Raw genomic sequence first — 56,264 nt, forward strand, 5'->3', positions numbered from 1 at the left:
CGGCGGAATGACGGGGATGATTTCGTCGTGTTCGAGCTTCGCCAGGAAGCCGCGGATCAACGGCTCTTCCATGGCCTCGTGGACGAAATGGATATCGAGCAATGCCGCCGGATAGGCGATTGCGGCGTGGCCGCCGTTTAGGATGCGGATCTTCATGTGCTCATAAGGAGCGACGTCGGGGACGAACTGGACACCGACCTTTTCAAGCGACGGGCGGCCTTGCGGGAAATGATCCTCCAGCACCCATTGCTTGAACTCTTCGCAAAAGACCGGCCAGGCATCGTCGATGCCGTATTCCGAGGCAACGAAACCGATTTCCCGGGCGCCAGTCGCGGGCGTGATGCGGTCGACCATGCCGTTCGGAAAGGCGACGTTTGCATCGATCCAGTCTGCGAAGGCGGGATCCGAGAGGCGCGCGAGGCCGGCAACGGCTGCATGCGTCACCTCGCCATTGCCAGGGATATTGTCGCAGGACATGACGGTGAAGGGCGGTATGCCCCTCGCTCTGCGCTCGGCGAGCCCCGCCAGGATAAGACCGAAGACTGTCTTCGGAGACTTCGGATTACGCGCGTCCTCTACGATTGCCGGGTGCGAAGGATTGAAGACGCCGGACGCGGGATCGATGAAATAGCCGCCTTCGGTGATCGTCAACGATACGATGCGAATGGACGGGCTTGCGAGCTGCGCCACGATTGCAGGCGTATCACCGGGCTTGAGATAGGCGATCATCGCCCCGGTGACATGAGCGCCCGTGCGGTTGTTGTCCTGCTCGACCACTGTCGTCAGCAAATCCTGCGCTTCGAGCTTGGCCCGCATGACCTCGTCCGACGGCAACACCCCAGCCCCGATGATCGCCCAGTCGCGGTCGAGCCCGAGATTGAAAAGATCATCGAGATAGACGGCCTGGTGGGCGCGATGAAAGTTACCGACGCCGAAATGGACGATGCCGGCGCGAAGGTCGTGCCGACCATATTTCGGAACACCAGCCTTGGCCTTGGCTGCGTCGAGTGTGGCAAGGGAGAGTTTGGTCGTCATCCTATCGTTCCTTTCGAGGACTCGTGGTGCAACGAGGCCTCAGCTCATCCAGTTGCCACCATCGACGTTGTAGGTCTGGGCGACGACGTAGTCGCTCTCCGACGAGGCCAGGAAAATCGCCATCCCGGTGAGATCCTCGGCAGTGCCCATCCGTCCGTACGGCACCTCCTCGCCAACCAGACGCTTCTTTTCGCCGAGCGGACGGTTCTCGTGCTTGGCAAAGAGCGCATCGACGCCATCCCAGTGTTCGCCGTCGACGACGCCCGGAGCGATCGCGTTCACGTTGATGCGATGTTTGATGAGATTGAGCCCGGCCGACTGCGTCAGGCTGATGACGGCCGCCTTGGTGGCGCAATAGACGGCGACCAGTGCCTCGCCGCGGCGACCCGCCTGGCTCGCCATGTTGATGATCTTGCCGCCGCGCCCCTGCGCGATCATCTGCCTGGCTACCGCCTGCAGGGTGAAGAGCGTGCCGGCGACATTGATCGAGAACAGTTTTTCGTAGCTTTCCCGAGTGATCTCGACGATCGGCGCCAGATCGAAGAGAGCGGCATTGTTGATCAGGATATCCAAGCCGCCCGCATGCTCGACAACGGCAGCGATCGCCGCATCGATCGATTCCTGCCGGGTCACATCCATCTGCACGGCATAGGCCGCCGGTCCGATTTCCGCAGCCGTCTGCTTCGCCCGGTCGATATTGATGTCGGCGATCGCGACGGTGGCCCCCTCGCGCACATAGGCCTCGGCGAAGGCACGCCCGATACCCCGCGCAGATCCGGTGATCAGCGCGCTTTTCCCTTCAAGACGTTTCATCGAATTGCCAATCCCTGTTCGTCAAACTTGTGCAGGCGCTGGACGTCCGGCGTCAGGTAAACCTGATCTCCGTGGGTTACCCCGAAGTCGCCGCTTACGCGCGCCGTCAATGTGCCGATGGTATCGGCTTTCACGTGCAGGAAGGTGTCGGAGCCGAGATGCTCGGCCACCCCGACGGTGCCCCGCCACGTTCCCTGATCCTTGGAAAGCGCCAGATGCTCGGGGCGGATGCCGATTGTGTGGGCCTGGTAGGCGGCTGCCGGCGCCCCGGAAATGAAATTCATCTTCGGCGACCCGATGAAGCCGGCAACAAAAAGATTGTCCGGCTTGTGGTAGAGCTCGAGCGGCGAGCCCACCTGCTCGATGCGTCCGCGATTGAGCACCACGATCTTGTCGGCCATGGTCATGGCCTCCACCTGGTCGTGGGTGACATAGATCATCGTGGTCTTCAGTTGCTGGTGAAGCTGGCTGATCTCGAGCCGCATGTTGACGCGCAGCGCTGCATCGAGGTTCGAAAGCGGCTCGTCGAACAGGAAGGCCTCCGGCTGCCGGACGATCGCCCGGCCGATCGCCACGCGCTGGCGCTGACCACCGGAGAGCTGGCGTGGCTTGCGGTCGAGATAATCGGTGAGGTTCAGCACCCGGGCGGCGTCCGCCACCTTCTTGTCAATCACCGCCTTGTCTTCCCCCGCCATCTTCAGGGGAAAGGCGATGTTGGAACGCACGCTCATATGCGGATAGAGCGCATAGGACTGGAACACCATCGAGAGGCCGCGTTTTGCCGGCGGCAGCTCTGTCGCTTTCTTACCGTCGATGACGATCTCGCCGTCGCTGACATCCTCCAGGCCCGCAATCAGTCTGAGCAGCGTGGACTTGCCGCAGCCGGACGGTCCGACGAAGACGACGAATTCACCGTGATGGATGTCGAGGTCGATCGAAGGGATGACGGCGTGGGAGCCGAAAACTTTCGATACGTTCTTGAGTGTGATGCTTCCCATGGTCGTATCCTTATTTGACCGCGCCGAAGGTCAGGCCGCGTACAAGCTGCTTCTGCGAGAACCAGCCGAGAATGAGGATGGGGGCGATCGCCATCGTGGAGGCGGCCGAAAGCTTCGCGTAAAAGAGACCTTCCGGGCTCGAATAGGAAGCGATGAAGGCGGTCAGCGGTGCTGCCTTCGCCGCGGTCAGATTCAAGGTCCAGAACGCCTCGTTCCAGGCGAGAATGATGTTGAGGAGAAGCGTCGATGCGATGCCGGGGATCGCCATCGGCGTCAGCACGTAGATGATCTCCTTGGAGAGCGAGGCGCCGTCCATGCGCGCCGCTTCCAGGATCTCGCCCGGAATTTCCTTGAAGTAGGTATAGAGCATCCAGATGATGATCGGCAGGTTGATCAGCGTTAGGACGATCACCAGGCCGATGCGGGTATCGAGGAGCCCCGAGTTGCGGTACATCAGATACATCGGCACCAGCACGCCGACGGGCGGCATCATCTTCGTGGACAGCATCCACATCAGCACGTCCTTGGTCCGTTTCGTCGGGGCGAAGGCCATGGCCCAGGCCGACGGAATGGCGATGATGAGGCCGATCAGCGTCGAGCCGAAAGAGATGACTACCGAGTTCATGAAGTGCTTGAAGTAATTCGACCGGCTCTGCACTTCGAAGTAGTTCTCGGTCGTCCAATCGAAGAAGAGGAATGCAGGCGGCGAGGCGATCGCTTGCGCCTCCGTCTTGAAGCTCGTCAGGAACGTCCAGAGGATCGGGAAGAAGATCAGGATGCCTATCGTCCAGGCGACGACGGTGACAACCACCTTGCGTTGGGTCGAAACATTACGTGCCATGGGTCTCAAGCCTCCAGCGTCTTGCCGATCATGCGCATCAGGAAGAATGCGACGATATTGGCGAGGATGACCGCGATGATGCCGCCGGCGGATGCGCCGCCCACGTCGAACTGCAGGAGAGCCTGCGCATAGACGAGGAAGGTGAGATTCGTGCTCTGCGTGCCGGGGCCACCGTTGGTGGTAACGAGAATTTCGGCAAAGACGGACAGCAGGAAGATTGTCTGGATCAGGATCACCACGGTGATTGCGCGCGAAAGATGCGGCAGCACCAGATAGAAGAAGCGGCTCCAGGCGCCGGCGCCATCCATCTGCGCGGCCTCCTTCTGCTCCTCGTCGAGCGACTGCAGCGCCGTCAGCAGGATAAGCGTCGCAAAGGGCAGCCATTGCCACGCGACGATCAGGATGATCGAGAAGAGTGGCGCATTCGCGAGGAAGTCGAAGGGCTGCAGGCCGACGAGTTTGGCGAGCCAGGCGAAGAGCCCGTTCACCGGGTTCATGAACATGTTCTTCCAGACGAGTGCCGCAACGGTCGGCATGATCAGGAACGGCGCGATCACCAGGATGCGAACGATCCCCTGCCCGAACATCGGCTGGTCGAGAAGAAGCGCGAGCGCGATGCCGCCAACCACGGTGATGAACAGCACGCCGAGGACGATCGCGAGCGTGTTGAAGATCGCCTGGAAGAACGCCGGATCGGTCACAAAGTAGATGTAGTTGGAGAGCCCTGCGAACTCCTCCATTCCGGGCATCAGCAGATTATAGCGCAGAAGCGAGAAATAGATGGTCATGGCCAGCGGAATGATCATCCAGGCCAGAAGCAGGAGCACCGAGGGCGCGATCATTAGCCGCGCAGAGGAGCGGGTATGCAAGGTCGCCATGGCGTCCTCCCGTAATTGTCAACGCTGTCCACGAAGGCGGGGCGCGGTTTACCGCGCATGCCGGACGCGCCGTGACCGATCTAAAAAGTCAGAGCGGGAAGCGGAAAACCCGTTCCGCTTTTCCCCATCCCGCCCTGAGAGTTGCCGGGACACCAGCCGTTTCCAGCCAGCGCCCCGGCCCTTGGGAGCCTTATTTGATGTAACCGGCCTTCGTCATTTCGCGGGTCGACAGTTGCTGCGCGCTGGCAAGCGCCTGATCCACGCTCATCTGGCCGGCAAGTGCTGCCGAGAACACCTGGCCGACGGCGGTGCCGAGGCCCTGGAATTCAGGGATCGCGACGAACTGTACGCCGACATAGGGCACCGGCTTGACCGCCGGGTTCTTCGGGTCGGCGGCGTTGATCGAATCGAGCGTCATTTTCGCGAATGGCGCCGCCTTCTGGTATTCCGGGTTCTCGTAGAGAGAGGTGCGGGTACCGGGCGGAACGTTTGCCCAGCCTTCCTTCTCGGCGACGAGCTTCAGATAGTCCTTGCCGGTCGCCCAGGCGATGAACTTCTCTGCCGCCTCCGTCTTCTGCGAGCCTGCGGGGATGGCGAGGTTCCACGCCCAGAGCCAGTTGCCGCGTTTGCCAAGGCCGGTATCGGGCGCGAGCGCGAACCCGACCTTGTCGGCAACCGTGGATTCCTTCGGGTTGGTCACGAAGGATGCGGCGACCGTTGCGTCGATCCACATAGCGCATTTGCCGGTCTGGAAGAGTGACAGGTTTTCGTTAAAACCATTCGAGGAGGCACCGGGCGGGCCGGCGTCATTCATCAGCTTGACATAGAAGTCCAGCGTATTCTTCCATTCGGGCTGATCGAACTGCGGCTGCCATTTCTCGTCGAACCAGCGGGCGCCGAAAGCATTCGCCGTTGCTGTCAGGAAGGCCATGTTCTCGCCCCAGCCGGCCTTGCCGCGCAGGCAGATGCCATACACTTCACTGTTCTTGTCGGTGATCTTGCGGGCGGCGTCCGCGATGAAATCCCAGGTCGGGGCATCGGGCATGGTGAGGCCGGCCTTCTCGAAGAGGTCCTTGCGATACATCACCATCGAGCTTTCGCCGTAGAACGGTGCGGCATAGAGCTTGCCGTCAATCGTCAGGCCGCTGCGGATCGCCGGCAGCAGGTCATCGACGTCGTAATCGGCGCCAAGGTTGTCGAGCGGCAGCAGCCAGCCCTGCTTGGCCCAGATCGGCACTTCGTAGGTGCCGATCGTCATGATGTCGTACTGGCCGCCCTTCGTCGCGATATCGGTCGTTACGCGCTGGCGCAGCACGTTTTCCTCGAGCGTTACCCACTCGAGCTGAATATCCGGATTTTTCGAGGTGAAATCCTCCGTCAGCTTCTGCATCCGGATCATGTCGCCATTGTTCACGGTCGCAATGGTCAGGGTTTCTGCTTGGGCCAGACCCGCCAGAGCGACTGCCGAGCACGTGCCCAGCAGGAAAGTTCTCAAATTCATCGACTTCCTCCCAGAAGAAAATGAGCATTTGCCTTGCTCATGGGCAATTACTCACCCCTTGGCGCAAAATGTCAATGCGCATTCGTTGCTGCGACGCACCCGGAACCGTTAATGGGCTGTTTTAGCTATGGATTTTTTCAAGCGCGGCGGACAGAATGCCCCTCCGCAAGCTCGGGCTGCCGCTCTCGAAACTCGGTGTCACCTGAGTTTATCTCGCCTGAATCACGCGCCGAGCAGAAAGTCGGCAGTGGTCTCGTCGGTGATAAGGCCGTTGATGATGCGGCCCTTGAGCGCTGCGCGGAGCGCCTCGTATTTGCGCCTGCCCTTGGCAATGCCTATGACCGAAGCCCGATCGCGCGGGGGAAGCGGAATGGAAGCGACACGCTCGTTGATGCTGCCCGTCAGCAGATCACCCCCGTGATCGAACATCCAGCCGCAAATTTCCCCTGCGGCACCGGCGGCCGTCAACTGCGCCATTTCCTCGCGCGCCAGGAAGCCATCCTCGCAAAGCGGTGCGTCCGGCCCGAGTTCGCCCACGCCGACAAAGGCGGCATTGGCTTCCGCGCCGAGCTTGAGCGCGAGCTTGACGAGACTCTGGTTGTGAAGGACCTCGCGCTCCTCGGGCGACGAAACGAGCACCGGCAGCGGCATCGGGAAATGGCGCGCCTTGATCGTGTCCGCCATGCTGAAGATGACGTTGTAATAGGCGGCCGAGCCATCGAGCCTGATGTTGCCGGTCAGCGAGACGATGCGATGCTGCGGGCACTCCATCGAGGGCAACTGGTCGATCGTCGCCTTCAGCGTGCGCCCCGTGCCGATCGCCAGAACCACCGGGTCCGTCGATTTCAGCCAGCGTTCGATCTCGACCGCGCCGGCTTCGGCGATGCCGACCGTCGTCGAACTCGAACCCGGATCGCTCGGCACGACATCGACGTGCTTCAGCGCATATTTTTCCTTGAGCCGGGCGGCCGTCTCGAGGCAGGCAGCAATCGGATGATCGAGCCGAACCTTGATCAGCCGCTCGGCCATGGCCAGGGAAACGAGGCGCTGGGCCGACTGCCGCGAGATGCCCATGATCGAGGCAATCTCGTCCTGCGTCCGGCCGGCGACATAGTATAGCCAGCCAGCCCGGGCAGCATCGTCCAGCCTGTTATTGGTCTCCGGCCTGCGCGCCATGCGATTATCTCCTTCCCCCTTGATTTGCTGCCACTATTTGCCCTGCCCTGTCAAACAAACGTGCAGAGCGAATAGGATGCGTGAATAGAAAGCCCCGGTTCTCAGGGTGTCCGGCAAGTTTCCGAAGTAAACTTTTACCGTTTGATAAAAAAATAAAGCGTGTTACCGTTCCCTCATCCTGAGAAAACATTGGGAGCCAAAAATGGGAACGACGCAATCTGGGATCTTTGGCGGCCGACTGCCGCTCAAGGAATACGAAGCCAATTTCTCCGACCTTCATCCACCGCTCGACAAACACGAGGCTCTGGTCGCTTCCGACCGCTGTTACTTCTGTCACGATGCGCCGTGCATGACGGCCTGTCCCACCTCGATCGATATCCCGTTGTTCATCCGACAGATTGCAACGAGCAATCCGATCGGTTCGGCGAAGACGATTTTCGACCAGAACATTCTCGGCGGCATGTGCGCCCGCGTCTGTCCCACCGAAACGCTTTGCGAACAAGCCTGCGTCCGCAACACGGCGGAGGAGCGGCCGGTGGAGATCGGCAGGCTGCAGCGTTACGCGACCGACATCGCGATGAAGGAGAACAAGCAGTTCTACACGCGGGCCGCTTCGTCCGGTCGAAAGGTAGCGGTGGTCGGTGCCGGACCCGCGGGGCTCGCCTGCGCCCACCGGCTCGCGGTCAACGGCCACGACGTGGTGGTCTACGATGCGCGCGAGAAATCCGGCGGACTCAATGAATACGGCATCGCCGCCTACAAGTCGGTGGACGACTTCGCCCAGAAGGAGGTCGATTACGTCCTTTCGATCGGCGGTATCGAGGTGCGCCAGGGCCAGGCAATCGGCCGCGATTTCTCGCTTGCCGACCTGACCGAGCAATATGACGCCGTCTTCCTCGGCCTCGGCCTTGCCGGCGTCAACGCGCTCCGGATCGGAGACGAGAGTGCCGAAGGCGTCCAGGACGCCGTCGATTTCATCGCCGCACTCCGCCAGTCGAAGACCAAGGCGGACATCCCGGTCGGCCGGCGAGTCGTGGTGCTCGGCGGCGGTATGACCGCAATCGACGCGGCCGTCCAGTCGAAGCTCCTCGGCGCCGAGGAAGTGACGATCTGCTACCGCCGCGGCAAGGAGCACATGAACGCCTCCGAGTTCGAGCAGGATCTGGCAACCTCCAAAGGCGTCACCATTCGCCACTGGCTGCAGCCGAAGCGCATCGCGCTGAAGGACGGCAAGGTCGCCGGCATCGAGCTCGACTACACGACGCTCGATAACGGCAAGCTGACGACGACCGGCGAAACGGGTATCATCGCCGCCGACCAGATCTTCAAGGCCATCGGCCAGACTTTCGAGGCATCAGGTCTCGGCGCGCTTCAGATGGAGGGCGGACGCATCGTCACCGATGCCGAAGGCCGCACCTCGCTCGATAAGGTCTGGGCGGGCGGCGACTGCGTTCTCGGCGGCGAGGATCTGACGGTTTCCGCCGTCGCCATGGGGCGTGACGCCGCCGAATCGATCAACCGGGCCTTCGCCGCGGCTCAGCCGCTGGCGAGCGCCGTCGCGTAACAAGCGGAACAGGATCGAGAGGAAGAGAACAATGGCTGATCTTCGCAACAATTTCGTCGGCATCAAATCTCCGAACCCGTTCTGGCTCGCCTCGGCGCCGCCGACGGACAAGGCCTACAACGTCGAGCGGGCCTTCAAGGCCGGCTGGGGTGGCGTCGTCTGGAAGACGCTTGGCGAGGAAGGACCGCCCGTTGTCAACGTCAACGGGCCGCGCTACGGCGCGATCTGGGGCGCCGACCGGCGCCTACTGGGCTTGAACAACATCGAGCTCATCACCGACCGCGACCTATACGTGAACCTGCGCGAGATGAAGCAGGTGAAGATGAACTGGCCCGACCGGGCGCTGATCGCATCGATCATGGTGCCCTGTGAAGAGAACGCGTGGAAAGCGATCCTGCCACTGGTCGAGGAGACCGGGGCCGACGGCATAGAACTCAACTTCGGCTGTCCGCACGGCATGTCCGAGCGCGGCATGGGCTCGGCAGTCGGCCAGGTGCCGGAATATATCGAGATGGTCGTGCGCTGGTGCAAACAGTACACCCGCATGCCGGTGATCACCAAGCTGACGCCGAACATCACCGACATCCGCAAGCCCGCCCGCGCGGCCAAGGCCGGCGGCACCGACGCCGTGTCGCTGATCAACACGATCAACTCGATCACTTCGGTCAACCTCGACACGTTCTCGCCGGAGCCCTCGATCGACGGCCGGGGCAGCCACGGCGGCTATTGCGGGCCGGCGGTGAAGCCGATCGCGCTCAACATGGTCGCCGAAATCGCGCGCGATCCGGAGACCCACGGATTGCCGATTTCGGGCATCGGCGGCATCACCACCTGGCGCGACGCGGCCGAATTCCTGGCGCTCGGCGCCGGCAATGTCCAGGTCTGCACGGCGGCGATGACCTACGGCTTCAAGATCGTCCAGGAAATGATCTCCGGCCTCTCCGACTGGATGGACGCCAAGGGCCACCGCACGCTCGACGACATCTGCGGTCGGGCCGTGCCCAACGTCACCGACTGGCAGTATCTCAATCTCAACTACGTCGCCAAGGCGAAGATCGACCAGGATGCCTGCATCAAATGCGGTCGCTGTCACATCGCCTGCGAGGATACCTCGCACCAGGCGATCACCCAGTTCGTCAACGGCGTGCGCCATTTCGAGGTGATCGAGGAGGAATGCGTCGGCTGCAATCTCTGCGTCAACGTCTGCCCCGTCTCGAACTGCATCACGATGGAGCCGCTCGCGGTCGGCACTGTCGACAAACGCACCGGCAAGCCCGTTGATCCGAACTACGCCAACTGGACGACCCATCCGAACAACCCGATGGCACGGCAAGCCGCCGAGTGACATAAGGGTCGGTAACCTCAGAAGGCCGCCGGGAGAGAATACCGGCGGTCTTCGTATTCCTGGCATGTCAGAACTCGATCACCAGCTTTCCGAACGGGCCGCGATCGAGATGCGCCAGCGCCTCTCGGAACTCCGCGAAGGTGTATCGCTTGTCGATAACCGGCTTCAGGCGCAAGCGGTCGACCGCGCCGACGAAATCCTCAAGCGCCCGGCGATGTCCGACGCTGATGCCCTGCAGCACCGGGGATTTCAAAAGCAGCGGCGCCGCCGGCCCCGAAATTTCGAAGCCCTCCAACACGCCGATCACGGAAATGCGCCCGTCCGCGGCAACGGCTCTCAGCGACTGGCCAAGGCCGGCACCGCCGGCAATTTCCAGAATGTGGTCGGCGCCATGGTCTGCGGTCAGCTCATAGACCCGCTCGACCCAGTCCTCCGATTTGCGATTGATGCTGTGGTCGGCGCCTAGTGCCAACGCGCGCGAGAGTTTCTCTTTGCTCCCCGACGTGACGATCACCTCCGCGCCGTTCGCCTTGGCGATCTGCAGGCCGAAGAGAGCTACACCGCCTGTTCCCTGGACGACGACGCGATCGCCGGGCCTGACACGACCCTTCTCCACCAGCGCGAACCATGCGGTGAGGCCGGCGCATGGCAGCGTGCTCGCCTGGGCGGTGTCAAGGCTCTTCGGCGCGGCGACGAACCATCCTTCGGGGAACGCGACATATTCCGACATGACGCCCGGATGCACGCCGCCGAGTGTCGCGTAGGAAGGCGCCCTGCCGCTTCCCGGCCGTAGACCGTCGAGCCAGCCGGGGTGGAAGGTCGAGATGACGCGGTCGCCTGGTCTGAAACGCGTCACGCCTTTGCCCACGTCTTCGACGACGCCGCTCATGTCCGAAGCCGGCACGAAGGGGAAGGCGAGATCCAGCCCCATGCCGGTTTCAAGCATCAGCTTGTCGCGATAATTGAGCGACACGGCCGTCGTCCTGACAAGCACGTCGTGGTCACCGATATCCGGCACGGGACGTTCGGCGATCTTGAGATTTTGCGGGCCGATTGCGTCGATGCTCCATTCCCTCATCCATTTCGTCATGATCATTCCTTTTACGTGGATAGTGATGGCGCGAGCATAGTGTTGAAATCAAATCGCCAGTTGCGATAAGATTTCCCGTATTGGTTCTCAAATGGATACAAACTCATGGAGAGGCTGAACGGTATTTCCGTCTTCGTGGAGGTCGCCGATGCCGGCGGTTTCTCCGCCGCCGCTGAGCGGCTGAACCTTTCCCGCTCGGCCGTGGGCAAGACGATCGCGCGGCTCGAGCAGCGGCTCGGCGTGCGGCTCTTTCATCGCACCACCCGGACACAAAGCCTGACCGACGAGGGCCAGCTCTTCTACCGGAGCTGCCTGAAGGCGCTTGATGAGGTCCGGGGCGCCGAGGCCTTACTTGAATCCGGCAAGCAGGAAATTCGCGGTCGCTTGCGTATTTCGATGCCTGTTCTCTTCGGCCGCCAATGCGTGGCACCGCTGCTGCACGAGTTGGTGCGCGCGCATCCGCATCTGGAGCTCGATCTTTCCTTCAACGACCGCGTCGTCGATCTTTTCGATGAGGGCTTCGATCTCGCTGTCCGCAACGGTTCCGCCGGCACTGACCCGAGCCTCATGGCACGGGCGATCGCCGATCAGCGCATGACTGTCTGCGCCGCGCCCGCCTATCTCGAAGCACATGGCACACCGACAAGCCTTGACGACCTCACCAGCCACGATGCCGTTCTCTACGCGCGGAGCGGATACCAGCGCCCTTGGTCCTTTCCCATCAACGGGAACATGACCGAAGACGTGACGCCGAAGACCCGTTTGCGGCTGGATGATCTTGCCGCCATCGCCGCTGCCGCGGCCGATGGCCTTGGTCTTGCCTGGCTGCCTTGCTGGCTGGTGCGCGAGCGCGTGCAGCGCGGCGAGCTCGTGCGGGTGCTCACGGACCGACCCGGGCAAATCTTCAAGGCTTACGCGGTCTGGCCGCAAACACGGCTTATGCTGCCAAAACTCCGGGTGGTGATCGACAAACTCGCCGAGCGGCTGCCGCGCATCATGGAATAACATAAGTGCACGCGATCCGGCCGAAGCCAGTGGGCCGGCGCTGTCGAGCCGATCGAATGATGCTGGCAATGCGGTCACGAAAACGAAACTGTTTGTGTCAAAAACGTAAGTTGTCGGTATCCGCGATCTGGTTAATAAGGAACGGAATCAGCAATGGCTGGCCAGAGCCGGCAAATACCGGGCAGAGTGCTTGACGATCTTTTCCATCAGCGCACGCAAGAAGATACACCTGATCTCGGGGGCCGTGCTCGGCACATTCATCCTCTGCCATTTCTTCAACCATTCGCTCGGCCTGATCTCCATCGACGCCATGGAATCCGGAAGGCGGACATTCAATCTCCTTTGGCACAGCGTGCCTGGGACAATATTGCTCTACGGCGCATTGCTCCTGCATTTCATGATGGCGCTCGAAAGCCTCTACCGGCGCCAGACGCTGCGCATGCCTGCCGGCGAGGCGTTCAAAATCGTCTTCGGCCTCAGCTTGCCTTTCGTGTTGATGGCGCATGTGGTCGCCGCGCGGATCGAACCGCTCTTCACCGGGATCGAAGCCAATTATCCCGACGTTCTGCGATTGCTTTGGGCGAGCCCCATCAACACCGGCCGGCAGACGGCGGCGCTTCTGCTTGCCTGGAGCCATGGATGTCTCGGCGCCTGGTTCTGGATGCGCGGTCGAGCCTGGTTTCCGCGTTATGAGATCCTGCTTTACACGATTGCGCTGCTCGTCCCGATCTTCGCGCTGCTCGGCTTCGTCAACGGTGCGCGGTCGCTTGAGCGCGTCTATGCGGAACATGGGGGTTATGGCGACACGGCTTACGCCAGTCAGAAGCCGCGGTTCGATCCGGCGCTCATGGAAAACATCCGCCTGGCGCTCTACGCCGGTTTCGGCGGCCTGATCGCCGGCACTTTCGCCCTTCGCGCGCTTCCGACGCGGGGGCGAATTCGCGTCCGTTACCCCGACGGCCGTATCGCGGCGGTCAGCCTTGGTTTCAGCGTGCTGGAGGCAAGCCGTGCCGCCGGCATTCCCCACGTCTCCGTCTGCGGCGGCCGTGGCCGCTGCTCGACATGCCGGGTCCGCGTGATTCAGGGGCTGGAGGGCCAGCCAGCGCCGGAGACCGCGGAGCGCTCGACATTGGCCCGAATTGGCGCGCCGGACAATGTGCGTCTCGCCTGCCAGTTCCGGCCGGTTCACAGCGTGACCGTCGTCCCCATTCTCGATACCGACAGCCTCGGAATAAAAAAGCAATTCGCCCAGCAAGACGGCGAGGGTCGCGAGCGTCGGATCGCCGTGCTCTTTTGCGATCTGCGTGATTTCACTCGCATCGCCGAGCACAAACTGCCTTTCGACACGGTGTTCCTGCTCAACCGCTACTTCGAGATGGTCGGCGAAGCCGTTGAAAGCTCGGGCGGCGTGATCGACAAGTTTATCGGCGACGGCGCGCTCGCGATCTTCGGGTTGAAGGTCCCATTCCAGGAAGCATGCCTTCAGTCACTCGCCGCCGCCGTCCGATTGTCCAAAGGCATCCAGGCGCTCAATCAGACATTTCATGGAGAGCTCGAACAGCCGCTGCGACTGGCAATCGGCCTGCACGCAGGCCCGGCGATCATTGGGGAGATGGGCTATGGCCGGGCGACTTCGCTGACCGCGGTCGGCGACACGATCAACACCGCAAGCCGGCTCGAGGGGCTCGCGAAGGAGCATGATGCCGAACTTGCAGTTTCGGTCGAACTCGTCCGCCGCGCCGGTCTCGATCTCGACGGCAACATGCGGCTCGACATCGGCCTGCGCGGCCGGCAGGCGAAACTCGAGACCTGGATCGTCGACAGCGCCGATCACATCGCCGACGTCTTGCCGGCACCGGCTTAGCAGGGAACCTGCGGGGCGCCCGTGGGGGCCTAGGATGCCGGTTGCTCGCGGACCTGCAGACCGTCGACGAACAGCCGCTCAAGGAAGCGTGCGGCATCCTCGAAGCGCCCGTCGCCGGCATTTTCCTGGCCGAGCACGGCACGCACCTGCACATCGAAATCGGCATAGTGCTGCGTCGTCGACCAGATTGCGAAAATCAGGTGATAGGGATCGCACTTGGCGATCTTGCCGGCCTTTGCCCACGCGCGGATGACCTCGGCCTTCTCGTCGACGAGCTCTTTCAGCGGGCCTTTCAGCTCATCCTCGATATGGGGCGCGCCCTGCAGCACCTCATTGGCGAACAGCCGGCTTTCGCGCGGGAAATCGCGCGCCATCTCCAGCTTCCGCCGGATGTAGCTGCGGATCTCGGCGACCGGGTTTCCCTCGGCATTGAACTCGCGGAGTGGATCGAGCCAGGTGTCGAGCACGCGGTCGATCAGCGCCCGGTGCATCGCCTCCTTGGTGCGGAAATAATAGAGCAGATTGGGTTTCGACATGCCTGCCACTTCGGCGATCTGATCGATGGTCGAGCCGCGAAAGCCATGGGCCGAAAAGACCTCCAGCGCCGCCTCGAGGATCTGCTCCTCCTTCTCCTCCTGGATACGTGTACGCCTCTGGGTTTTGGCCGCTCTCGGAAGTACCATCTTGCCCCCTGCTCGCTCCCTGCGCACAATGACACGCGAGCGCCGTGTATTCTGTCAGACGCACAAAATCGCCGCAGCACCTCGAATTGCCCAAAATTCGGACGCGCCATTTTTTTGGGCAACTCCGATTTTTTGTTTTTCCGGCTTGAGTGCCGCCACGGAAGTTGTAATGTTTACCAACCGGTCAAATTATCAGTCAGTTTGCCAACAAAGGCAACGGCTGATCGAAAGGCACCAGAACAAAGCCTGGATTTGACCGGCGGGAACATGAGGGCTGCACCGCAAGGGGCAAACCGAAAAACGAGGAGAACGCCATGGCAGCACCTGGCGAGAACATGCGCGTCAACGCTGACCGCCTGTGGGATTCGTTGATGGATATGGCAAAGATCGGCCCCGGCGTCGCCGGCGGCAACAATCGCCAGACATTGACGGACGAAGACGGCGAGGGTCGTCGGCTTTTCCAGTCCTGGTGCGAGGCGGCTGGCCTTACCATGGGTGTCGACAAGATGGGCACCATGTTTTTCACCCGCCCCGGCACCGACCCGGACGCACTGCCCGTGCACATCGGCTCCCATCTCGACACGCAACCGACGGGCGGCAAGTTCGACGGCGTCCTCGGTGTCCTGAGCGGCCTTGAGGTCGTGCGCACGATGAACGATCTCGGCATTCGCACGAAGCACCCTATCGTGGTGACGAACTGGACCAATGAAGAGGGCGCGCGTTTCGCGCCTGCGATGATTGCCTCCGGCGTCTTTGCCGGTGCTCTTACGCTTGATTATGCCTACGCCCGCAAGGATCCGGAGGGAAAGTCGTTCGGCGACGAGTTGAAGCGCATCGGCTGGCTCGGCGACGAGGAGGTGGGTGCGCGCAAGATGCACGCCTATTTCGAATATCACATCGAACAGGGGCCGATCCTGGAAGCCGAGAGCAAGCAGATCGGCGTCGTCACGCACTGTCAGGGCCTGTGGTGGCTGGAAGTCACTCTCACCGGCCGGGAAGCGCACACCGGATCGACGCCGATGAACATGCGGCTCAATGCCGGCCTTGCCATGGCGCAGATCTTCGAGATGGTCCAGAACGTTGCCATGGAAAACCAGCCCGGCGCCGTCGGCGGTGTCGGCCAGGTGTTCTTCTCGCCCAATTCACGCAACGTGCTGCCCGGCAAGGTCGTCTTCACCATCGACATCCGCTCGCCCGACCAAGCCAAGCTCGACGGCATGCGCGCCCGGATCGAGGCCGAAGCGCCGAAGATCGCCGAGGCGCTGGGTGTCGGCTGTTCGATCGAGGCGGTCGGCCATTTCGACCCGGTCACCTTCGACCCCAAGCTGGTCGCAACGGTCCGCGGCGCCGCCGAGAAGCTCGGCTACAGCCACATGAACCTCATCTCGGGCGCCGGCCACGATGCCTGTTGGGCGGCGAAGGTTGCCCCGACCACGATGATCATGTGTCCCTGCGTCGGCGGCCTCAGCCACAACGAGGCGGAGGACATCTCCAAGGAGTGGGCTTCGGCGGGGGCCGATGTCCTCTTCCACGCCGTGGTCGAAACGGCCGAAATCGTAAAGTGACATTGTGGGCGGGACGACGGTTCCGCCCTTTTTCTTGGCCCTTCCGGCGGCCGAAAACACAATCGCAAGGGAACGCAAGCAATGAGCACTGTGATCAAGGGTGGAACCATCGTCACGGCCGACCTAACCTACAAGGCCGACGTCAAGATCGATGGCGGCAGGATCGTCGAGATCGGTCCGAACCTCTCCGGCACCGAGACGCTGGACGCGACCGGCTGCTACGTCATGCCCGGCGGCATCGACCCGCACACCCACCTCGAAATGCCCTTCATGGGCACCTATTCCTCGGACGATTTCGAAAGTGGCACGCGCGCGGCGCTCGCCGGCGGCACGACCATGGTCGTCGATTTCGCGCTCCCCTCGCCCGGCCAGTCGCTCTTGGAAGCGCTCACCATGTGGGACAACAAGTCGACACGCGCCAATTGCGACTATTCCTTCCACATGGCGATCACCTGGTGGGGCGAGCAGGTCTTCAACGAGATGGAGACAATCGTCAAGGATAAGGGCATCAACACTTTCAAGCACTTCATGGCCTACAAAGGCGCGCTGATGGTGGATGACGACGAGATGTTCTCCTCGTTCCAGCGCTGCGCCGGGCTTGGGGCCCTGCCGCTCGTCCACGCCGAAAATGGCGACGTCGTCGCCCAGTTGCAGGCGAAGCTGCTCGCCGAAGGCAACAACGGCCCCGAGGCCCACGCCTATTCGCGGCCGGCCGAAGTCGAAGGCGAGGCGACCAACCGCGCGATCATGATCGCCGACATGGCCGGCTGTCCGGTCTATATCGTCCACACCTCCTGCGAGCAGGCCCACGAGGCAATCCGGCGCGCCCGCGCCAAAGGCATGCGCGTCTTCGGCGAGCCTTTGATCCAGCACCTGACGCTCGATGAAAGCGAATATTTCAACAAGGATTGGGACCACGCCGCCCGCCGCGTGATGTCGCCGCCCTTCCGCAACAAGCAGCATCAGGACAGCCTCTGGGCCGGGCTTGCCTCAGGTTCGCTGCAGGTGGTCGCGACCGACCATTGCGCCTTCACCACCGACCAGAAGCGCTTCGGCGTCGGCGATTTCACCAAGATCCCGAACGGCACCGGGGGACTCGAGGACCGGATGCCGATGCTGTGGACCCACGGTGTCGCCACCGGCCGCATCACCATGAACGAATTCGTCGCGGTGACCTCGACCAACATCGCCAAGATTCTCAACATCTATCCGAAGAAGGGCGCGATCCTGGTGGGTAGCGATGCCGACCTGGTGGTGTGGGATCCGAAGCGCTCGAAGACGATCTCGGCCAAGTCCCAGCAATCGTCGATCGACTACAACGTCTTCGAGGGCAAGACCGTGACGGGGCTACCTCGCTTCACGCTCAGCCGCGGCGTCGTTTCGATCGAGGAAGGCACAGTCAAGACGCAGGAAGGCCATGGGGAATTCGTCAAGCGCGATCCCTTCCCCGCCGTCAGCACGGCCCTTACCACATGGAAGGAAGTTACGGCGCCGCGCGCCGTACAGCGCACCGGCATCCCGGCAAGCGGGGTTTGACGCACTGCATATGCCGCATCCGTCATACACTTCTCGGACAAGGTCGCTCCTCGGAGCGCTAGGCCGGCACCAATGCATCGAGTTCGGGCAGCAGGACGACGCTTTCCTGCTCCTTCGGATCTGTTCGGGCGATCACCGCCGAGCACGGCTTGTCAGAGAGATTGGCCGGCAGGTGCGGCACGCCGGCGGGGATGTAGAACATCTCGCCCTCCTTGACGACCACGTGCTCTTCGAGCCGGTCGCCGAACCAGGTATGGGCCTCGCCGGCAAGCACGTAGATCGCAGTCTCATGGCTTTCATGCAGATGCGCCTTGGCACGCGCGCCAGGCGGGATGGTCAGGAGGTGCATGCAGATGCCCTTCGAGCCGACCGTTTCCGCGGCGATGCCCTCGAAATAGTTGAGCCCCTGCTTGCCGGCATAGGTGTCACCCGGACGAACCACGCGACAGCCAGAATTGGATGATCGAGACATGAACGCTCTCCAGAATTCGCTGAAAAAACCGCAACAGACGACATCGGCGGCATTGCATGTTGCAGGTTCGAATAGCAGTCTGCCACAGACAAGCCACAATGAGAATCCGCCCATGACATCCAATTCTGCCTCCGTGGTCTCGGCTCGGGATCTCGGTCTCACGTTCCAGACCAGCGACGGGCCGGTCAATGCGCTGACGGGCGTGAACCTCGATGTGGCCAAGGGCGACTTCGTCTCCTTCATCGGCCCGTCAGGATGCGGCAAGACGACATTCCTGCGGGTCATCGCTGACCTCGAGAAGCCGACCTCAGGGGCCATCGCGGTCAACGGCATGTCGCCGGAAGAGGCCCGCCGGCATCGCGCTTACGGCTATGTTTTCCAGGCCGCAGCGCTTTACCCCTGGCGCACGATCGAGAAGAACATCGCCCTGCCGCTCGAAATCATGGGCTATTCGAAAGACGAGCGGAAGGCCCGGATCGATCGCACGCTCGAACTCGTCAACCTTTCGGGCTTCGGCAAGAAATATCCCTGGCAGCTTTCCGGCGGCATGCAGCAGCGGGCCTCGATCGCCCGCGCGCTCGCCTTCGATGCCGATCTTCTTCTGATGGACGAACCGTTCGGCGCCCTCGACGAGATCGTTCGCGACCACCTGAACGAGCAGCTTTTGAAACTCTGGGCGCGAACCAACAAGACCATCTGTTTCGTCACCCATTCGATTCCGGAGGCGGTGTACCTTTCGACCAAAATCGTCGTCATGAGCCCCCGCCCCGGCCGCGTGACCGACATCATCGAATCCACGCTTCCGCGAGAGCGGCCACTGGGCATTCGCGAGACACCGGAGTTCCTGGAAATCGCCCACCGCGTGCGCGAGGGTTTGAGAGCGGGGCACAGCTATGACGAGTAGTGCTTGCGCCGCCCAGGCTTTCTGCCGTGATGCGGCTTTGGCGGACATGGAGGCGTGCGCCGACATCTTCAATCGCTGGGTAGACGCTACGGCGTGGATGCCAAGGGTCCACCCGGCAGACGATGTGGTACGGCATTATCGGGAAAGCGTCTTTGCAAACGGGCCCGTCATAGTCGCCGATTGCCGGGGCGAAATCGCGGGCTTTCTCGCCCTGTCCGCGGACGGCTTTGTGACTGCGCTCTATCTGGACGAGCGCCACCGGCGCGTCGGGATCGGAACGGCGCTGCTTCACGAAGCGAAGAAGCGGGCGACAGGTGAACTGAGGCTTTGGACCTTTGAACACAATAGAGGTGCCCAACGCTTCTACGAACGGGAAGGCTTCGTACCGGTGCGCAGAACGGGCGGCGAAAACGAGGAGAAGCTGCCAGACATTCTCTATCACTGGCGCGTCGAACCGTTGAGCGGAAGGGAGGCGTGACATGCGCGAAGAGAGCTTCTTCAGAGACAAGCTGCTTCCGATCTCTACAGTGGTCGTCATCCTGATCGCCGCTTGGTACGTCGCTGCCATATTCCTCAACGCGCCCTTCGAGCGCGACACGGCCGCACGCGCCGGCACCGAGATCGGCTTCTCCGCTATCGTCCGCAACACGATGGCCCAGGAGCGGCCCGTCCTGCCCGCCCCCCATCAGGTCGTGGCCGAAATCTGGGATACGACCGTCAACAAGGCGATCACCTCCAAGCGCAGCCTCGTCTACCACGCCTGGATCACACTTTCCGCGACGCTGCTCGGCTTCGGTATCGGTGCCGCGCTCGGCGTGCTGCTCGCCGTCGGCATCGTTCACAACCGTGCGATGGACAGGTCCTTGATGCCGTGGGTGATCGCCAGCCAGACCATCCCTATCCTCGCGATCGCGCCGATGATCATAGTCGTTCTGAACGCGATCGGCATCGCCGGCTTGCTGCCGAAAGCGCTGATCTCGACCTATCTCTCGTTCTTCCCGGTCGTCGTCGGCATGGTGAAGGGCCTGCGCAGCCCGGAAACGATCCAGCTCGACCTCATGCACACCTATAATGCCTCATCGGCGCAGACCTTCTGGAAGCTGCGCTGGCCATCCTCCATGCCCTACCTCTTCACCTCGCTGAAGGTCGCCGTCGCCATCTCGCTTGTCGGTGCAATCGTCGGCGAACTGCCGACCGGCGCGGTGGCAGGGCTCGGCGCCCGCCTGCTTGCCGGATCCTATTACGGCCAGACAGTGCAGATCTGGGCGGCTCTGTTCATGGCGGCAGCGCTCGCGGCCGTCCTCGTGATGATCGTCGGCCTGGCGCACACGGCCGTCCTCAAGCGCATGGGGGCCAAGCCATGAACCTTCCTGTTCTCGCCGGAGCCGTTTTCTTCTGGCTCGCTGCCTGGGCCTTCAACGAATGGCTCGTGCGCCAGCACTTTGCACACCCGACGGCCACCAACGCCGCGCGTTTCGCCGTTCCCCTCCTCTTCGGCATCACCATTCTCGTGCTTTGGGAGGGCATCGTCCGCGGCTTCGGCATTCCGTCGGTGCTGCTGCCGGCGCCGTCGATGATCTGGCAGCGTCTCGTCAACTCCCTGCCGACGCTGGTGGCCGATTTCCGGCAGACCTTCCTCAAGGCCGTGCTGACCGGTTATGCGCTCGGCTGCGGCCTCGGCTTCGCCGTGGCGATCCTGATCGACCGCTCTCCTTTCCTGCAGAAGGGGCTGCTGCCGCTCGGCAACTTCGTCTCGGCCCTCCCCGTCATCGGCGTCGCACCGATCATGGTCATGTGGTTCGGCTTCGACTGGCAGTCGAAGGTCGCCGTCGTCGTGATCATGACCTTCTTCCCGATGCTGGTGAACACGGTTTCCGGCCTGGCTGCTGCCAGCCATATGGAGCGCGACCTGATGCGTACCTACGCGGCGACATGGTGGCAGACGCTCGTGAAGCTTCGCCTGCCAGCCGCCTGGCCTTTCATTTTCAACGCTCTCAAGATTAACTCCACGCTGGCGCTGATCGGTGCCATCGTGGCCGAATTTTTCGGGACGCCCATTGTCGGCATGGGTTTCCGGATCTCCACGGAAGTGGGCCGCATGAACGTCGACATGGTTTGGGCCGAGATCGCCGTCGCGGCGGTGGCTGGCTCCGCCTTCTACGGGGTGGTGGTGCTCGCCGAGCGCGCCGTCACCTTCTGGCACCCGTCCATCCGCAGTGGACGGGCCTAGAGCAATTCCAGGAAAGGTGTGCAGCGGCTTTCCGTACGGAATTGCGTAGTTTCAAACAGTTAGATCATATCAGGGTTTCAATGAAACAATGAAATGATCTAGGAATGAAGCGACAATGAGAATGACCAACAATAAGAGGGAACAGACATGAACAAGAAACTTGCGTCTCTGCTTGCTGCAGGCGTCTTTTCGCTTGCCGCCTTCCACGCCAATGCCGCCGACAAGGTCGCGCTGCAGCTGAAGTGGGTCACCCAGGCCCAGTTTGCCGGCTACTACGTCGCCAAGGACAAGGGCTTCTACGACGAAGAAGGCCTCGACGTCGATATCAAGCCCGGCGGCCCGGATATCGCTCCGGCGCAGGTGATTGCCGGCGGCGGCGCCGACGTCATCGTCGACTGGATGCCTTCCGCTCTCGCAACGCGCGAAAAGGGCGTGCCGCTCGTCAACATCGCCCAGCCGTTCAAGAAGTCCGGCATGATGCTGACCTGTCTCAAGGAATCCGGCGTGACGAGCCCCGACAACTTCAAGGGCAAGACGCTCGGTGTCTGGTTCTTCGGCAACGAATACCCCTTCCTCTCCTGGATGGCGCATCTGAAGATCCCGACGGACGGCGGCCCGGAAGGTGTGACCGTCTTGAAGCAGGGCTTCAACGTCGATCCCCTGATCCAGAAGCAGGCCGCCTGCATCTCCACGATGACCTACAACGAGTATTGGCAGGTGATCGACGCCGGCATCAAGCCGGAAGACCTCGTTACCTTCAAGTACGAAGACCAGGGCGTCGCCACCCTCGAAGATGGTCTCTATGTGCTCGAGGACAAGCTCAAGGACCCGGCCTTCAAGGAACGGATGGTGAAGTTCGTCCGCGCCTCGATGAAGGGGTGGAAATATGCAGAGGAGAACCCGGACGAGGCTGCCGATATCGTTCTTGAGAACGATTCCACCGGTGCCCAGACGGAGAAGCACCAGAAGCGCATGATGGGCGAAATCGCCAAGCTGACCGCCGGCTCCAACGGCGCGCTCGACGAGGCCGACTACAAGCGCACCGTTCAGTCGCTGCTCGCCGGGGGCTCCGACCCGGTCATCTCCAAGGAGCCGGAGGGCGCCTGGACGCATGAAGTAACGGACGAAGCGCTCAAGTAATACACGCGGAAGCCGATGGAACCGGAGCGTGCGGCGCCCGCCGCGCGCTCCTTTTTCTTAAGGCCGGCGACGACCCAAGATCAGCCGAAGCATTACGGCGCCGTGCGTCTTTCAGACGCACAAAGGTCGCTGTAGAACTTTGAATTGCTGCATGTTTTTGCCCTTAAATCGGCTACGATGTAAGGAACATGCACTGGTCAAAAAGTCGCGCTGGAGTTGCGTCCTCTGCATTCTCGCCATATTGCACTGCGAGATATACGAGAATAAAAATAGTGAGGCACCATCGCTTCAGCGACCTTGTAAGCATTTCGCACGGCGATTACATAGGCGAAAGCGTTCGGCTGGAGCGGGCGCGGGGAGGAAATCGTTTTCTTAAGCTTTGCCCTTTAGGGAACTTTTTCCTGGACTCGATGTATTCGGTTTGAAACCGCCTGCATTGGGCGAAATTAAGCTTGCGACCATGTCCGTGGACCTGGCGATCTGTCGGCGGTGCAGGGAGCGCAAGAGAATAAGGTGATTTGAGCCAGACCTTCGCCGCCTGGGGCGCGATGTCCGGCATTTCATTTTTAGGAAAACAGGCCGATGGCTCAGAAACTTCTACCTCTTTTCGGCGCCTGCGCGGCAATGACACTCAGCGCATTTTCCAGCGCGTTCGCCGAAGAGGCCGCCAAGCCGCAGCAGTCGCAGACGCTCCCCTCAATCGTCGTCACCGAGGCCGTACAGCAATCGATCAGTGACCGCGTCATCGCCACCGGCTCCATCGAAGCGGTCGAAGAAACCTACGTTTCACCGCTGGTCGACGGCCTCTCCGTGCGATCGCTGAACGTCGATGTCGGCGACAGGGTCGAAGAAGGCAGCACCCTGGTCGTGCTCAACGACGATGCACTGCTCTTGCAGAAGAGCCAGCTCGAAGCCAATCTCGCCAAAGCGGAGGCGTCGCTCGCCCAACTGCGCGCCCAGCTCGTCGAAATGACGGCAAATTCGGAAGAGGCGACGCGCGTTGCCGACCGTGCCGTGCGGCTGTCTGAGAACGGCACGGTGTCGACTGCCGAGTCCGACCGCCTGAAGGCGCTCGCCGCCGCTGCTCGCGCCCGCGTTCACTCGGCAGAGCAATCGGTGAGCGTCGCCACGGCAGACATCAAGGTGGTGCAGGCACAGATCGACGACATCGACCTGCGTCTTGCGCGCACCGCCGTGAAGGCTCCCGTCAGCGGCGTGATCTCCGCCAAGAACGCCAAGATCGGCGCCATCGCGAGCGGCAGCGGCGAGCCGCTCTTCGCCATCATCCGCGACGGTGCGATCGAGATGAAGGCGGATGTCGCCGAGGCAGACATCGTCAAACTCGCCGTCGGACAGTCGGCGACGGTCAGGCTCGCCGGCAGCAGCACGACGATCGAGGGCAAAATCCGGTTGATCGCACCGACCGTAGACCCTCAGACGCGGCTCGGTTCCGTCGACATTACCATCAGCGACACGTCCAAGGCTCGCGCCGGCATGTATGCGAGCGCGGTCATCACCGTCGAACAAAAACAAACAGTTGTTTTGCCGCAAACGGCTGTTAATGCCGAAGACGGCAAGGCAATCGTCCGCAAGGTCGAAGACGGCGTGGTGCGCCTGGTGCCGGTGGTAACCGGTATCCAGGACGGACAGTTCGTCGAAATCCTTTCCGGCCTCAAGGCAGGTGAACAGGCAGTGGCGAAGGCCGGCGCCTATGTGCGCGACGGCGACCGCATCAACCCGGTCAAGTCCGCGCAGCCGGCAACCAACTGACGGGAACAGAGACCATGAACTTCTCAGCCTGGTCCATCCGCAATCCGGTCGCGCCGATCCTGGCCTTCTTCGTGCTGGTCGTGCTCGGCTGGCAGTCGTTCAATTCCCTGCCGATCACCCGTTTTCCGAACATCGACGTACCGATCGTTCAGATCAGCGTCACGCAGAGTGGTGCCGCTCCTGCCGAACTCGAGACCCAGGTCACCAAGGAGATCGAGGATGCAGTCGCCGGCGTCTCTGGCGTCGATCATATCCAGTCGACGATCACCGACGGCAGTTCGACCACCGCTGTCATCTTCCGCATGGAGGTGCCGACGACCCAAGCGGTGCAGGACGTCAAGGACGCGATCGACCGCATCCGCAGCGACCTGCCGACCTCGATTGAAGAGCCGATCGTCTCCAAGGTCGACGTCGAAGGCCAGGCGATCCAGACGTTCTCCGTCTCCTCACCCGGCATGACGCTGGAGGAATTGTCCTGGTTCGTCGACGACACGATCAAGCGCGCGATCCAGGGCCAGAGCGGCATCGGCCGTGTCGACCGTTACGGCGGCTCCGATCGAGAGGTCCGCATCGAGCTTAACGAAGACCGCCTGAACGCCTACGGCATCACCGCCGCCGACGTGAACGGCCAGCTTCGCCGCATGAACATGGATCTCGGCTCCGGTCGGGGCCAGGTCGGCGGCAGCGAACAGGCGATCCGCACGCTCGGCGACACGCGCGACGTGGCCGAACTCGCCAATACCATGATCTCGCTGCCAAACGGCCGTTTCGTCCGGCTCTCGAAACTTGGCACGGTGATCGATACCTATGAGGAGCCGAAGTCCTTCTCCCGGTTCAACGGCCATCCAGGCGTCACCTTCGCCGTCTTCCGGGCAAAAGGCGCCAGCGAAGTCACCGTTGCGGAAACGGTCGCCAAGACGCTCGACGAGATCCGCGCCAAGCATCCGGATGTCACCATCGAGAAGGTCGACGATTCGGTCTACTTTACCTACGGCAACTACGAGGCTGCGATCCACACGTTGATCGAGGGAGCGCTGCTCGCCGTCGTCGTCGTGCTATTGTTCCTGCGCAACTGGCGTGCAACGCTGATTTCCGCGATCGCGCTGCCGCTCTCGGCGATCCCGACCTTCTGGGTGATGGAGCTCCTAGGCTTCTCGCTGAACCTGGTCAGCTTCCTGGCGATGACGCTCGCGACCGGTATCCTCGTCGATGACGCGATCGTGGAGATCGAGAACATCGAGCGGCATATCCGCATGGGCAAGTCGCCCTACCGCGCCGCAATCGAGGCGGCGGACGAGATCGGCCTTGCGGTGATCGCCACCACCTTCACCATCATCGCCGTCTTTGTCCCGGTCTCCTTCATGCCGGGCATTCCGGGGCAATACTTCATCCAGTTCGGCCTGACGGTCGCCGTCTCCGTCTTCTTCTCGCTGCTCGTCGCCCGCCTGATTACACCGGTCATGGCGGCCTATCTGATGAAGCCTAGTGATGTCGGTGGTGGCCACCACGGGGGCGACGACAGTGCCATCATGAAGCTCTATACGGGCATCATCAGAGTGACGACCCGCTGGCGCTATTCGACGCTGTTAGCCGCCATCGGTTGCCTTGCCCTCTCCCTCTACTTCCTGTTCCAGGTTCCAGGCAGCTTCCTGCCGCCGGAGGATAATTCGCGCGTCAGCCTGTCGATCGAATTGCCGCCGGATGCGATGCTCGAGGACACGGACCGGACGACGACCGAGATCTATGACCGCATCAAGGACATAGACGGCGTCGAGGACGTCTTCGTGCTCGGCGGCGCCTCGCCCAAGGGCGATCTCGAACTGCGGCGTGCCGCAGTCACCGTGCTTTTGAAGAAGCTCGACCACTCGCTCGTCAACAGGGTCGTCAACGACGTCATCGGCCGCATGCCGCTGATCGGTGAGTACCTGCCGAAGCTGCCGCCGGCGGGCCGCATCAAGCCGCAATCTGAGATCGAAAGGGAGATCTTCGCAGAGCTGCGCTCGATCCCCGACGTTCGTGTCACCAAGCTCAACGACCGTGGCGAGCGCGATCTGTCGTTCAACCTGCTCTCCAACAACGACGCAGACCTGGACAGCGCCGTCGCCGCTCTTGAGGTCAAGCTGCGCAGTGACCCGCTGCTCGCCAACGTCAGCCCCGATGGCGCGCTGCCGCGGCCGGAACTGCAGATCCGTCCGCGCGTCGATCAGATGTCCCGTCTCGGCATCACGACGCAGCAGATTTCCGAGGTGATCCGCGTCGCCACCATCGGTGACATCGACGCGCAACTCACCAAAATCGCCCTCGACGGCCGGCTGATCCCGATCCGCGTCCAGCTCAACCGGGATTTCCGCACGGATCTCGCGGCGATTCGCAACCTCAAGGTCCAGACTACGTCCGGTGCGACCGTTCCGCTTTCGAGCGTTGCTGACATCAACTATTCGGAAGGGCCGAGCTCGATCAAGCGCTACGACCGTTACCGCGTGGTGACACTGGGTGCCGACCTTCCGGTTGGCGTCGCGCTCGACACGGCGTCCAGTCGCTTCAAACAGATCGCAGGCGAAGTTAAGCTGCCGGGAACTGTCGAGTTCCGTGAAAGCGGCGATGCCGAGGTGCAGGCGGAAATGCAGCAGAGCTTCGGCAACGCCATGTTGCTCGGCCTGATGATGGTGTTGGTCGTGCTCATCTTGCTGTTCAAGGATGTGATCCAACCCTTCACCATCCTGTTCTCGCTGCCGCTCGCGATCGGCGGCGTGGCTGGAGCCCTCATCCTGACCCAGAATGCGCTCTCGATGCCGGTGCTGATCGGTATCCTCATGCTGATGGGTATCGTCACCAAGAACGCGATCCTGCTCGTGGATTTCGGTATAGAGATGATGCATCACGGCATGGACCGCACGCTGTCGATGATCGAAGCTGGCCGCAAGCGCGCACGTCCGATCGTTATGACCTCGATCGCCATGTCCGCCGGTATGCTGCCCTCGGCGCTCGGCGTCGGCGAAGGCGGCTCCTTCCGCGCGCCGATGGCGATCGCCGTCATCGGCGGCATCATCGTCTCGACGGTTCTTAGCCTCGTCGTCGTTCCCTCCTTCTTCCTGATCATGGACGACCTGTCACGGCTGCTCGCCTGGATCTTCGGCCGCTTCGTCGGCAAGAAGGACGAGGAGGATCTGCCGCTCGACCGCGAGGCGCTGACGAAGCTCGCCGCCGAGCAGGGTGGCACGATCGAGGAACTGCAGGAACGCATCAAGGCGCTGGAAGAGCAGGAGCGTGACGGCAAGTCCGGCCGCAAGGTCATCAATCATCCGGCGCTTGCCGCTGAGTAAAACCGCTCCCGCGCCGCAAAACGCACACTACAGCGCCGTGCGTCCATCAGGACGCACAAAGGACGCTGTAAGTCTTTGAATCTACGCATCGTGCTCTCCGAAAATCGATTCCGATTTTCGGGCCGATGCGCTAACTACTGCATGTTTCCTTAAATCATAGCCGATTTAAGGATAAAAACATGCAGCACTTCAAAGTGCTACAGCGTCCTTTGCGCGTCTGATAAGACGCGCGGCGCTATAGCCCGCGCCGTCATGCGCGGGCCTTTTTGTGAAAGTTATTTGATCGGGGTCAATTCGCGTCTTTCGATGACCGATTAGCATTGTTCGATCCAATTCGGGAATGGCACGGATGAAGACCTTGCGACTGACCTCGACCGACAGAACTGTTCTTCTCGATTCGCGTTTCTTTGCGAGACTGCCGCGACCGACGGCAGAGGCTATCCTTGAGGGTGCAATCGTTTCCACGCACGAGGAGCACGATATCGTGTTTCGTCAGGACGAGCCGATCGACCATGTCTTCTTCGTGCTCTCTGGTCTCGTCCGTCTCTACCGCTTGGGCAAGGACGGTCGCGAAGCCGACATCGCCGTATTGCCCAAGGGCGAGATCTTCGGCGCAAACGCCATGTTCCTGGAGCATCGTGCGACCGCCAATGCGCAGGCAGCGGAGGCCTTGATCGTCGCGCGGTTCGAAAGCGGCAAGCTTCGTCAGCTTGCCGCAGAAAATACCGATGTCGCCCAGGCGCTGATCGAACTTCTCTGCCGCCATGGCAAGATGACGGAAGACTGCCTTGCCGAGGACCGGTTGCTCACCGCGCCTCAGCGGGTCGCAAGCTATATCCTCAGCCATTGCCCGGACGGTCTGAGCAGCTTCTCGTTCCGCCTGCCATTCCAGAAGAACGTGCTTGCGGGCAAGCTCGGTCTCGCGCCGGAGGCCTTGTCGCGCGCCTTCTCGACACTCCGCCAGTCGGGCGTCACCGTCAAAGGCCGCATGATCGAAATCCGCGACCGGCAAGCGCTGGAACGTTTCTGACCGGTTTATCTACTGCGTCAGAGCCCGCCTTCCACAGTCAGGAATTCGACGATCCGGTCTATGCCGTCGCCGCGCTTCATGTCCGAAAACAGGAACGGCTTTGCCGCGCGCATCCGCTCCGCATCCCGTTCCATCACGTCGAGGTCGGCCCCCACATATGGCGCGAGGTCCTTCTTGTTGATCACAAGGAGATCGGACTTGGTGATCCCCGGCCCGCCCTTGCGCGGGATCTCTTCGCCTTGGCAGACGGAGATCACGTAGATCGTCAGGTCGGCGAGATCGGGAGAAAAGGTGGCCGCCAGGTTGTCGCCGCCGGATTCGATGAAGACCACGTCGAGATCGGGAATCCGACGGTTGAGATCGGCGATCGCCTGCAGATTGATCGACGCGTCCTCTCGGATTGCCGTATGCGGGCAGCCGCCGGTTTCGACGCCAACGATCCGTTCCGAGGGCAGCGCCTGCATCCGTACAAGCGCTTCGGCGTCTTCCTTGGTGTAGATGTCGTTGGTGACGACCGCGACGGAATATTTCTCTCGCATCGCCTTGCACAGCTTGCCGGTCAGCGCCGTCTTGCCGGAACCGACCGGGCCGCCGATGCCGACGCGAAGGGGACCGTTTTTCGATGGCATCTGCGTTTCCTTTCAGGATACGGCCGCCCGTTAGAGCGGGATGAGGAAAAGTGTCCGCGGTTTTCCGCCCGCATCCCGCCCTACTTATTAGAATCGATCACGATGATTTTGGTTCGATTCGAACCAAAATCATCGTGATCTAGGAGCGGAACAGGCGGGTATGCAGCGTTTCGTGTCTCAGCGACGAAATATCGGCCATGATCGTCGCCGAGCCAAGCTCGTCCAGCGAGGCTTGCGCGGCGCGGTCGGCAACAGCGGCGATCGTGTTCTCGAGGCCGGCCAACACGCCGACGCCATCGCGCTGACCGATGACTCCGCAGCGAATGGCAGCCGAAACCGCGTTGGAAGTGGCGGCGCCGAGGTAGGCCGCGATCGAGGGCCGCAATCCCGTGCGATGCGCACCGGCCACGGCACCAACAGCCACCGGATAAGCCGCCACCGGTCCAAGCAAGTCGAATACGACGCTCGACCAGTTGCGCGCAGCAGCAAGAAACGCCTCGCCCTGCAGCACGGTTTCCATATGACGCTCCGACGAACCCGCCATCGCTTCCGCCAGTTCGCTCGCCGCCTTCAATCGTCGCGGATCGTCACGCCCCTCATAGCTTTCGGCCAGAAGAAGGGCGTCGTTCCACATGCCACCGCGCGTCAGCAGCGTCTCCAGCCACAGCCGCAGCTCTTCGGCATTGGTCACGAGACCATCGTGAACCGCCTGTTCCAGTCCTCCGGAATAGGCGAAGGAACCGGCCGGAAAGGCGGGTGATAGCCAGGTAACGAGGCGCAAGAGCGCCAGCGTGTCGGGCTGGTCAGCCATGGTCGTGGTGGTGACCGCCGTGGCCGTGACTGCCGTGGCCATGCCCACCGCCGTGATAAGCGCCACGCAATGGTTGGAAGGGTTCGGTCACTTCGCCGACGGTGGCACCCAAGCCTTCAAGCATTGCACAGATGACGGGATCGCGGGCGATCAGGATGCGCCCTGCTTCGATCGCCGCCGTAAGATGTCGATTGCCGAGATGCCAGGCAAGCTCGATGAGGTGCACGTCATCCCGCGCGCGGACCTCGTAAAGCGCCTCGTCGGCGGCCTTGATCCGGATGTAGCCGCCTCCTTCCAGCACGAGGAGGTCGCCGTCGGCGAGCGTGACCGGCTGCTTGAGGTCGAGCATCACCACATCCTCGTTTTCGAGATGCAGCAGCTTTCGCCGCAGATGGCGCTCGTCATGGGCGAGCGTCACGCTGTGAAGCGCCGCCTTGTCCGCGGGGCCCGGCGACAGCACTTCGGTCGAGCGATAAGGCACGTCAGATCACCTCTGTCCTTTCCGGGTGCACGACCTCGATGCGAGCGTCTGCCAGCAGATCCGCCATCGCCGCCTGAAAGGCCTTGAGATGCGGCTCGCCAAAATGGGCGTCCACCGCCGCCCGGTCTTTCCAGTTCTCGACGAAGACCAGCGTGTCCGGTTCCGCGGGCTTGCGATAGAGATCGTAGCCAATGCAGCCCGCTTCCTTGCGCGTGGCCTCGATCAGCGGTGCCGCCAAGGCGACGACGTCATCGCCCTTGCCCGCATGTGCCTTCAGATATGCGATAACGTAAACCACTGATCCTCGCCGCGCCTTTCCGCAACCAATGTAACAAGAAAAGGCCCCGGCGCCAGCAGGAAGGCGGAGGCGAAATGGTTTCCACACCCTGCCTGGGCAAACCGGGGCCTTCAGTCGTGTTCGGCCCTGCACCTCCTAAGAAGCGCAGGCATTCATAACCGGATCAGGCGGCGATCTTCTGCGACTTCAGCGCGTCGAGAATGTTCTGCGGCGAGGAAACGCCGTAGGGGTCGCTATCGCAATTGTCGGAGTAGCCTTCTTCTTCGAACCACTGCTCGACGACGCCGTTGTTGATGACGGCGCCATAACGCCAGGAGCGCATGCCGAAGCCGAGATTGTCCTTGGCAACCAACATGCCCATCTTGCGGGTGAACTCGCCCGAGCCGTCCGGGATCAGCTTGACGTTTTCGAGGCTCTGCGACTTGCCCCAGGCGTTCATCACGAAGGCGTCGTTGACCGAGATGCAGTAGATCTCGTCGATGCCTTCGGCGCGGAAGTCAGCGGCGAGCTTCTCGAAATCCGGAAGCTGGTAGGTCGAGCAGGTCGGGGTGAAGGCGCCCGGGAGCGAAAACAGCACGACGCGCTTGCCGGCGAAATACTCCTCCGACGAAACATCCTGCCAGCGGAACGGATTGGAACCGCCGACGGCTTCGTCGCGGACGCGGGTACGGAAGGTTACAGAGGGAACTTTTCTGCCGAGCATCATCATCTCCTTCATGACAGCCTGCCGGCCGCGATCAGTCTTGGGAGGAAGCGCAGCCGGCCGGAAAGTGAGAACCCTTTCCTATCGGAGATTCCGCTGCGGTGCAGCATCAAAGCGGCGTTTTGGGTGGACCCGCATGGCTGCCATGCGGATGATGCATGGATTTCTGCTCGCTCCGGGCGGCCGCCTAGAACAGAAAGTAGCGCTGCGCCATCGGCAGAACCGTCGCCGGCTCGCAGGTCAGTAGTTCGCCGTCGGCACGGACCTCGTAAGTCTCCGGATCGACCTCGATATGCGGCGTCAGGCTGTTGTGGATCATCGACGCCTTGCCGATGCCGCCGCGGGTGTTCTGGACGGCGACAAGCTCCTTGGCGACCCCCAGCCGTCCCGCAAGCCCCGCATCGAGCGACGCCTGTGAGACGAAGGTGACCGAGGAGTTGGTCCGGTTCCGGCCATAGGCTCCGAACATCGGCCGGTAGTGAACGGGCTGCGGCGTCGGGATCGAGGCGTTCGGATCGCCCATCGGTGCTGCCGCAATCGAGCCGCCAAGCAACACCATGTCGGGCTTCACGCCGAAAAAGGCCGGGTTCCAGATGACGAGGTCGGCGCGCTTGCCCACTTCCAGCGAACCGATCTCGTGGCTGAGACCATGCGCGATCGCGGGGTTGATCGTGTATTTGGCGATGTAGCGCTTGACCCGGAAGTTGTCGTTGTCACCGGACTCTTCCTTGAGCCGCCCGCGCTGGCGCTTCATCTTGTCGGCCGTCTGCCAGGTGCGGATCGCCACTTCGCCGACGCGGCCCATGGCCTGGCTGTCGGACGAGATGATCGAAAAGGCGCCGATATCGTGCAGGATATCCTCGGCGGCAATCGTTTCCTTGCGGATGCGGCTTTCGGCGAAGGCAATATCTTCCGGAATCGAGGGTGACAGATGGTGGCAAACCATCAGCATGTCGAGATGCTCAGCCAGCGTGTTGAGCGTGTAGGGCCTCGTCGGATTGGTCGAGGACGGAATGACATTCGGCTGGCCGCAGATCTTGATGATATCCGGCGCATGGCCGCCTCCCGCCCCTTCCGTATGAAAGGCATGGATCGTCCGGCCCTTGATCGCGGCGATCGTATCCTCGACGAAACCGCTCTCGTTAAGCGTATCGGTGTGGATCATCACCTGGACATCATATTCGTCCGCAACCGACAGGCAGCAGTCGATCGCCGCTGGCGTCGTGCCCCAATCCTCGTGCAGCTTCAGCGAAGTGGCGCCGCCGAGCACCATTTCCACAAGGGCACCGGGGAGCGACGCATTGCCCTTGCCGGCAAAGGCCAGATTCATGGGGAATGCATCAGCCGCCTCGATCATCCGGGCGATGTGCCATGGGCCAGGCGTGCAGGTCGTTGCGAGCGTGCCGTGCGCCGGGCCGGTGCCGCCGCCGAGCATGCAGGTGAGGCCGCTCATCAACGCTTCCTCGATCTGCTGCGGGCAGATGAAGTGGATATGGCTGTCCATGCCGCCGGCCGTGATGATCTTGCCCTCGCCGGCGATGACTTCCGTGCCCGGCCCGACGATGATGGTGACGCCCGGCTGCGTGTCCGGATTGCCGGCCTTGCCGATCGCCGCAATTCGCCCGTCCTTGAGGCCGATATCCGCCTTCACGATCCCCCAATGATCGACGATCAGCGCGTTGGTGATCACGGTATCGACCGCGCCGCCCTCGCGCGTGACCTGGCTTTGCCCCATGCCGTCGCGGATAACCTTGCCGCCGCCGAACTTCACCTCTTCGCCATAGGTGGTGAAATCCTTCTCGACCTCGATGAAAAGTTCGGTATCGGCAAGGCGCACCTTGTCGCCCACCGTCGGACCGAACATGTTGGCATAGGTGGCGCGCGACATCTTGTGGGGCATGGATCAGGCTCCGTCGGAAAAGTCTGAAGATTGGGATTGGTCGAGACGGCGAAGGCGGCCTTCGGCGACAAGCGCATCTACGTAGCGGCGTTCGGCGGCAAAGGGATGCCATTCCCAGCCGATATGGCCGAATCCGGCAAGCACGACGTCGTCTCGGGGCTGGGCGAAAGCGGCCAGGATCTCGGCGATCACCACCAGGCCGCTCGACGGCACGACATAGGGCGCCGGCGCGAACCGGGCGAGATCGCGCTCAAGCCGCTCGTGCGTTTCTACCGGGATCACTCGATGACGCCGGCCAGTCGCCCGTGCGAACGCTTCGAAGCCCGCCGTGTAATCGTCGCAGAAATCGTCGAGATCCGGGTGCGTCTTCATAAGATCCGCCCGCATGGCGGCAAACTTCGCGCCAGTACGGACGCTCCATATCTCGCTCGCGCGCCGCACTGGCCCGCTGTTCTTCCATCGACCTCCACCGAGCATCGACAGCGCTGGGCGACCAGTATTGCAGACCGCGACGATGTCGGTTCTTGTCCCGCCGTTGCCGACCGAGCGGCAATCGTTGAAGCGGATGACGAGATCGGCGGAGTCAATCACGGCTGCCGCGCCTTGCGGCACGTCGCCATTGCCAACAATCGTGATGGTGCGGCCGCTCAACGGTCAGTTTCCGCTCGGTTCGAGGAGTTGCTTCAATTCGCTTGTTCGCTTGCGGGTCAGTTCCGCCAGGCAGCCGGAAACGAGCATCGGCTCCATCGAACCGCCACGCGCCTCGAACCCGGCCAGTTCGCACTGCCCGTCACGGTAGCCGATCCAGGCCCGTTGCGCCTTCTTCAATGCCTGTTCCGCGCCGGGATAGGCGGCGTCGATTTCGCCGAGTTCCTTGTCCATCGCCTTCATGGCAGCGACGGCTTGTTTGTAGATGTTGTTCAGGTCCGCATCGGCTCGGTCATAGTCCTGGCCGGCGCAGATGTTCATGTCCATCTGCGTCACAGCGTTCTGGCAATCGACCCTTGGCTGTTCTTGCGCGGCGGCCGAAACCGCTGACAGCAGAAGCAAGCCGGATAGAGACGCGAACACCCTCATAGCTTGCCCATGATCGCCTGGCGGAAGCCAAACACCTCGCGTTTGCCTGAAAGCGGGATCAACGTGACCTGCCTCGTCTGGCCGGGCTCGAAGCGGACGGCCGTACCGGCCGGAATGTCGAGCCGCTTGCCGCGGGCGGCGTCACGATCGAAGATCAGTCCCGGGTTCGTCTCGGCGAAATGATAGTGGCTCCCAACCTGCACGGGCCGGTCGCCGGAATTGGAAACCTCGATCGTGACGGTTTGGAGACCGACGTTCAGTTCGATCTCGCCTTCAGCTGCGATGATTTCGCCAGGAATCATGTCCTCTCCTCTTCAAGTGGCTTGACCGTCCGCACAGCCTTGCGGCTTCAACACGCGCTCCGTCGACGCCGGATATTTCGCGAGCATCGCAACCGGGCGGACCGGCCGGCGCACCAGTTCACCGCTGCAATTCGGGCAGATGCCGTCAAGCTTCTTGTCGGCACAGTCGGCACAGAAGGTGCATTCGAACGTGCAGATCATGGCCTCCCGGCTCTCCGGCGGCAGGTCGCGATCACAGCATTCGCAGTTCGGGCGCAGGCTCAGCATGGTTGCCCCTCAAGGTTGACGGCGGATCCGGTCAGAATTCGCTCCACACTCTTCCGTCATGCCCTAGCGGATCGGTTCGTGGACGGTGACGAGCTTCGTCCCATCCGGAAAGGTCGCCTCGATCTGAATGTCATGGATCATTTCGGGGATCCCTTCCATGACCTGGTCGCGGGTCAGCACATGCGCGCCGGCTTCCATCAATTCGGCCACGGAGCGCCCGTCCCGCGCACCTTCGACGACAAAATCGGTGATGAGGGCGATCGCTTCCGGATGGTTGAGCTTCACGCCACGCTCCAGCCTCCGGCGCGCGATCATCGCCGCCATGGAAATCAACAGCTTGTCCTTTTCGCGCGGGGTGAGATTCATGCGTCGGCCGTCCAATAAATTGTGGGATCAGATCGTCCAGACTTTCGGCACAGATGCATCGTTACGCAAGTGCGAAATAACCGGGACAAGAATTTTTCTAAGTGCGAAGCCGTCTGTCGCAACAATCCGCGCGACCAGTTTGTCACGACCGGCAACCTGAGAATGGCTGACCCCGGCGCTCGCATAGCCGCCGAGGGTGCCTCGCAGCCTGGGCAGCATCGCTTCGCAATCCGTCCCCACATAAAGCAGTGTCGCAAAGGCTGCCGCGCCGCCGAGTACCGCGGAACGTCCCGCGAGTGCGGCAATATCATTGGCAAGGGTCAGGTTCTCCGCATGCAGAAGCCGGCCGCCGCTTGTCACCCGCCAGCGGTCACGAAAGAGACCAGCCTGCACGACCTCGCCCATCGCCTTGCGGCCGAGAAGAACCGCCTCGACCGCCAGAAAGGTTGCGTCTCCGGCAAGCTCGACCTCCAGGGACCGCGCCAAGGATGCGCGGTCGAAGAGGATGGTTTCCTGCGGCAGCCAATCGACCCGGCTTCCGCCAGCAACAAGGATCCGCGTCGAGATATCGGCCGTTCCAGCGCTCGCCTTGTAGATTTTCTCGCAGGCCTGCGTCGTCAATGTCAGCGTGGTGCCTTCGCCCGCCTCGAACGCCCAGGCCATCCGGTCGCCGCCGGTGATTCCCCCCGACGAATTGATCAGCACCGCTTCAAGCGACGCATCAAAGGTCTTTGGCAGTCGGATCTTGGCGCAGCCCTCCTGATAGAGTTCAGCGATAGCCGTGCGGCCGTCTCGGGACTTGGCAACGAGCCGCCCTTTTCCCCACGCCCGCTGCGGAGCGACGATTGCTGCATTATTCATGAAAGGCCGTTGGCTATCTTTGCGACACATTGCATGCATCGATGGCGGCATCGTCCGCGAGCCGGTCTCCAAAGTCAAGGCATTGTTTCGCAAGGCGAATTCACGAAGACGCCCCTGCGAGACGTCGACTGCTTTGGGCCACCATCTCCGGCGACCGGCGAACAGGGGCAGTGACGTTGTCGCCGACCTTCATGTCCATTGCCGTTCGGGTTTCTCCGTCGCGGCCAGCCCGCTTCCCCTGAACGCAAGAGGGCGCCGCTCGGGCGCCCTCTACTCTTTTGTTCGAAGATTACGACCTCGCGAATTCGAGCAGGTCCTGGTTGAGCTGGTCCTTGTGGGTGTCCGTGATACCGTGCGGGGCGCCGGGATAGACCTTCAGCGTCGCATGCGGGACGAGTTTCTTCGAGGCCCGCGCCGCCGCGTCGATCGGCACGATCTGGTCGTCGTCGCCATGGATGATCAGGGTCGGCACGTCGAACTTCTTCAGGTCCTCGGTGAAATCGGTCTGCGAGAAGGCGACGATCGAGTCGTAGGTGTTCTTGTGGCCGCCCATCATGCCCTGCAGCCAGAAGCTGTCGATCATGCCTTGGGAAACCTTGGCGCCCGGCCGGTTGAAGCCGAAGAACGGGCCGGAGGCGATGTCCTTGTAGAGTTGCGAGCGGTCGACGACGCTTGCCGCCTGGAGATTGTCGAACACCTCCTTCGGCAGCCCGCCGGGGTTGGCGTCGGTCTTGACCATCAGCGGCGGCACCGCCGAGATCAGCCCGGCCTTGGCGACGCGCTTGGTGCCGTGACGGCCGATATAGCGGGAGATTTCGCCGCCACCGGTCGAAAAGCCGGCGAGGAAGATGCCGGTGAGATCGAGTTGTTCGATCAGCTCGGCGAGATCGTCGGCATAGTGGTCCATGTCGTTGCCGTCCCAGGGCTGGCTGGAGCGGCCATGACCGCGGCGGTCATGGGTGATGACGCGGAAGCCGTTGTTGGCGAGGTGGAAGGCCTGGGCCTCCCAGCTGTCGGAAGACAGCGGCCAGCCGTGGCTGAGCACGACCACCGGCCCGTCCTTTGGACCCCAGTCCTTGTAATAGATTTCGACGCCGTCGCGGGTGACGATCCTGCTGCCCATGGTCCTTGCTCCTTCGCTGGTTGTGTTGGTTGCATTCGCGGCACCTGCCGCCGCCGAGGCCGGGCGGACAGCAGATACTGCAGCGGCGGCGCCGAGAGTGGCAGCCAGTATGTCTCTTCGCGAGATGCCGTTCGTCCTTGCGTTTGCGCTTATCCTTGTCATGGAATGCTCCTTGTTCCGCTGCATAGATCGCTGAAAGTCTCGCGGTTAAATCGCGCACGATACAAATAACTACCGAACTTCCCGCCCCGATCATTTTCTAATTATCTCACGATTAAATCGTGCACGATATTTATCGCGCTGAATTTGACGTGTCAATACCTTGCGATTAGATCGCGAACGATTTATTTTATCCCATGATCAAATCTGGGTTGGGACAATGACCAAAACAGACAGCCCCTCTCACGAAGACCTTATGAAACTCGACAATTTTCTGTGTTTCGCGATCTATTCGACGAACCACGCCTTCACGCGCGTCTACAAGCCGCTGCTCGACGAGTTGGACCTCACCTATCCGCAATATCTCGTGATGGTCGTCCTTTGGGAAAAGGACGACCAGACCGTTGGCAGTTTGGGCGAAAGGCTCTTTCTGGAGTCAAGCACGCTCACACCCATGCTGAAGCGCCTCGAAGCCATGGGCTACATATCGCGGCTCCGGGACAGGACCGATGAGCGACAAGTGCGCGTGAAATTGACCGAAAGCGGCCGCGCCTTGCGGGAAAAGGCCGAGAATGTTCCCCATGGCATTGCCAACGCCACAGGGATGGAACCCGCGGAACTCGTCCGGCTCAAGCAGGAGATCGCGACGCTGCGTACGTCGCTGCTGCGATAAGGTGCGCTCTATGGCGATGGCAGCATGCGCATCGCCCCTGCATGCGCCCTAAAAGCCGCTCAAGGACAAAGTCCCTTGCATATCTGATCAGACGGGCTGCGTATGCACCGCTGCCGCAGGAACAAAAAGACCCGGCGCTTCCACGCCGGGTCCTCTAAAAGCGGAACGAAATGACGACTATTCGTTCTGGAAGTAGCTGTACTTGCCGTCGTCACCCTTCTTCCAGGTGTACATAACGTAGTCCGGGCGGGTGATGTCACCCTTTTCGTCGTAGCCGAGTTCGCCGATTGCGGTCTTGAAGGGACCCTTGGCCTTGATGGCCTCGGCAACGGCCTGCGGATCGTTGCCGCCGGCAGCCTTCGCGCCTTCAGCGATTACCTGGAGAGCGGCATAGGCATAGAGCGTGTAGGCTTCCGGTTCGAAGCCTGCGGTGCGGAACTTCTCGACGAGGTCCTTGGCATTCGGGTTCTTGCGCGGATCCGGCGAGAAGGTCATCAGCGTGCCGTCAACGGCGTCACCGGCGATCGAGGCCAGTTCGTTCGAGACGATACCGTCACCCGACATCATCGTTGCCTTCAGGCCCTGGTCCTTCATCTGGCGCATGATCAGGCCAGCTTCCGTGTGCAGACCGCCGTAATAGACGATGGAGACACCGGCTTGCTTCATCTTCGCGATCAGCGCGGAGAAGTCCTTGTCACCCGTGTTGATACCTTCGTAGAGCGCTTCGGTGAGGCCGGCCTCGTTCATTGCCTTCTTGGTTTCATCGGCAAGGCCCTGACCATAGGGAGTCTTGTCGTGAACAACAGCGATCTTCGCGTCCTTGAAGTTGGCGGCGAGGTAGGCACCGGCAACCGCACCCTGCTGGTCGTCGCGACCGCAGGTACGGAAGGTGTTCCACAGGCCGCGCTCAGTGAACTGCGGGTTGGTAGAGGCCGGAGTGACCTGCAGGATGCCGTTTTCGGCGTAGATTTCCGAAGCCGGGATGGACACGCCCGAGTTGAAGTGGCCGACCACGAACTTCACGCCGTCAGCAACGAACTTGTTGGCGACCGAAACGCCCTGCTTGGCATCCGACACGTCGTCGCCGAGCACAACCTTGATCTGTTCACCGTTGATGCCGCCTGCAGCGTTGATATCGGCAGCCGCCTGTTCAGCACCCTTCTGAAGCTGTGCACCGAACGCAGCATTCGGGCCCGTCAGCGGGCCGGCAACGCCGACCACAATGTCAGCCCACGCAGAGCCGCTAAAGGCGACCATTGCCGTCAGCGCAACGGCCGACAAAAGAGACTTTTTCATCTTGTTACTCCCAATAATCGAGCGGGTCTCGTTTCTACGCCTGCGCAATGCCCACCTTAATCGCGCCGGTGTTCTTTCGCACCGGCCGCAATCGACCGGCACGCGCTGTTCCCTTATTTGGTCTTCCAGGAGAAGGGTGAAGCCTTTTCATAGAGCCAGTAGTAGTTGTTGGTCATTTGCTTGGTCCGGTAGTATCGGAAGCCGGCAGTAGCAAACAACAAAAGCACGATCGTGTCCACGATATAGTACTGCAGGCTGAACATCGTGGCGCCGAAAAGAGCGTGATGAATGAAGCGGATAGCCCAACCCAGCAACGCTACATAGAGCAGCAGCCGCGGAAAGTTATGCCACGTATCGGCGACGCTCTTGCCCGTCCGCCAGGCGGTCCAGCCACCCAGCACACAGGTAATGAAGAGAAACTGCCAGATTGACGTTTCTTCGTAGAGAATTCCCTGCATGTTTACATACTCCAGGCGCGGCGCATCAATGACGGCCGCCTTCGAGATAGGCTGAACGGACTTCCGGATTGGCGAGAAGATCCTTGCCTGTCCCGCTCATGGTCACCCTGCCGTTGACCATGACATAAGCGCGGTCCGACAGCTTGAGTGCACCGAAGGCGTTCTGTTCGACGAGGAACACCGTCAGGCCTTCTTGCTTGTTGAGTTTCTTGATCGCCTCGAAGATGCCCTTCACGATCAGCGGCGCGAGGCCGAGCGAAGGTTCGTCGAGCAAAAGCAGCTTCGGCCGGGCCATCAGGGCGCGCCCGATCGACAGCATCTGTTGTTCGCCGCCCGACAGCGTGCCGCCGCGTTGCGCCTGCCTCTCCTTCAGGCGTGGGAAGAGCGTGAAGATCTTTTCGACGTCCTCGTTGAAATACTTCAGGTTGTCCAGGCTTGCCCCCATCTGCAGGTTCTCGAGAACCGTCATGCGCGGGAAGATGCGTCGCCCTTCCGGCGATTGCGCGATCCGGAGACGGGCGATCTCATGCGTCGGCAGGCGCGTGATCTCCTGACCGTCGAAGAAGACGGAGCCGGTGCGCGCCTGCGGGCTGCCGCAGATCGTCATCATCAGCGTCGACTTCCCGGCGCCGTTGGCGCCGATCAGGCTGACGATCTCTCCGCGATGAACCTCCACGTCGACGCCGTTCAGCGCCCGGATATTGCCGTAATAGGTCTCGACGGCTCTCACATGCAGCAGCGGAGCACTCATTGCTTGGTGCCTCCCTGCCCGCCTTCGATCTCCTCGATTTGTTCGATCACCTCTTCAACCTCTTCGTCCTCGACACCCAGATAGGCCGCAATGACCTTCGGATCGTTCCTCACGAATTCCGGGTTGCCGTCGGAAATCTTCTGGCCGTATTCCAGCACCACCACATGGTCGGAAATCTCCATGACCACCGACATGTCATGCTCGATCAAGAGGATGGACGTGCCGGTATCGCGGCGGATGTTCTGCAACAGTTCATTGAGCGCCAGCGACTCGCGTGGGTTGAGGCCCGCCGCTGGCTCGTCGAGGCAGAGAAGTTCCGGCCCGGTGCACATGGCGCGAGCGATCTCAAGCCGCCGCTGCGCACCGTAAGGCAGGTCCCCGGCCGGATCGTCGGCGCGGTCGATCAGCGACGCTCTCTCGAGCCAATGCCTCGCAATGTCGATCGCTTCCCTGGAAGCCTGACGATAGGCCGGGAATCCGAGCAGGCCGAGAATGGTATAGCCGGAAGCCAGCATCAGCTTGTTGTGTTGGGCCACGAGCAGGTTTTCCAGAACCGTGAGGCCGGAGAACATCCGGATGTTCTGGAACGTGCGCGCGACCTTGGCGTGCTTGGTGATCTCGAAATCGGGCAGACGCTCGAGCAGATACTCCTGCCCGGCCTTCTGCCTCATCGTGATCATGCCCATCGTCGGCTTGTAGAAGCCGGTGATGCAGTTGAACACCGTCGTCTTGCCCGCCCCGTTCGGGCCGATCAGCGCGGTGATGTCGCCGCGATACGCCTCGAAGGAGAAGTCGTTGATGGCCATGAGACCGCCGAAGCGCATCGAGAGGTGCTCGACCTTGAGAATGGGGTCTTTTGTCATCGTATTCGTCATTGTCTCGATGGCCATCAGCCGTGCCCTTCCTTGGTGAAGCTGCCGGAGACAGCCTTGCGTTCGCGCAGGAACGCGGTCGGTTCACGGGATCCAACGAAGCCGCGCGGCTTCAGCACCATGACGACGACCATGGCCAGGCCAAAGATCAGCATGCGGTAAAGCTCGGGCGTGAAGTTCGGTCCGAAGATTATCTTCAGGAAAGTGAGCTCACGCAGGATTTCGGTACCGCCGATCATGACAATCGCAGCGACTGCAATGCCGGTCAGCGATCCCATGCCACCAAGAACCACGATTGCAAGAATGACCGCCGATTCGAGGAACACGAAGGATTCCGGCGACACGAAGCCCTGACGAACCGCGAAGAATGAGCCAGCGAAGCCACCGAACATGGCACCCGTCGCGAAGGCCGTAAGCTTCGTCGTGGTCGTGTTGATGCCAAGCGAGCGGCAGGCGATCTCGTCCTCGCGAAGTGCCTCCCAGGCGCGGCCGATCGGCATCCGGCGCAACCGGATCGTGACGAAGGCCGTCAGCAAGGCGAGGCCGAGGATCAGATAGAACAGGAAGATCTTGTAATAGGCCGAAGAGATCGGCAGCCCCATCAACGCAGCGAAGCCGTCCTTGGAAGCATCGAACTTGATGCCGAACAAGGTTGCCTTGGCGATGCCGGAGACGCCGAAAGTACCCTTGGTCACCTCGGTCCAGTTGATCAGCACGAGACGGATGATTTCGCCGAAGGCGAGCGTCACGATCGCCAGGTAATCACCGCGAAGGCGCAGGACCGGAAACCCGAGGATCACGCCCCAGCAGGCGGCGAGAAGACCGGCAACCGGCAAGAGCACCCAGAAGGACAAGCCGAAATAGCTGGAAAGCAGCGCATAGGAATAGGCACCGACCGCGTAGAAGGCGACGTAGCCGAGGTCGAGCAGTCCGGCGAGGCCGACGACGATGTTAAGGCCCCAGGCGAGCATCACGTAGATCAGGATCTGGACGCCGAAATTGTCCACCCATTTCAGCGACCCCTGGACACCGGTAAGCGCCAAGATGACCGGCGGATAGAGGATGAGTGCCACGATCGCGATCTTGGAGAAGTTGCGGCTGAAAAAGCCCTCCTCCTTCACGACCTCGGGGGCAGCCGCCTTCGCCGCCTTTCTCTGCGCAAGCCAGGGCTGGGCGTAGGCGACCATAACGAAGCGACCAACCATGGCGATGATCACGAAAGTCGCCAGCAGACCCCAGCGCTGGGTGAGGATCAGCTCGTTGCGGATGTTCTGGTCGGTCTTGAGGCCGACGAAGAGCACGAACAGGCCGAGGGTGACGAGGCCCGCGAAGACAGCCTCGCGCAGGGCCCGCGCCGTCACCTCAGTGCCGGCGCTTGCAGTAGTAGATGCAATGTTTGCCATGGAATTATACCTTCTCGACTTCCGGTCGTCCGAGAATACCCGACGGCTTGAAGATCAGGACGATCGCGAGAATCGAGAAGGTCGCGACATCCTTGTAGTCGATGGTGAAATAGGCCGACCACAATGACTCGATCAGGCCAATCATAAGGCCGCCGAGAACTGCGCCCGGCAACGAACCGATGCCTCCGAGAACGGCAGCTGTAAATGCCTTGACGCCCGGAGCAAAGCCGTCAGTGAAAACGACGACACCGTAATACATCAAGAACATCGTCCCGGCGACAGCAGCAAGCGCCGCGCCCATGACGAACGTCACCGAGATCGTGCGATCGACATCAACACCGAGCAGCGCCGCCATCTTGCGGTCCTGTTCGGTGGCGCGTTGCGCACGACCGAGCGGCGTCTTGTTGACGATGTACCAGAACACCGAAAGCAGAATGGCCGTAATGATAACGATGATGATCTGCTTCAGCGAAATGGCGATACCGAATATATCATAGACCGACGAGACAAGCGGCGGGATCGGCTTGTTGCGCGGACCCTGGGTCACCTGAATGAAGTTCGACAGTACGATCGACATACCGATGGCGGTGATCAGCGGCGCCAGACGGAAGGATCCGCGCAGCGGACGGTAAGCCACCCGCTCAATGGTCCAGTTCCAAATCGCCGCCGTAAGCATACCGACGATCATCATGAGCAACAGCGCCAATACAACCGGCACGCCCGCCATGAACGATGTGAGAATAAGAAAGACAATCAACGCGGCAAAGCCGCCCAGCATGAAGATATCGCCATGGGCGAAGTTGATCATGCCGATGATGCCGTAGACCATGGTATAACCGATTGCGATCATACCATAAATAGACCCAAGCGTCAGCCCGTTGACGAGCTGCTGGACGAAATACTCCATCAATCTTCCCCTGGACCAGATCCTAGCGGTCCGATCTCTTGTTATTAGAGCTCATTGGTGAGCGTGCTCTTTGCCCCGATTTCATACCTCTTTCAAACGAAAATGAAAGCTAAAAAATGGTTCTCCTCCAGATTCTTCGGCGATAGCGGAGATTTGACGCTTTCGAAGCCAGAAAAATCAAAATTTTGGCAGCGTGCGCACGTGAAATGAGCACGTTTGACCGCAAAGCCGCTGGAAATCGGCAGCAGCAGCGGCGCGCGTCCAACATGCAGTAGTGCGCCGATGCTGCACATGGACAACATCCGAACGGCCGCCGCAACCGCTCGGCTCGTCACGCGGCGAACGCGGCCGTCAGGTCGTGTTCGCGCCCCATTGTCATGAGGTCGTCGAAGAGGGATTCGGCAAAGGAGCGCGGAGCGAGCAGTTCGAACACATCTTCCCCGGTCCGCGCCAGATTGACGGAGATGTGGCCGCAAAGCGCATTCGCACTGGCGCCGGCCACAAAAGCCGTAGGATGCAGGTCGACGCCGATGCCCTTCGCAAGAATCCGGCGCGTTGACGGGCCGGAAAGCCGGAAAAGGACGTGCGCCTCGCTTTGGTCGACGATGTGGGCCCGGCCGCTGCAAAGAGTGTCGAGGCGACGTTGCAGCCCCTCCGGCGTATCGTTTTCGGAGACGGCCAGCCATTCGCCCGGCGCGCTGAACCGCACGGCGAATTCAGTTACGGACGATAACAGCCTTTCGACCGCGTCCTCCTCGCCGGCGCTGGCAAGTACCATCGCGATTGCCTGCCTATGGCCGATGGCGAGATGATTGGCGCCCGGCGGCCGCGGCGCGCCGCGCAGCTTCTCATCAAGCGCATGACGGTTGTAGTAATCGCGGATCATCGGCGGTTTCCTCAGGCTTTCATTCTGGCATTCTCAGGGTCGACGAAGACCGGATCGCAGACCTCGGCGATGACCTCCTGATCGCGCAGCTTGTCCCAGACGACAATCCGTTCGCCGTAACGCTCGCGGCCCGACTTCAGGAAGGCAAGGGCGATATGATGACCGAGAACCGGCGAGAAGCAGGCGGAACTGACCCAGCCCTGGTCGTTAAGGCTCGACGGCTTCATGCCTTCACGCAGCAGATGCGCACCGGCGCGAATGTCCTTCTCCCTGTCCACCGGTTTCAGTCCCACGAGTTGCATCCGGTCTGCGGCCGTCAGCCCATATCGCGACGAGAGATGCTTGCCGACGAAGTCCGCCTTGTGGGCTGAAACCATGCGGCCCAGCCCGGCATCGTCCGGGGTCACCCGGCCATCGAATTCAGCATGCGTGGGCAGGCCCTTTTCCAGCCGCAGCACGTTGAGGGCCTCCACTCCATAGGCGCAGATATCGAAGGCGCGGCCAACGTCCATCAGCTGATCGGCAACCGCCACGCCAAATCCCGCCGGAACGGCCAATTCAAAGGCCAGCTCGCCGGAGAAGGAAATGCGGAAGAGCCGGGCTTTCAGCCCGCCCTTGAGCGTTACCGTTGCGGCGGCGAGGAACGGGAATGCCGCGTCGGAGATGTCATCCTCGACAAGCTGCTGCAATACGCCGCGCGCCTTCGGCCCGGCGATGGCCATCTGCGCCCACTGGTCGGACACGGAGCAGAAACGAACCTTCAGTTCGGGCCAAAGCACCTGCGAGCAATATTCCATGTGGGACATCACGCCGCCCGCCATCGCGGTCGTCGTGGTCACGAGGAAATGCTCCTCTGCGAGCCGGCTCGCCGTGCCATCATCATAGACGAAACCGTCCTCGCGCAGCATCAGGCCATATCGGGCCTTGCCGACCGGTAGCTTCAGCAAGGCGTTGCAATAGAGCCGATTGAGAAATTCAGCCGCGTCCGGGCCGAAAAGCTCGATCTTGCCCAGTGTCGAGACGTCGCAAATGCCGACGTTCGTGCGCACGTTCAGCACCTCGCGATCGACGCTCTCGCGCCAGGTCTTTTCGCCCGCGCGGGGAAACCAGGCGGACCGATACCATTGTCCGGCCTCGACAAACGTCGCCCCATGTTTCCGCGCCCATTCGTGCAGAGGCGATTTCCGGACGGGCTGGGCGTGTTTGTCGCGCGCCGTCCCGGCAAGCGCGCCGAAAGAAACGGGCGTGTAGAACGGGCGAAATGTCGTCACCCCGACATCCGCGGGGCTTACCCCGCGCATGCCGGCAAGAATACCAACGGCGTTGATGTTCGAGAGCTTGCCCTGGTCGGTCGCCATGCCGCTGGTCGTATAGCGCTTGGCGTGTTCGACATGGCCGAACCCTTCGCGCAGCGCAAGCCCCAGATCCTTCGCGTGCACGTCGTTCTGGAAATCGACAAAGGCCTTGGACTTTGCCCCGGGCACATACCAAAGCGCGGTGAAGGACGGATCAGCTTCCTCGCCCGTTTGCGGCAGAACGTCCTGAGCGGGCTTGAACCCCAGGTCGGATGCGATCGCCGACGCCTTGGCGGCGCCATCGCCGATGCAGCCCGCAAGCGTGTAGACGCCGTCCGCTGACCCGGCGATACGCAACCCGCCGCCGACATCCGGCGCAACGAACGCGCTCAGTTGATCGGACCACACCGGCTTCGCCCCACGCTGGCTCGCCAGGTGAATGATCGGGCTCCAGCCGCCGGACATGCCGACCGCGTCACACGCAACAAGTTCCTCGAAACCCGACCGCTCGACCACGAGCCCGGAAACCCGCCGGCGTCCTCTGGTATCGACGACGGAGGCCGAGCGGATCACGCGCGTGCCTTCCGGCGCGGCGTCTTCTGCCGCTGCACGACTGTCGATGATTGCCGCTATGGCGATACCCTTGGCGTGGAGGTCGCGGGCAGCCTGATACCCGGCGCTGCCGTTGGTAAAGATCGCAACCGATCTGCCGGCTGCCACGCCGTAGCGGTTCGCATAGGTCCTGAGCGCCCCGGCCATCATCAAGCCCGGCCGATCATTGCCGCCGAAGACCAGCGGACGCTCCTCGGCACCGGTCGCAAGAAGCGCCCGCCGCGCGACGATGCGCCAGACCCGCTCCGCCGGCAGCTTGGCCAGAGGCTCCGCCACATGCTTCTGAACCCGTTCGACGGCGCCGAAGACATTGTCGTCGTACCAGCCGAAGACCGTCGTCCGCGGCAACAAAGTGACATTCGGCAGCGCCTGTAACTCCGCGACGACACGATCGGCGAAGACATAGGCGGGCGCTCCATCGATCGGCTGCGTTTCCGAAAGAAGCGACCCGCCCAGGCGGAAATCCTCGTCGGCGAGAATGACACGAAGCCCGGAGCGTGCCGCCGTCAGCGCCGCCGTCAGTCCGGTCGGGCCGCCACCGACGACGAGCAGATCACAGTGCGCCCAGGATTTCTCATAGGTTTCCGGATCCCGTTCGAGCACGGTGCGTCCGAGGCCGGCAGCACGGCGGATCAGCGGTTCGTAGAGCTTTTCCCAGAATTGCGCCGGCCACATGAAGGTCTTGTAGTAGAAGCCCGCACCCAGAAACCGCGAGAAAAGATCGGTGATCGCGCCGATATCGAAGCCGAGCGACGGCCAGCGGTTCTGGCTGCGTGCCGTCAGTCCGGCATAAAGCTCCGCAACAGTCGCCTTCGTGTTCGGATCACTGCGCGCGCCGGAACCGATCGTGACAAGCGCATTCGGTTCCGACGTTCCCGCGCTCACGATGCCGCGCGGCCGGTGATACTTGAAGCTGCGGCCGACGAGCAGCTGGTCGTTGGCAAGGAGCGCCGAGGCCAGCGTGTCGCCGGCAAAACCGCGCAAGGGGCGGCCGTCGAAACTGAAACTCAGCGAACGGCTGCGATCGACCAGTCCTCCGGCCGTCAGGCGATAGGCGGTCATCGGCCGTTCTCCCTGGCGAAGGCAGCGCCATCAGTCACGGAATGGACCTCATGGGTAAACGTGTCGCGTTCGATCACCAGGAAACGGCGGCAGCCCGCCACGTGCTGCCAGTGTTCGAGCGTGCGCCCCCGCGGATTGGCGCGCACGTAGACATAATCGTGCCAGGCCTCGTCCGATGCGGTTGGCGCCGGGCGAATGAGGGACGCGTCGCCGCGAATTGTAAACTCTTCCTTCGGGCGGACCCCGCAATGGGGACAGGTGATCAGGCTTGCCATCGTCTTGTCCTTGGACCCGGGCGGGTCCATTTGGTTCGAAAATGCGACCGCGTGGAATGGGCGGTTCGTCGCTTCTATCAGTGAAGATTGGGTTGAGGACCGGCACCAGCCTCGTCTACCGCATAGCCACGGGCAAAGCGGTCGAGCCTCAGGGCGCGCGCGACCGGGTGCGTGTCGTTCTTGGCAATCAGGTGAGCGAAGCAGTAGCCCGATGCGGGCGTGGCCTTGAAACCGCCGTAGCACCAGCCGCAGTTCAGATAGAGATTGTCGATCGGCGTGCGGTCGATGATCGGCGATCCATCCATGCTCATGTCCATGACCCCGGCCCAGGAGCGCAGCACCCGGACGCGCGAGAGACCGGGGATCATCGTCACCCCCTCCTCCATCACATGCTCGGCAGTCGCGAGGTTTCCGCGCTGGGCGTAGGAGGTGTAGCCGTCGATCTCCGCCCCGAAAACAAGGCCGCCCTTGTCGGATTGCGAGATATAGAAATGTCCGCCGCCATAGACGATCACATGGTCGATGCAAGGTTTCAGCCCTTCGGTCACGAAGGCCTGAAGCACATGGCTCTCGATCGGCAGCTTCAGATCCGCCATCTCACCAACGCGAGACGTGTTGCCCGCAGCCGCCAGTGCGAGCTTGTTGCAGCCGATGAAGCCCTTGGTCGTCTCGACTCCGGTGACGACGCCGTTCTCGCGGCGGATGGCGGTTACCTCGCAATGTTCGATGATGTCGACCCCGTGGCGGTCGGCGCCGCGCGCATAACCCCAGGCGACCGCGTCGTGCCGGGCGGTGCCGGCGCGGCGCTGCAGGAGCCCGCCGAGGATCGGATAGCGGGCGTGGTCATAATTGAGGAAGGGGATCATCTTCTTCAGCTGGTCGCGCTCGATCAGCTCTGCCGCCACGCCTTCCATCCACATGGCATTGCCGCGCCGGATGTAAGCGTCGCGTTGGCCGTCGCTGTGGTAGAGCATGATCACGCCGCGCTGCGACAGCATCACATTATAGTTCAGCTCCCGCTCCAGCCCCTCCCAGAGCTTCATCGAAAATTCGTAGAACGGCTCGTTGCCCGGCAGCATGTAGTTGGAACGCACGATCGTCGTGTTGCGCCCGACATTCCCAGAGCCAAGATAGCCCTTCTCCAGCACGGCGACGTTTTTGACGCCGAATTCCTTGGTGAGATAGTAGGCTGTAGCGAGACCATGACCGCCGCCGCCGACGATGATCACGTCATAATGCGACTTCGGCTCGGCCTGTCGCCATTGCGGCTTCCATTTCAGATTTCCGGAGAGGGCGTTCTTGACGATCGAGAATGCGGAATAGCGCATGAAGGCATCCAGTTCATTTGCGCGGCCACCTTTGCATAAGCAAAGCGCAACGCAAAGATGCAAGGCGCCTTGCGGCTGCAAAATGCCGCGATGACATATCTTTCCGCGGCAACTCCGGGAGCTTCGGCAATTGCGGCAAAGAGGCAGATTTGAGTATGAAGGAAGGCTATCGGCATTCCGCCGTCTCGTGCGAATCGGCGCGCTGGCGCGAAAAAGAAGAGTGACAATGCTGGAAACACTGGAAAGATCGGCGGTCGCAGCCGGAAGGGCGATCCTGGACATTTACAACGCCGGCCCGGCCGTCAGCTACAAAGCCGATACTTCACCCGTTACCGACGCCGACCACAGCGCCGAACGGATAATCCTCGCCGATCTCGCGGCGAGCTTTCCCGACATTCCGGTGATCGCCGAGGAAGCCGCGGCCGCCGGGCACGTCCCCGATATTTCCGGAAAATCGTTCTTCCTCGTCGATCCCCTCGACGGCACCAAGGAATTCGTCGGCCGCAGCAGCGATTTCACCGTCAACATCGCGTTGATCGAGGACGGCGCGCCGGTCGCCGGCGTGGTCTATGCCCCCGCGCTCGGCATCCTCTATTCGGCAAGTGCCGGCAAGGCGAGGAAGGCCCTGATCGAGGACGATCGCGTTGCCGGTGATCACGTGACCATCGGCTGCCGCATCTGCGGCGACCGGCCGGTGGCCTTGACCAGTCGTTGGCACAACAGCGCCGAAACGGTCGCCTATCTCGCGGATCACGGCATTACCGACTATGAGGCGGTCGGTTCGTCGTTGAAATTTTGCCTGCTGGCCGAAGGGCTTGCCGACATCTACCCGCGCTTCAGCCGTACCATGGAATGGGACACGGCAGCCGGCGACGCTATCCTGCGCGCGGCCGGCGGCGAGACGCTGACCATGGAAGGAACGCCTCTCACTTACGGCAAGCGCAACCAGCGCCACGACAGCGATTTTGCCAATCCCTGGTTCGTCGCCCGCGGCAAGCCCTGACGTCGTGGTCAACGATCGCGCTGACCGTGTGCGGCGGCAATAAGGCTGCCGATCGTCATCTCGTTGAAGGGTTTGTCGATCCTCGGAACATCGCGCAGATGCTCCGGCGAAGGAAAAGATTCGCCGTATCCGCTGGTAAACCCGACCATGATGCCGCGCGCGATCATGGCATCGGCAATGATGAAGCTCGTATCGCTATCGAGATTGACGTCGATGAGAGCAAAATCGATGGCGTGAGCGGCGACGATTTCCATAGCCTGCTCGGCATTCGTGGCGACGTGAACTTCTGCCACTCCCAGAGATGTAAGGATTTCCTCGGCGTCCATCGCAATGATGAAATTGTCGTCCAAAACGAGAACCGTCTTGATTGTCGGCGGAATTTCGTTGCTTTGCACTCCCGATGCCCTTTCAGAACCCTGCCCCGCAAACCGAGGCTTGATCCTCGAACATCCAAACTAGGTCGTAAAGAGTGTCCTGGCATTTAAAATTGACATGTGACGGCACATCAGATGAATGGCCGCTTGTTCTCGCTGATGCCGCCCCACTCGGCAATCGCAAGCAGCCCATCGACATCGCGCACGTTGCATCCCCCGTCCACCCACCGAATGAGCCCGCGGTCGGCAAGCTTCTTCAGGGTCTTGTTGGTGTGGACAACCGAAAGGCCAAGCGTGTCGGCGACATGCTGCTGGCGGATCGGGATCGCGACGCGATTGCCGCGAAACAGCTCTAATGCTTTTGCCCGCTGGTAAAGAAACGCAAGTAGATAGGCGGCCCTCTCAAGCGCCGAACGCCGGCCAATGCTCAGGAGATGCTCGTCAAGCATGCGTTCCTCCCGGGCGGCAATCCAGGTCAGATCATAAGCAAGGTCGGGGTGTCTGGTATAAAGCTGATTGAGCCTGTCCCGTTCGAAGACGCAGAGAGTAACCGGAGAAAGCGCCTCGATCGAATGCTGCATTTCTCCCATCAGGCTGCCTTGAAGTCCGACAATATCTCCAGGCATTACGTAGTTCAGGATCTGACGCCGGCCGTCGTCGAGCATCTTGTATCGAAAACCCCAACCGGCAAGCACGGTGAAGAGGTGAGCGCTGTGCATACCTTCAAGGATTATCGTCGCGCCGCTATCGACTGCCAACTCGCCCGTCTTGAAATCCGAAACGAAAGCCAGTTCCTCGGCTGCGAAATCGCGAAAGACCGCGAGTTGGCGAAGGGGACAATTTTCGCACGGCGTGCGTTTGCTGTTCTTGCTCGTTTGGCTTGCCATGAACCATCTCGTGGCCGGGGCGTGCGGAGGAACCTGCCCATAAAACCCCGTACATAGAACTAGCGCTCGCGCGCTCCTGGGCAAGGTTGTCGGAAAGCAATGACATTTCAGACGTTTCGCAAACCGGTCGCCGGTGATTGCGATGGACTTGGCGCCGCCGCCGCTCTATCTCTTTCGGAACTTTCCGCCGTCAACGGGGATCCACACCATGTCCTACGCCGCCATCGCAAAAAATAACGTTGCTGTCATCACCGGAGCTGCCTCCGGCATCGGGCTTGCCGCGGCCAAGCGCTTCGCCGGCCTCGGGCTGAAGGTTGTCCTTGCCGACCTGCCCGGCGAACGCTTGCAGGCGGCTGCGGCCGAGGTGGCAAGGATTGCCACGGACGGCGCGAGCGATGTCGCCGCAATCGCCACGGACGTCTCCCGCCCCAATGATCTCGTGGCGCTGGCGCGTTCGGCGAGCGAGCGGTTCGGCCACGTGCATGTGCTGATGAACAATGCCGGCATCCAGCCGGGCAGCTCGATGTTTGGCCCACTGGAGAACTGGGAAGCCGTGATTGCAGTCAATCTCTGGGGCGTGATCAACGGCTCGCGGATTTTCGCGCCCGCCATGATCGCCCATGGCGAGCCGGGGCTCATCATCAATACCGGATCGAAACAAGGTATCACCACCCCGCCCGGCGATCCGGCGTACAATGTCTCGAAGGCCGGGGTGAAGGCCTTCACCGAGGCGCTGCAGCATGAATTGCGCAATACCGAAGGCTGCAAGGTCGCCGCGCATCTCTTGATCCCCGGCTTCGTCTACACGTCGCTGACCGCCCACGGACGAACGGAAAAGCCGGCGGGCGCATGGACCCCGGATGAGACCGTGGACTTCATGATGGAAACCCTCGAGCGCGGCGACTTTTACATCCTCTGCCCGGACAACGAGGTCGACCGCGCGACGGACGAGAAGCGCATCCTGTGGGCCGCAGGCGACATCGTCGAGAACCGGCCGCCGCTTTCGCGCTGGCATCCGGACCATGGCGAAGCCTTCAAGGCCTTCCTCGCCGGCAAAAAAGGCTGAGGGATCCACGGACGTGCGCAGGCCCCTGAGGCGGCCTTGACGTGCAGAAGGACAAGACGGTGACCAGCGGCATCCACCACATCACCCTGATCGCCCGCAAGGTGCAGGCAAATGTCGATTTCTATGTCGGCTTTCTCGGCCTGCGCCTCGTCAAGCGAACCGGCGGCTACGAGGACCCCAACCAGTTGCATCTCTTTTACGGGGATGCGGCGGGGTCGCCGGGCTCGCTCGTCACCTTCCTGATGTGGGAAGACGGCTCGCCCGGACGCGTCGGCCACGGTCAGCCGAGCGAAATCGCCTTTGCCATCCCGCCGCAGAGCATAGGCTTCTGGCTGACGCGCGCATTGCAGTTCAACATTCAGGCGACCGGCCCGGCGCAGGAGTTCGGCGAGCCGGTGCTGCGTCTCAAGGATCCGGACGGTGTGATCGTGAAACTGGTCGGAACCAACGCGCTTGCCGAACCCGCTCCATGGGCGAGCCCGGATATTCCGGAGACCGACGCGATCCGGCGGCTGCGCGGCGCGACCATCCTCACCGAGAAGCCGAAGGAGACCGCCCACTTCCTGCAAAATCATTTCGGCTATTCGGAGACCGGAGCGACAGCCACGATCCGGCGCTTCACGTCGAAGTCCGGAGACGTCATCGACGTGCGCGACGCCACCGGCTTCTGGACATCGGCGCCCGGCACCGGCACGATCGACCATATCGCCTTTCGCGCGCCGGATGAGGCGACGGTGCTTGCCGTGCGGGCCGATCTCGAGCAGGAGCACGCCGGTGCGACCAACGCGCACGACCGCAAATATTTCTTCTCGCTCTATGTGCGTGAACCGGGCGGCTCGCTCTACGAGCTTGCCACCGACGGTCCCGGTTTCGCGGTCGACGAGCTGCCGGACACGCTCGGATCCAAGTTGTTCCTGCCGACGCACCTTGAAGCCGATGCAGCCGGGACCTTGGTGAAGCTTCCGCAATTCGCCCTGCCCGGCGAGCCGCGGCTGACGCCGCGCGACCTGCCTTTCATCCACCGCTTCTATCATCCGGATGAACCCAACCATCGCACCTTCGTGCTCTTACACGGCAGCGGCGGCAACGAAACGGACATGCTCCCCTTCGGTCATCAGATCGATCCGCGCGCCACCCTGCTCGGAATGCGTGGCCGAAGCACCGAGGAGGGTTTCCCGCGCTGGTTCCGCCGCCTGTCGATGACGACGTTCGACCAGCAGGATATCCGCTCGGAGGCAGAGGCCTTCGTCGCCTTTATCGAAGGCGCGCGCGATGGCTACGGCCTCACGCCTGACAAGACGATCTTCATCGGCTACTCGAACGGCGCAAATATGCTGGCTGCCGTCATGCTGCTTTACCCGGGCCTAATCAGGAACGTGGTGATGATGCGGGCAATGGCCGCGCTCGAAGACGCGCCGACACCCGACCTTGCCGGAGCAAATCTTCTGGTGCTGACGGGCAAGGAAGATCCCTACGGCAAATACGCACCGACCCTCATAAGGGTCCTCGCCGATACTGGCGCAAACCTCAAGGCGCTGGACATCGACACCCACCACGGCATCGGTGACGACGATGCGGAAGCCATTCGCGGCTGGCTGGTGGAAAACGGTCTCTGATGCCGTGCCCTACTGCAAGTTTTCTTAAATCGCAGTCGATTTAAGGATAAAAACATGCAGCACTTCAAATGCCACAGCGTCCTTTGCGCTTCTAGAGCAATTCGAGGAAAAGTGTGAAACGGTTTTCCGTCCGGAATTGCGTAGTTTCAAAGAGTTAGAGCATTTCACTGTTTCAATGAAACAATGAAATGCTCTAATAAGACGCGGCGCTGTGATGCGTTACGACGCTTTCGTCGTCGCGACATACTCGGCGAAGGCGGTAACAAAGTCGCGGACCCGCTCCCTGGTCTGCTCGTCGGTCAATTGCCCCTCGCTATCGAACAACGCAGCGGCCTTCGGCAATATCAACCGCTTCCCCGACCACAGGTCGGCCCCGAGCGTCCGCATCACGGAGAGCCAGGCATTCTGGCTGAGAATGGTGCCGAAATTCCCAGGCGACGCACCGGCCAACGCAAAGGGTCGACAACCGAACACCTTTTTGGTGTCGGCCGGCGGACGACTGAGCCAGTCGATGGCGTTCTTGAAAACACCGGGCATCGAGTTGTTGTATTCCGGAGTGAAGAGGATCACGCCGTCCGCCGCCACGATCTTCTGTTTGAGATCGGTCACCGCTGCCGGGATGCCGCTTTCGGTCTCCACATCGCCATCGTAAAGCGGGATGCCGTGCAGCGTCGCGGTCTCGAATTCAATGTTGTCCGGCGCGAGGGATTTTGCTGCCTTCAGTAAAGCCGTATTGAAGGAAGCCTTTCGCAGACTGCCCGATATGCCGAGAATCTTCCTCATGAATGATGGGTTTCCTCTTGTCCGCGCATCGGCGGCCCAAAGCCGCCCTCCTCACTACAGCGCCCGCATCTTATTAGACGCGCAAAGGACGCTGTAGCACTTTGAATTGCCGCATGTTTCTTTCCTTAAATCGGCTACGATTTAAGGAAACATGCAGTAGAACTAGAGGTCAAAAGACAAAAAGAAAGCCGAGAACAATGTCCCGGCTTCTTTTGGCTACTCCAAGGGCTTCAGCCCTGCCTCGATCTGAGCACGCTTCGGCTCAAGGAACGGCGGCAGCGAAAGACTTTCGCCGAGCGTTTCCATCGGTTCGTCGACGGCAAAGCCAGGACCGTCGGTCGCAATCTCGAACAGGATGCCGTTCGGCTCGCGGAAATAGAGCGAGCGAAAATAGAAGCGCTCGACCTCGCCGCTCGACGGCAAGCGGAAGCCGTTCAGCCGTTCCGTCCACTGATGCAACGCATCCACGTCCGCCGTGCGGAAGGCGACATGGTGCACCCCGCCGGCGCCTTGGCGGGCGATCGGCAGGCCCGGTTGGACCGCGACATGCAACTCGGCCGCGGGACCGCCCTCGCCCATCGAGAAGACATGCACCTCGCCGACGCCGTCCGGCGTGGCGTAGGTGCGCACATCGATCATGTTCATGACATGCGTGAGCACGAGCGCCGTGTTGGTGATATCCGGCACGCTGATCGTGATCGGGCCAAGGCCCTTGATCTGATGCTCGGCGGGAACCGGGCTCTTGTCCCAGGGATGCGACGGCGCAGGTCCGCCGTCATCCAGAAGCCGGAAGCGCTGGCCCTCGCCGTCCTCGAAGTCGACCGACGTCCGGCCGTCGATTTCCGTGACCTCACCGGCCGAGACGTTCAGTTCGGCAAACCGGCGCTTCCACCATCTGACGCTTTCGGCGCTGGCAACCCGGAGGCCGGTACGCGAAATGCTGTGCGTGCCGCGTCCCTCCGGGCCGACCGGCCAGT

At 61.7% G+C, this 56,264-nt stretch carries 56 protein-coding genes (2 of these 56 cut by a window edge); 18 read left to right on the forward strand and 38 right to left on the reverse strand.

Going from position 1 to position 56,264, the window contains the following annotated elements; all coding sequences use genetic code 11:
- The 7 genes from FKV68_RS15715 to FKV68_RS15745 all read right to left on the reverse strand — a co-directional run.
- Window positions 1-1,035, reverse strand: partial view of a mannitol dehydrogenase family protein gene (locus tag FKV68_RS15715; RefSeq protein WP_180938722.1) — the 5' portion only. Its footprint begins 450 nt before the window's first position; only the first 1,035 of its 1,485 coding nucleotides appear in the window; the start codon lies at window positions 1,033-1,035; the stop codon falls past the left edge of the window.
- Window positions 1,036-1,074: 39 nt separating this feature from the next.
- On the reverse strand, window positions 1,075-1,848 hold the full coding sequence (locus tag FKV68_RS15720) for an L-iditol 2-dehydrogenase (protein WP_180938723.1): 774 nt from the start codon (window positions 1,846-1,848) through the stop codon (window positions 1,075-1,077).
- Window positions 1,845-2,846: an ABC transporter ATP-binding protein gene (locus FKV68_RS15725; protein WP_180938724.1), complete on the reverse strand. Its 1,002-nt coding sequence runs from the start codon at window positions 2,844-2,846 to the stop codon at window positions 1,845-1,847. Before FKV68_RS15725 ends, FKV68_RS15720 begins: the two co-directional genes overlap by 4 nt.
- 10 nt (window positions 2,847-2,856) lie before the next feature.
- Entirely contained in the window at window positions 2,857-3,687 is an 831-nt protein-coding gene (locus FKV68_RS15730; RefSeq protein WP_180938725.1) for a carbohydrate ABC transporter permease, read from the reverse strand.
- A 5-nt stretch (window positions 3,688-3,692) separates the two neighbouring features.
- Complete coding sequence (locus FKV68_RS15735) at window positions 3,693-4,565, reverse strand: carbohydrate ABC transporter permease (RefSeq protein ID WP_180938726.1); 873 nt, start codon at window positions 4,563-4,565, stop codon at window positions 3,693-3,695.
- A 190-nt stretch (window positions 4,566-4,755) separates the two neighbouring features.
- The gene (locus FKV68_RS15740; protein WP_180938727.1) at window positions 4,756-6,066 is read right to left on the reverse strand and encodes an ABC transporter substrate-binding protein; all 1,311 of its coding nucleotides are present in this window, start codon (window positions 6,064-6,066) and stop codon (window positions 4,756-4,758) included.
- A 222-nt stretch (window positions 6,067-6,288) separates the two neighbouring features.
- Window positions 6,289-7,242, reverse strand: a complete 954-nt coding sequence (locus tag FKV68_RS15745; RefSeq protein ID WP_180938728.1) for a sugar-binding transcriptional regulator — start codon at window positions 7,240-7,242, stop codon at window positions 6,289-6,291.
- Window positions 7,243-7,444: 202 nt separating this feature from the next.
- On the opposite strand from FKV68_RS15745, the gene FKV68_RS15750 reads away from it, so the two are divergent.
- Both FKV68_RS15750 and preA read left to right on the forward strand, forming a co-directional pair.
- Window positions 7,445-8,806, forward strand: a complete 1,362-nt coding sequence (locus tag FKV68_RS15750; RefSeq protein ID WP_180938729.1) for an NAD(P)-dependent oxidoreductase — start codon at window positions 7,445-7,447, stop codon at window positions 8,804-8,806.
- Window positions 8,807-8,837: 31 nt separating this feature from the next.
- Complete coding sequence (gene preA, locus FKV68_RS15755) at window positions 8,838-10,151, forward strand: NAD-dependent dihydropyrimidine dehydrogenase subunit PreA (RefSeq protein ID WP_180938730.1); 1,314 nt, start codon at window positions 8,838-8,840, stop codon at window positions 10,149-10,151.
- Window positions 10,152-10,218: 67 nt separating this feature from the next.
- Here the strand turns inward: preA and FKV68_RS15760 are convergent, their stop codons facing one another.
- Window positions 10,219-11,241, reverse strand: a complete 1,023-nt coding sequence (locus FKV68_RS15760) for a zinc-dependent alcohol dehydrogenase family protein (protein ID WP_180938731.1) — start codon at window positions 11,239-11,241, stop codon at window positions 10,219-10,221.
- A 105-nt stretch (window positions 11,242-11,346) separates the two neighbouring features.
- Between FKV68_RS15760 and FKV68_RS15765 the strand changes: the two genes are divergently transcribed.
- Window positions 11,347-12,246: a LysR family transcriptional regulator gene (locus FKV68_RS15765; RefSeq protein ID WP_180938732.1), complete on the forward strand. Its 900-nt coding sequence runs from the start codon at window positions 11,347-11,349 to the stop codon at window positions 12,244-12,246.
- A 190-nt stretch (window positions 12,247-12,436) separates the two neighbouring features.
- Window positions 12,437-14,110, forward strand: coding sequence for an adenylate/guanylate cyclase domain-containing protein (locus FKV68_RS15770; protein WP_180938733.1), 1,674 nt, complete (start codon window positions 12,437-12,439; stop codon window positions 14,108-14,110).
- A 29-nt stretch (window positions 14,111-14,139) separates the two neighbouring features.
- Here FKV68_RS15770 and rutR read toward each other — a convergent pair whose 3' ends face one another.
- Complete coding sequence (gene rutR, locus FKV68_RS15775) at window positions 14,140-14,793, reverse strand: HTH-type transcriptional regulator RutR (protein WP_180938734.1); 654 nt, start codon at window positions 14,791-14,793, stop codon at window positions 14,140-14,142.
- Between the two features lie 314 nt (window positions 14,794-15,107).
- Here rutR and FKV68_RS15780 point away from each other — a divergent pair, with 314 nt between their 5' ends.
- Together FKV68_RS15780 and hydA are read left to right on the forward strand one after the other, a co-directional pair.
- Window positions 15,108-16,358: a Zn-dependent hydrolase gene (locus FKV68_RS15780; protein ID WP_180938735.1), complete on the forward strand. Its 1,251-nt coding sequence runs from the start codon at window positions 15,108-15,110 to the stop codon at window positions 16,356-16,358.
- Between the two features lie 81 nt (window positions 16,359-16,439).
- Entirely contained in the window at window positions 16,440-17,894 is a 1,455-nt protein-coding gene (gene hydA, locus FKV68_RS15785) for a dihydropyrimidinase (RefSeq protein WP_180938736.1), read from the forward strand.
- 58 nt (window positions 17,895-17,952) lie between these two features.
- Here the strand turns inward: hydA and FKV68_RS15790 are convergent, their stop codons facing one another.
- Entirely contained in the window at window positions 17,953-18,366 is a 414-nt protein-coding gene (locus FKV68_RS15790; RefSeq protein ID WP_180938737.1) for a cupin domain-containing protein, read from the reverse strand.
- A 112-nt stretch (window positions 18,367-18,478) separates the two neighbouring features.
- On the opposite strand from FKV68_RS15790, the gene FKV68_RS15795 reads away from it, so the two are divergent.
- From FKV68_RS15795 to FKV68_RS15830, 8 genes are all read left to right on the forward strand, one after another.
- Complete coding sequence (locus FKV68_RS15795; protein ID WP_180938738.1) at window positions 18,479-19,270, forward strand: ABC transporter ATP-binding protein; 792 nt, start codon at window positions 18,479-18,481, stop codon at window positions 19,268-19,270.
- Complete coding sequence (locus FKV68_RS15800; protein WP_180938739.1) at window positions 19,260-19,748, forward strand: GNAT family N-acetyltransferase; 489 nt, start codon at window positions 19,260-19,262, stop codon at window positions 19,746-19,748. The genes FKV68_RS15795 and FKV68_RS15800 overlap by 11 nt, the downstream gene beginning before the upstream one ends.
- 1 nt (window position 19,749) lies before the next feature.
- On the forward strand, window positions 19,750-20,634 hold the full coding sequence (locus FKV68_RS15805) for an ABC transporter permease (protein ID WP_180938740.1): 885 nt from the start codon (window positions 19,750-19,752) through the stop codon (window positions 20,632-20,634).
- Complete coding sequence (locus FKV68_RS15810; protein ID WP_180938741.1) at window positions 20,631-21,500, forward strand: ABC transporter permease; 870 nt, start codon at window positions 20,631-20,633, stop codon at window positions 21,498-21,500. The genes FKV68_RS15805 and FKV68_RS15810 overlap by 4 nt, the downstream gene beginning before the upstream one ends.
- A gap of 147 nt (window positions 21,501-21,647) precedes the next feature.
- Window positions 21,648-22,640, forward strand: coding sequence for an ABC transporter substrate-binding protein (locus tag FKV68_RS15815; RefSeq protein ID WP_180938742.1), 993 nt, complete (start codon window positions 21,648-21,650; stop codon window positions 22,638-22,640).
- A gap of 582 nt (window positions 22,641-23,222) precedes the next feature.
- Window positions 23,223-24,410, forward strand: a complete 1,188-nt coding sequence (locus FKV68_RS15820) for an efflux RND transporter periplasmic adaptor subunit (protein WP_180938743.1) — start codon at window positions 23,223-23,225, stop codon at window positions 24,408-24,410.
- Window positions 24,411-24,424: 14 nt separating this feature from the next.
- Entirely contained in the window at window positions 24,425-27,733 is a 3,309-nt protein-coding gene (locus FKV68_RS15825; protein ID WP_180938744.1) for an efflux RND transporter permease subunit, read from the forward strand.
- Window positions 27,734-28,082: 349 nt separating this feature from the next.
- Complete coding sequence (locus FKV68_RS15830; protein WP_180938749.1) at window positions 28,083-28,763, forward strand: Crp/Fnr family transcriptional regulator; 681 nt, start codon at window positions 28,083-28,085, stop codon at window positions 28,761-28,763.
- 17 nt (window positions 28,764-28,780) lie between these two features.
- On the opposite strand, the gene ureG is transcribed toward FKV68_RS15830, so the two are convergent.
- The 13 genes from ureG to FKV68_RS15895 form a co-directional block, all read right to left on the reverse strand.
- Window positions 28,781-29,392, reverse strand: coding sequence for an urease accessory protein UreG (gene ureG / locus FKV68_RS15835; RefSeq protein WP_180938750.1), 612 nt, complete (start codon window positions 29,390-29,392; stop codon window positions 28,781-28,783).
- A 139-nt stretch (window positions 29,393-29,531) separates the two neighbouring features.
- Window positions 29,532-30,203: an urease accessory protein UreF gene (locus FKV68_RS15840; RefSeq protein ID WP_180941531.1), complete on the reverse strand. Its 672-nt coding sequence runs from the start codon at window positions 30,201-30,203 to the stop codon at window positions 29,532-29,534.
- Window positions 30,196-30,684, reverse strand: coding sequence for an urease accessory protein UreE (gene ureE / locus FKV68_RS15845; protein ID WP_180938751.1), 489 nt, complete (start codon window positions 30,682-30,684; stop codon window positions 30,196-30,198). The genes FKV68_RS15840 and ureE overlap by 8 nt, the downstream gene beginning before the upstream one ends.
- A 1-nt stretch (window position 30,685) precedes the next feature.
- A complete protein-coding gene (locus FKV68_RS15850) occupies window positions 30,686-30,982 on the reverse strand; it encodes a putative quinol monooxygenase (protein ID WP_180938756.1) in 297 nt (98 codons plus the stop codon).
- A 163-nt stretch (window positions 30,983-31,145) separates the two neighbouring features.
- Entirely contained in the window at window positions 31,146-31,685 is a 540-nt protein-coding gene (locus FKV68_RS15855; RefSeq protein ID WP_180938757.1) for a peroxiredoxin, read from the reverse strand.
- Between the two features lie 187 nt (window positions 31,686-31,872).
- Window positions 31,873-33,585: an urease subunit alpha gene (gene ureC, locus FKV68_RS15860; protein WP_180938758.1), complete on the reverse strand. Its 1,713-nt coding sequence runs from the start codon at window positions 33,583-33,585 to the stop codon at window positions 31,873-31,875.
- Window positions 33,586-33,588: 3 nt separating this feature from the next.
- Window positions 33,589-34,236 carry a Urease operon accessory protein gene (locus tag FKV68_RS15865; RefSeq protein ID WP_180938759.1) on the reverse strand — a complete coding sequence of 216 codons (648 nt, stop codon included), beginning with the start codon at window positions 34,234-34,236 and terminating at the stop codon, window positions 33,589-33,591.
- A 3-nt stretch (window positions 34,237-34,239) separates the two neighbouring features.
- On the reverse strand, window positions 34,240-34,662 hold the full coding sequence (locus FKV68_RS15870) for a lysozyme inhibitor LprI family protein (RefSeq protein WP_180938760.1): 423 nt from the start codon (window positions 34,660-34,662) through the stop codon (window positions 34,240-34,242).
- On the reverse strand, window positions 34,659-34,964 hold the full coding sequence (locus FKV68_RS15875; protein ID WP_180938764.1) for an urease subunit beta: 306 nt from the start codon (window positions 34,962-34,964) through the stop codon (window positions 34,659-34,661). The genes FKV68_RS15870 and FKV68_RS15875 overlap by 4 nt, the downstream gene beginning before the upstream one ends.
- 12 nt (window positions 34,965-34,976) lie before the next feature.
- Window positions 34,977-35,231: a DUF1272 domain-containing protein gene (locus FKV68_RS15880; RefSeq protein ID WP_180938765.1), complete on the reverse strand. Its 255-nt coding sequence runs from the start codon at window positions 35,229-35,231 to the stop codon at window positions 34,977-34,979.
- A 63-nt stretch (window positions 35,232-35,294) separates the two neighbouring features.
- Window positions 35,295-35,597, reverse strand: coding sequence for an urease subunit gamma (locus FKV68_RS15885; protein ID WP_180938766.1), 303 nt, complete (start codon window positions 35,595-35,597; stop codon window positions 35,295-35,297).
- Between the two features lie 27 nt (window positions 35,598-35,624).
- Window positions 35,625-36,458, reverse strand: coding sequence for an urease accessory protein UreD (locus FKV68_RS15890; protein ID WP_180938767.1), 834 nt, complete (start codon window positions 36,456-36,458; stop codon window positions 35,625-35,627).
- A 289-nt stretch (window positions 36,459-36,747) separates the two neighbouring features.
- A complete protein-coding gene (locus FKV68_RS15895; RefSeq protein WP_180938769.1) occupies window positions 36,748-37,743 on the reverse strand; it encodes an alpha/beta fold hydrolase in 996 nt (331 codons plus the stop codon).
- Window positions 37,744-37,960: 217 nt separating this feature from the next.
- Here FKV68_RS15895 and FKV68_RS15900 point away from each other — a divergent pair, with 217 nt between their 5' ends.
- On the forward strand, window positions 37,961-38,413 hold the full coding sequence (locus FKV68_RS15900) for a MarR family winged helix-turn-helix transcriptional regulator (protein ID WP_180938771.1): 453 nt from the start codon (window positions 37,961-37,963) through the stop codon (window positions 38,411-38,413).
- 177 nt (window positions 38,414-38,590) lie between these two features.
- Here FKV68_RS15900 and FKV68_RS15905 read toward each other — a convergent pair whose 3' ends face one another.
- The 11 genes from FKV68_RS15905 to FKV68_RS15955 form a co-directional block, all read right to left on the reverse strand.
- Window positions 38,591-39,709, reverse strand: a complete 1,119-nt coding sequence (locus tag FKV68_RS15905; protein WP_180938773.1) for a branched-chain amino acid ABC transporter substrate-binding protein — start codon at window positions 39,707-39,709, stop codon at window positions 38,591-38,593.
- Between the two features lie 113 nt (window positions 39,710-39,822).
- Complete coding sequence (locus FKV68_RS15910) at window positions 39,823-40,167, reverse strand: DUF6867 family protein (protein WP_180938774.1); 345 nt, start codon at window positions 40,165-40,167, stop codon at window positions 39,823-39,825.
- A gap of 25 nt (window positions 40,168-40,192) precedes the next feature.
- Complete coding sequence (locus tag FKV68_RS15915; protein WP_180938776.1) at window positions 40,193-40,918, reverse strand: ABC transporter ATP-binding protein; 726 nt, start codon at window positions 40,916-40,918, stop codon at window positions 40,193-40,195.
- Window positions 40,915-41,808: an ABC transporter ATP-binding protein gene (locus tag FKV68_RS15920; protein WP_245181317.1), complete on the reverse strand. Its 894-nt coding sequence runs from the start codon at window positions 41,806-41,808 to the stop codon at window positions 40,915-40,917. Before FKV68_RS15920 ends, FKV68_RS15915 begins: the two co-directional genes overlap by 4 nt.
- Entirely contained in the window at window positions 41,808-43,193 is a 1,386-nt protein-coding gene (livM, locus tag FKV68_RS15925; protein ID WP_180938778.1) for a high-affinity branched-chain amino acid ABC transporter permease LivM, read from the reverse strand. Before livM ends, FKV68_RS15920 begins: the two co-directional genes overlap by 1 nt.
- 4 nt (window positions 43,194-43,197) lie before the next feature.
- A complete protein-coding gene (locus tag FKV68_RS15930) occupies window positions 43,198-44,100 on the reverse strand; it encodes a branched-chain amino acid ABC transporter permease (RefSeq protein WP_180938780.1) in 903 nt (300 codons plus the stop codon).
- A gap of 92 nt (window positions 44,101-44,192) precedes the next feature.
- Window positions 44,193-44,393, reverse strand: coding sequence for a hypothetical protein (locus tag FKV68_RS15935; protein WP_180938782.1), 201 nt, complete (start codon window positions 44,391-44,393; stop codon window positions 44,193-44,195).
- Window positions 44,394-44,431: 38 nt separating this feature from the next.
- Complete coding sequence (locus tag FKV68_RS15940; protein ID WP_180938784.1) at window positions 44,432-44,986, reverse strand: sarcosine oxidase subunit gamma; 555 nt, start codon at window positions 44,984-44,986, stop codon at window positions 44,432-44,434.
- Between the two features lie 11 nt (window positions 44,987-44,997).
- Window positions 44,998-47,955, reverse strand: coding sequence for a sarcosine oxidase subunit alpha family protein (locus FKV68_RS15945; protein ID WP_180938786.1), 2,958 nt, complete (start codon window positions 47,953-47,955; stop codon window positions 44,998-45,000).
- Entirely contained in the window at window positions 47,952-48,230 is a 279-nt protein-coding gene (locus FKV68_RS15950) for a sarcosine oxidase subunit delta (RefSeq protein WP_180938788.1), read from the reverse strand. Before FKV68_RS15950 ends, FKV68_RS15945 begins: the two co-directional genes overlap by 4 nt.
- 77 nt (window positions 48,231-48,307) lie before the next feature.
- Window positions 48,308-49,558 carry a sarcosine oxidase subunit beta family protein gene (locus FKV68_RS15955; RefSeq protein ID WP_180938790.1) on the reverse strand — a complete coding sequence of 417 codons (1,251 nt, stop codon included), beginning with the start codon at window positions 49,556-49,558 and terminating at the stop codon, window positions 48,308-48,310.
- 226 nt (window positions 49,559-49,784) lie between these two features.
- On the opposite strand from FKV68_RS15955, the gene cysQ reads away from it, so the two are divergent.
- Window positions 49,785-50,561, forward strand: a complete 777-nt coding sequence (gene cysQ / locus FKV68_RS15960; protein WP_180938792.1) for a 3'(2'),5'-bisphosphate nucleotidase CysQ — start codon at window positions 49,785-49,787, stop codon at window positions 50,559-50,561.
- An 8-nt stretch (window positions 50,562-50,569) separates the two neighbouring features.
- On the opposite strand, the gene FKV68_RS15965 is transcribed toward cysQ, so the two are convergent.
- Window positions 50,570-50,956 (reverse strand): response regulator, encoded by a 387-nt coding sequence (locus FKV68_RS15965; protein ID WP_180938793.1) that lies wholly within the window; start codon window positions 50,954-50,956, stop codon window positions 50,570-50,572.
- A gap of 110 nt (window positions 50,957-51,066) precedes the next feature.
- Window positions 51,067-51,822, reverse strand: a complete 756-nt coding sequence (locus tag FKV68_RS15970; protein WP_180938794.1) for a Crp/Fnr family transcriptional regulator — start codon at window positions 51,820-51,822, stop codon at window positions 51,067-51,069.
- A 208-nt stretch (window positions 51,823-52,030) separates the two neighbouring features.
- Here FKV68_RS15970 and FKV68_RS15975 point away from each other — a divergent pair, with 208 nt between their 5' ends.
- Both FKV68_RS15975 and FKV68_RS15980 read left to right on the forward strand, forming a co-directional pair.
- Window positions 52,031-52,888 (forward strand): SDR family NAD(P)-dependent oxidoreductase, encoded by an 858-nt coding sequence (locus tag FKV68_RS15975; protein WP_180938795.1) that lies wholly within the window; start codon window positions 52,031-52,033, stop codon window positions 52,886-52,888.
- A gap of 59 nt (window positions 52,889-52,947) precedes the next feature.
- Window positions 52,948-54,504: a VOC family protein gene (locus tag FKV68_RS15980; RefSeq protein WP_180941533.1), complete on the forward strand. Its 1,557-nt coding sequence runs from the start codon at window positions 52,948-52,950 to the stop codon at window positions 54,502-54,504.
- A gap of 219 nt (window positions 54,505-54,723) precedes the next feature.
- Here the strand turns inward: FKV68_RS15980 and FKV68_RS15985 are convergent, their stop codons facing one another.
- Complete coding sequence (locus FKV68_RS15985; protein WP_180938796.1) at window positions 54,724-55,287, reverse strand: NADPH-dependent FMN reductase; 564 nt, start codon at window positions 55,285-55,287, stop codon at window positions 54,724-54,726.
- Window positions 55,288-55,503: 216 nt separating this feature from the next.
- Window positions 55,504-56,264: the 3' portion of a ring-cleaving dioxygenase gene (locus tag FKV68_RS15990; protein ID WP_180938797.1), read on the reverse strand. Its footprint extends 193 nt past the window's final position; 761 of the gene's 954 nt are visible here — the last part of the coding sequence; its start codon lies off the right edge, out of view; the stop codon is at window positions 55,504-55,506.

It is taken from the genome of Sinorhizobium mexicanum (genome assembly GCF_013488225.1).
GTDB classification, from domain to species: domain Bacteria; phylum Pseudomonadota; class Alphaproteobacteria; order Rhizobiales; family Rhizobiaceae; genus Sinorhizobium; species Sinorhizobium mexicanum.

Excerpts from the sequence above, each read along its gene's own strand:
- FKV68_RS15730 (WP_180938725.1), bottom strand. The coding sequence starts at position 3,687 with ATGGCACGTAATGTTTCGACCCAACGCAAGGTGGTTGTCACCGTCGTC.
- FKV68_RS15935 (WP_180938782.1), bottom strand. The coding sequence starts at position 44,393 with ATGTGCAGCATCGGCGCACTACTGCATGTTGGACGCGCGCCGCTGCTG.
- FKV68_RS15815 (WP_180938742.1), top strand. The coding sequence starts at position 21,648 with ATGAACAAGAAACTTGCGTCTCTGCTTGCTGCAGGCGTCTTTTCGCTT.
- FKV68_RS15890 (WP_180938767.1), bottom strand. The coding sequence starts at position 36,458 with ATGAATAATGCAGCAATCGTCGCTCCGCAGCGGGCGTGGGGAAAAGGG.
- FKV68_RS15855 (WP_180938757.1), bottom strand. The coding sequence starts at position 31,685 with ATGCTCGGCAGAAAAGTTCCCTCTGTAACCTTCCGTACCCGCGTCCGC.
- FKV68_RS15840 (WP_180941531.1), bottom strand. The coding sequence starts at position 30,203 with ATGGCTGACCAGCCCGACACGCTGGCGCTCTTGCGCCTCGTTACCTGG.
- FKV68_RS15720 (WP_180938723.1), bottom strand. The coding sequence starts at position 1,848 with ATGAAACGTCTTGAAGGGAAAAGCGCGCTGATCACCGGATCTGCGCGG.
- FKV68_RS15795 (WP_180938738.1), top strand. The coding sequence starts at position 18,479 with ATGACATCCAATTCTGCCTCCGTGGTCTCGGCTCGGGATCTCGGTCTC.
- hydA (WP_180938736.1), top strand. The coding sequence starts at position 16,440 with ATGAGCACTGTGATCAAGGGTGGAACCATCGTCACGGCCGACCTAACC.
- FKV68_RS15975 (WP_180938795.1), top strand. The coding sequence starts at position 52,031 with ATGTCCTACGCCGCCATCGCAAAAAATAACGTTGCTGTCATCACCGGA.
- preA (WP_180938730.1), top strand. The coding sequence starts at position 8,838 with ATGGCTGATCTTCGCAACAATTTCGTCGGCATCAAATCTCCGAACCCG.
- FKV68_RS15735 (WP_180938726.1), bottom strand. The coding sequence starts at position 4,565 with ATGGCGACCTTGCATACCCGCTCCTCTGCGCGGCTAATGATCGCGCCC.
- FKV68_RS15905 (WP_180938773.1), bottom strand. The coding sequence starts at position 39,709 with ATGAAAAAGTCTCTTTTGTCGGCCGTTGCGCTGACGGCAATGGTCGCC.
- FKV68_RS15940 (WP_180938784.1), bottom strand. The coding sequence starts at position 44,986 with ATGATCCGCGATTACTACAACCGTCATGCGCTTGATGAGAAGCTGCGC.
- FKV68_RS15725 (WP_180938724.1), bottom strand. The coding sequence starts at position 2,846 with ATGGGAAGCATCACACTCAAGAACGTATCGAAAGTTTTCGGCTCCCAC.
- FKV68_RS15765 (WP_180938732.1), top strand. The coding sequence starts at position 11,347 with ATGGAGAGGCTGAACGGTATTTCCGTCTTCGTGGAGGTCGCCGATGCC.
- FKV68_RS15915 (WP_180938776.1), bottom strand. The coding sequence starts at position 40,918 with ATGAGTGCTCCGCTGCTGCATGTGAGAGCCGTCGAGACCTATTACGGC.
- FKV68_RS15745 (WP_180938728.1), bottom strand. The coding sequence starts at position 7,242 with ATGGCGCGCAGGCCGGAGACCAATAACAGGCTGGACGATGCTGCCCGG.
- FKV68_RS15780 (WP_180938735.1), top strand. The coding sequence starts at position 15,108 with ATGGCAGCACCTGGCGAGAACATGCGCGTCAACGCTGACCGCCTGTGG.
- rutR (WP_180938734.1), bottom strand. The coding sequence starts at position 14,793 with ATGGTACTTCCGAGAGCGGCCAAAACCCAGAGGCGTACACGTATCCAG.
- FKV68_RS15950 (WP_180938788.1), bottom strand. The coding sequence starts at position 48,230 with ATGGCAAGCCTGATCACCTGTCCCCATTGCGGGGTCCGCCCGAAGGAA.
- FKV68_RS15955 (WP_180938790.1), bottom strand. The coding sequence starts at position 49,558 with ATGCGCTATTCCGCATTCTCGATCGTCAAGAACGCCCTCTCCGGAAAT.
- FKV68_RS15805 (WP_180938740.1), top strand. The coding sequence starts at position 19,750 with ATGCGCGAAGAGAGCTTCTTCAGAGACAAGCTGCTTCCGATCTCTACA.
- FKV68_RS15740 (WP_180938727.1), bottom strand. The coding sequence starts at position 6,066 with ATGAATTTGAGAACTTTCCTGCTGGGCACGTGCTCGGCAGTCGCTCTG.
- FKV68_RS15790 (WP_180938737.1), bottom strand. The coding sequence starts at position 18,366 with ATGTCTCGATCATCCAATTCTGGCTGTCGCGTGGTTCGTCCGGGTGAC.
- ureC (WP_180938758.1), bottom strand. The coding sequence starts at position 33,585 with ATGCCCCACAAGATGTCGCGCGCCACCTATGCCAACATGTTCGGTCCG.
- FKV68_RS15875 (WP_180938764.1), bottom strand. The coding sequence starts at position 34,964 with ATGATTCCTGGCGAAATCATCGCAGCTGAAGGCGAGATCGAACTGAAC.
- FKV68_RS15880 (WP_180938765.1), bottom strand. The coding sequence starts at position 35,231 with ATGCTGAGCCTGCGCCCGAACTGCGAATGCTGTGATCGCGACCTGCCG.
- livM (WP_180938778.1), bottom strand. The coding sequence starts at position 43,193 with ATGGCAAACATTGCATCTACTACTGCAAGCGCCGGCACTGAGGTGACG.
- FKV68_RS15910 (WP_180938774.1), bottom strand. The coding sequence starts at position 40,167 with ATGCAGGGAATTCTCTACGAAGAAACGTCAATCTGGCAGTTTCTCTTC.
- FKV68_RS15820 (WP_180938743.1), top strand. The coding sequence starts at position 23,223 with ATGGCTCAGAAACTTCTACCTCTTTTCGGCGCCTGCGCGGCAATGACA.
- ureG (WP_180938750.1), bottom strand. The coding sequence starts at position 29,392 with ATGCCATCGAAAAACGGTCCCCTTCGCGTCGGCATCGGCGGCCCGGTC.
- FKV68_RS15895 (WP_180938769.1), bottom strand. The coding sequence starts at position 37,743 with ATGACAAGGATAAGCGCAAACGCAAGGACGAACGGCATCTCGCGAAGA.
- FKV68_RS15750 (WP_180938729.1), top strand. The coding sequence starts at position 7,445 with ATGGGAACGACGCAATCTGGGATCTTTGGCGGCCGACTGCCGCTCAAG.
- FKV68_RS15920 (WP_245181317.1), bottom strand. The coding sequence starts at position 41,808 with ATGGCCATCGAGACAATGACGAATACGATGACAAAAGACCCCATTCTC.
- FKV68_RS15830 (WP_180938749.1), top strand. The coding sequence starts at position 28,083 with ATGAAGACCTTGCGACTGACCTCGACCGACAGAACTGTTCTTCTCGAT.
- FKV68_RS15870 (WP_180938760.1), bottom strand. The coding sequence starts at position 34,662 with ATGAGGGTGTTCGCGTCTCTATCCGGCTTGCTTCTGCTGTCAGCGGTT.
- FKV68_RS15825 (WP_180938744.1), top strand. The coding sequence starts at position 24,425 with ATGAACTTCTCAGCCTGGTCCATCCGCAATCCGGTCGCGCCGATCCTG.
- FKV68_RS15760 (WP_180938731.1), bottom strand. The coding sequence starts at position 11,241 with ATGACGAAATGGATGAGGGAATGGAGCATCGACGCAATCGGCCCGCAA.
- FKV68_RS15970 (WP_180938794.1), bottom strand. The coding sequence starts at position 51,822 with ATGGCAAGCCAAACGAGCAAGAACAGCAAACGCACGCCGTGCGAAAAT.
- FKV68_RS15985 (WP_180938796.1), bottom strand. The coding sequence starts at position 55,287 with ATGAGGAAGATTCTCGGCATATCGGGCAGTCTGCGAAAGGCTTCCTTC.
- FKV68_RS15810 (WP_180938741.1), top strand. The coding sequence starts at position 20,631 with ATGAACCTTCCTGTTCTCGCCGGAGCCGTTTTCTTCTGGCTCGCTGCC.
- FKV68_RS15900 (WP_180938771.1), top strand. The coding sequence starts at position 37,961 with ATGACCAAAACAGACAGCCCCTCTCACGAAGACCTTATGAAACTCGAC.
- cysQ (WP_180938792.1), top strand. The coding sequence starts at position 49,785 with ATGCTGGAAACACTGGAAAGATCGGCGGTCGCAGCCGGAAGGGCGATC.
- FKV68_RS15885 (WP_180938766.1), bottom strand. The coding sequence starts at position 35,597 with ATGAATCTCACCCCGCGCGAAAAGGACAAGCTGTTGATTTCCATGGCG.
- FKV68_RS15930 (WP_180938780.1), bottom strand. The coding sequence starts at position 44,100 with ATGGAGTATTTCGTCCAGCAGCTCGTCAACGGGCTGACGCTTGGGTCT.
- FKV68_RS15945 (WP_180938786.1), bottom strand. The coding sequence starts at position 47,955 with ATGACCGCCTATCGCCTGACGGCCGGAGGACTGGTCGATCGCAGCCGT.
- FKV68_RS15800 (WP_180938739.1), top strand. The coding sequence starts at position 19,260 with ATGACGAGTAGTGCTTGCGCCGCCCAGGCTTTCTGCCGTGATGCGGCT.